We start from the raw sequence: 56919 nt of genomic DNA on the forward strand, positions 1-56919 counted from the left end.
GCTGAGGACGATCTGGACCGTGCCGCCCTCCTTCACCCGCGTGCCGACCTGCGGGCTCGTGCGCAGGACCAGGCCGCGCTGCACGGTGTCGCTCGGCACGCGACTGACGGCCCCTGGGGTGAGCCCGGCCTCGGAGATCTTGCTGCGGGCGTCGGCCTCGGCGAGGTTCACCACGTTGGGCACCGCGATCTTGCGCGGCCCGGCGGACGGGATCAGCGTGATGAGCGCGCCCTGGATCACCTCGCGGCCGGACTCCGGGTCCGTGCGCAGCACCTTGTTCTCGCCGAGCTTGGTGTCGTTCTCGGGCTCGCCGATCTTGACGCTGAAGCCCTGCTTCTCGGCCTCGGCCTTGGCGACCGTCACGTTGATGCCGAGCAGGTCGGGGACCTTGGTGTACCGGCCCTCGGAGAACCACCAGCCCGTGGCGCCGATCGCGCCGGTCATGACCACGGCCAGGGCGACGATGAACCAGACCGGCCGGACGCGCCGCCGCTCGCGGTGGCCGGGCGGCGGGGGCGCGATCCCCGGCGTGGTGAGCATCTCGGTGCGCGACTGGACGAGCGTGGGGTTGGCGGGCGCCGCGTGCGCCGGGGCCGGGGCCGGGACGGGATGGGGAGGGGCCGGGGCGGGGTCGCGCGGCAGCGCGCGGTGGGCCTCGACGGCCGCGACGAGCAGCGCCGTGGCGTCGGTCGGGCGGTGGTTCGGGTCGCGGTCGGTGGCGGACAGCACGAGCCGGTCCAGCACGGCCGGGCTCTCGGGCGCCAGCGAGGACGGCGCGGGCACGCGGTCGTGGACGTGCCGGTAGGCCACCGACATCGGGGTCTCGCCCTGGTAGGGCTGCCGCCCGGTCAGCAGCTCGAACAGCATCACCCCGGCGGCGTACACATCGCTGCGCGCGTCCGTGACCCCCGCCGTGACCTGCTCGGGCGACATGTAGGCGATCGTGCCGATCATGACGCCGGTGCGGGTCTGGTTGCCCGAGTCGATGGCGCGGGCGAGCCCGAAGTCGACGACCTTCACGCGGCCGTCGTCGCTCAGCAGGACGTTCTCGGGCTTGACGTCGCGGTGGACCATGCCCGCCTGGTGGGCCGCGCCGAGCGCGGCCAGCACCGGGATCATGATCTCCAGGGCCTCGCGCGCCGGCAGGCGGCCACGCTGCCGCAGGACGTCGCGCAGGGTGCGCCCCGGGACGTACTCCATCGACAGGTAGACGTGGTCGCCGTCGGTGCCCTGGTCGAAGACGTGGACGACGTTGGGGTGGGAGAGGCTGGCGACGGACTTCGCCTCGCCGATGAACCGCCGCACGAAGTCGGGGTCCTCGGCGAGGGAGCGGTGCATGACCTTCAGGGCGACCGTGCGGTCGAGCCGCACGTCCCTGGCCAGGTAGACAGCGGCCATGCCACCGCGGGCGATACGCGACTCGACGCGATAGCGCCCGTCCAGCACTCGCCCTACGAGGGGGTCCGCAACCGTCGTGTCCACGGGAGTGAGTTTACGGGCGGTTTGCCGGGACGAGGGCAAGCACATCCCAAACCGATGCCGACATGTTTTCCCGTCTGGAAGGGGCCACTTACTCGTGCGCACCGGCCGTGATCGCCGGTGAGGAGGCCTCAGCGTACCTCCGCCGGGGGATCCGGCCCGCGAGGCGCGCCATACGGCCCGCCGTCACGGCATGCTTCATCGCCGCGGCCATCAGGCCGGGCCTGCGGGCGCGGGTGACCGCGCTGGCGAGCAGGACCGCGTCGCATCCTAGCTCCATCGCCAGCGCCGCGTCGCTCGCCGTGCCGATGCCGGCGTCGAGGATCACCGGGACGCCCGCCGCCTCCACGATCAGCTCGATGTTGTGGGGGTTGCGGATGCCGAGGCCCGAGCCGATGGGGGAGCCGAGGGGCATGACGGCGGCGCATCCGGCCTGCTCCAGGCGCCGCGCCAGCGCCGGGTCGTCCCCGATGTAGGGCAGGACGACGAACCCGTCGGCGACCAGCCGCTCGGCGGCCTCGAAGGTCTCGATCGGGTCGGGCAGCAGGGTGCGCTCGTCGCTGATCACCTCCAGCTTCACCCAGGGCGTGCCGAGCGCCTCCCGGGCCAGGCGCGCCGTGAGCACCGCCTCTCCGGCCGTGTAGCAGCCCGCGGTGTTGGGGAGCACCTTGACGCCCCGCGCGCGCAGCACGTCCAGCACCGACCCGCGCGCCGAGGGGTCCAGCCGGCGCATGGCCACCGTGGTGATCTCGGTGCCGGACGCGGCCAGCGCCTCGTCCAGGACCTCCAGCGACGGCGCGCCGCCGGTGCCCATGATGAGGCGTGAGGCGAACTTCTCGCCGCCGAGCGCCAGCGCGTCGTCCGCCGGGCCCGCGTCGCGCTTCTCGTCCGCCGTCCTCGGCTCGGTCACGCTCGTCATCCGTGCCACCTCCGTTGTCTCGCCGGTCCCGCCGGTCTCATCTGAGTCCTCACCTGGGTCGTACGGGGGTCATCCACCCTGCACCGCCGTCAGCACCTCGACGCGGTCGTTCTCGCCCAGCGGCGTGGAGCCCCACGCGCCGCGGCGGACCACCTCGTCGTTGAGGGCCACCGCCACGCCCGCCACGGCCGAGGTGAGCACCTCGACGGCGTGGGCGACGGTGGCGCCTTCGGGCAGCCGGCAGGGGTTTCCGTTGATCGTCACGTTCATCGCGGTTGCGGGGCGGATCCCTGGCGGGGACCGGGGGCGCCCCGACCCTCCTTGGTCATCGATGGTGGCCGGTGGTGCCGTTCCCCGATCCGTGCGCCGCCCGGTGGAAGCGGCGCGGCGAGCAGACCGCCGCCGCGTCCTCGTACGCGGACCCGGCGAGCGTCGCGTCCAGCTCGGCGGCGAGGAGGCCCGCGGTCAGGGGGGCGAGCAGGACGCCGCCGCGGTGGTGGCCGGAGGCGAGCAGGAGGCCCTCGATCGCCGTCGCCCCGAGCACGGGCAGGTTGTCGGGCGTTCCGGGGCGAAGGCCCGCGCTGAGGCCGGACACCTCCAGCTCGGTCACGCCAGGGACCAGCTCGCGGGCGTCGCGCAGCAGCTCCCACAGCCCGCCGGCGGTCACGCGGGTGTCGAACCCCATCTCCTCCTGCGTGGCGCCGAGGACGATCTCGCCGTCGCCGCGGGGCACCAGGTACGCGCTGGAGCCGTGGACCACCCCGCGCACGCAGCGGCCGAGGAACCCCGGCGCGCCGCGCAGCCGCATGATCTGCCCCTTGACCGGGCGCACGGGCGGCGCGACCTCCGGCGGCAGGCCCGGAAGGGTCCCCGACCACGCCCCGGCGGCCAGCACGACCCGCTCGGCGGCGAGCGCGCGCCCGTCCCCCAGGAGCACCCCGCGCGCGGCGCCGCGCTCGACCACGAGGCCGGCCACGCGCTCGCGCACCACGGACGCCCCCCGGCGCGACAGCGCGGCCAGCAGGGCGGCGGTGACCCGGCGCGGGTCCACCCACGCGTCGCCCGGGGCCAGCAGCCCGCCGCGGACCGAGGGCGCCAGCATCGGCTCGGCGCGCCGGCACTCGCGCCCGGTCAGGCGTTCGACGGGCAGGTCCAGCTTGCCCATGAACTCGGCCAGCTCGTCCAGGGCGGCCAGGTCGTCCGCGCCGAAGGCGACGTCCAGCGTGCCGTCGGCGCGGTGGTCGACGTCCAGGCCGGACTCCTCCGACAGTTCGGCCGCGAACGCGGGCCACAGCTCCAGCGAGGCCAGGCCGAGGCGCAGCAGCGGCTCCTCGGTGTAGGTGACCTCGCTCACCGGGGCGAGCATGCCCGCGGCGGCGTGGGTGGCCCCCGAGCCGGGGGAGGGGTCGGCGACGACCACCTTGTGCCCGGCCGCCGCGGCGCGCCAGGCCACCGACAGGCCGGCGATGCCGCCGCCCACGACCACGACGTCCGCGGCCCCGGCTGAGCCGCTATCGGCGCCCGTGTCGACCATGAGGTCTCGCTCCCTTCGCCGGCATGATCCGGATCAGGTCTTTGCGGTCGAGGGCCGCCAGCCCTCCTCTCAGCCCGGTCTCGCCGGACTCCCGCGCGTCTGTCGGGACAAGCCTATTCCTGTCGCTGTGCCTATTCCTGCCTTGGTACGTCGTTGCGCACCCGCTTGAGCGTTCTCATCACCCCGCGTGTGTAGTAGTGAGCCAATTCGTTACCAAATCGCCGTTGGCGGGTTACCCGGCTCGCCGCTTACTGTCAAGTTGTGAATCATGTCGTGGTGGTGGGCGCCGGGCTGGCCGGCGTACGGAGTGTCGAAGCGCTGCGGGCGCGCGGGTACCACGGGCGCGTCACTCTGGTGGGCGACGAGAGGCATCGCCCCTACGATCGGCCACCCCTGTCCAAGGCCGTCATGGCCGGCGACCTGGACTCGACCGTCGTGGACTCCGATCTCGGGGCCCTGGACATCGACCTGCGCACCGAGGTCGCCGCCAAGGGCCTGCGCGAGGGTGTCGTGGAGACGACCGAGGGCGAGCTGGAGTACGACGGGCTGGTGATCGCCACCGGCGCGACCCCGATCAGGCTGCGCGGCGAGGGGCCCCAGTACACGTTGCGCACCATCGACGACGCCCTGGCCCTGCGGGCGCGCCTGACCCCCGGCACGCGGGTGGCCATCGTCGGCGCGGGCTGGATCGGCGCGGAGATCGCCACGGCGGCGCGCCGCGCGGGATGCGAGGTGACCGTCGTCGAGGCCGCCGCCTCGCCCCTGGCCGCCGCCCTCGGCCCCGAGATCGGCGCCCACACGGCGCCCTGGTACGCCGAGGCCGGCATCGAGCTGCGGCTCGGCACCATGGTCGGCTCGGTCGACCCGGGCGGGCTCGCGATGATGGACGGCTCCTGGATCCCCGCGGACGTCGTCGTGACGGGCATCGGCGTGCGCCCGGCCGTCGGATGGCTCGCCGGATCGGGCATCGCGCTGGACAACGGCGTCCTGGTCGACGAGCACCTGCGCACGTCCATGGACCGCGTCGTCGCGGTCGGCGACTGCGCCAACTGGTGGTCGCGCCGCTTCGGCCGCCGCCTGCGCATCGAGCACTGGGACACCGCGCTGCACGCCCCCGAGACCGCCGTGGCCACCCTGCTCGGCCAGACCGCCGTGTACGACCCCGTCCCGTACTTCTGGTCGGAGCAGTTCGGCCGCATGCTCCAGTACGCCGGCCACCACACCGGTGCCCGCCTCGTGCTGCGCGGCGACCCGGCGTCCGACCCCAAGTGGGCCGCGATCTGGCTGACCGAAAACGACCGTCTCGCGGCGATCTTCACGGTGGACCGCCCACGCGACCTCGTCCAGGGGCGCCGGATCGTTGAGGGCGGGCAAAGGCTGGACGAAGATCGCGCCAAGGACCCATCGATACCCTTGCGTGACTGCTTGTGACCCCTGTGGGGGTGTTTGAGACCTCCTACGACGTGGTAGTTGTGGACTCGTGACGCTTTCTGTTGCGCAGATCGATCGGGAAACCGACCAGCTCGTGGGGGAATGGCTCCCCCTGTCGGACGTAGGCGGCCGGCTCGGGCTCAGTGCCGGGCGGGCCAAGCAGCTCCTCAAGGACAAGAAGCTCATCGGCGTCCGCAGGGGCGGCCCAGAACCGGAGGTGCCGGCGGTCTTCATCGTCGGGGACGACGTGCTCAAGGGCCTGCCCGGAACTCTGACCGTCCTGGCGGACGCGGGGTACGACGACGTCGAGGCCCTGCGGTGGCTCTTCACCCCTGACGAATCCCTGCCGGGGGCCCCGGTCGACGCGATCGTCGCCGGCCGGCACACCGAGGTGAAGAGGCGTGCCCAGGCGCTCGGTTTCTGACGCGAGGCTCTACCTCTGTACCGACGGCCGCCGCCGTCAGGGCGACCTGGAAGAGTTCCTGGACGCCGTCCTCGCGGGCGGCGTCGACATCGTCCAGCTCCGCGAGAAGGGCCTGGAGGCCCGGCAGGAGCTGGAGCTGCTCGAAGTGTTCCGCGACGCCTGCGACAGGCACGGAGCCCTGCTCGCGGTCAACGACCGGGCCGACATCGCCTTCGCCGCCCGTCCCGACGTGCTCCACCTCGGGCAGGACGATCTTCCCGTGGCGGTGGCGCGGGCGATGCTGGGGCCGGACATCCTGATCGGGCGGTCGACGCACAGCGACGCGGAGGCGTCAGCGGCGGCCGCCGAGGACGGCGTGGACTACTTCTGCTGCGGACCGATCTGGCCGACGCCGACCAAGCCCGGGCGTTCCGCGCCCGGGCCCGAGTTGCTGAAGCACGCGGCCTCGCTGGGGACCGATCGTCCCTGGTTCGGCATCGGCGGCGTCGACCTCGGCACGCTGGACGAGGTCATGGGGTACGGCGCCACGCGGGTCGTGGTCGTGCGGGCCATCACCGAGGCGGAGGACCCGGGCGCGGCGGCGGCGGAGTTCGCCCGGCGCCTGCGCGCCGCCTGACGGCGCGGCTCAGCTCTGGCGGGAGGTCGCGGCGGCCGCGAGCTCCTCCAGGGCCGCGCGGGCCTCGGCGGTGATCGGCGCGCGCTCCAGGCCGCTCAGCGCGTCGTCGTGGTAGCGCTTGATCATCTCCTCGCTCGCGGCCAGGGCCCCGGTGTCCTCGATGATCCGGCGCAGCCGCTCGACGCCGTCCGCGTCCAGGGCCGGGTCGCCGAGCAGGCGCCGTACGTCGCCGGCCTGGCGCTCGGAGGCCGCCGACAGCGTGCGCGCGATCAGCATGGTCCGCTTGCCCTCGCGCAGGTCGTCGCCCGCGGGCTTGCCGGTCTGGGCCGGGTCGCCGAACACGCCGAGCACGTCGTCGCGCAGCTGGAAGGCGATGCCGACCTTCTGCCCGTACTCCACGCACAGCCGGTCGATCCACGGCTCCTGGCCGCGTGCGGCCAGCACCAGGCCGAGGCGCAGGGGCTGCTCGACGGAGTACTTGCCGCTCTTGTGCAGGGCGACCCGCAGGGCGCTGTCGAAGGTGTTCTCGAAGTGCGCCTGCTCCAGGAGATCGAGGTACTGACCGCACATCAGCTCGGTGCGCATGATGTCGTGAACCGGCTCGGCCGCGGCCAGCGCCGCGGCCGGCAGGCCGCTCGTCCGCCACATCTCGCTCGACCAGACGAGCAGCAGACTGCCCAGCAGGACGGCCGCCCCCTCGCCGAACTGCGCCGACGAGCCCCGCCAGCCCGACCGCTCGTGCAGCGCCTGGAACCGCCTGTGCGCGGACGGCTGACCCCTGCGCAGGTCGCTCGCGTCCATCACGTCGTCGTGGACCAGGGCGCTGGCCTGCAGAAGCTCCAGTGAGGCGGCGGCGGTGAAGATCGCCGAGTCCTCCTCGCCCCCCGCGCCGCGCCAGCCCCAGTAGCAGAACGCGGGACGCAGCCGCTTGCCGCCCACGAGGAAGTCCTCCGCCGCCGCGAGCAGAGGGGCCAGCTCCGGCGCGCCGACCAGGGGGCGCTGCCGGTCCACGAACATCCGGAGGCGGCGGTCGATTTCGGAGCGAAGGTGGTCCCACTGGAACAAAGCGGTCATGCTCTGAGATTAGTGGGAGCTTTATGACGTTCTGATCCCTGTCCCTCCCTTGACCGCGCCCCGTGACGCCCGGCCGCCGCCCCGGATCCGAGGTCCCGAGAGAGGACGAGAGGGGCGAACGCGCCGCGATCACCCCCGCACATACCGGAGCCCGGTCAGAACCGCACGTTCATGAGGGGTGCGGCTCGACATCCGACCTGTAGCCTTGGGGGCATGTCTTTGGGTCGATCCTCCATGCGCCCCGATCGCGTTCCCACCGTCAGGGAACTGCTCGCCTCCGGCGGCCGGTCGTTCTCGTTCGAGTTCTTCCCCCCGAAGACCGACGAGGGGGAGCGTCAGCTGTGGCGCGCGATCCGCGAACTGGAGGCGCTGCGCCCGACCTTCGTGTCCGTGACCTACGGCGCCGGCGGGTCCAACCGCGACCGCACGATCGAGATCGTCGAGCGGCTCGCCCACGAGACCACTCTCACGCCGGTCGCCCACTTCACCGCCGTCAACCACTCCCTGCGCGAGCTGCGCCACCTCGTCGGCAGGTTCGCCGACGCGGGCGTGCGCAACATCCTCGCCGTCCGCGGCGACCCGCCCGGCAGCGACCCGCTGGCCGAGTGGATCAAGCATCCCGAGGGCGTCGAGTACGCCGAGGACCTCGTGCGGCTGATCCGCCAGGCGGGCGAGTTCTGCGTCGGCGTCGCGGCCTTCCCCTACCGGCACCCGAGGTCGCCGTCCGTCGAGTCCGACACCGAGTACTTCGTGCAGAAGTGCCGGGCCGGGGCCGACTACGCGATCACCCAGATGTTCTTCCGCGCCGACGACTACCTGCGGCTGCGCGACCGCGTCGTCGCCCGCGGCTGCGACACGCCGATCATCCCGGGCATCATGCCGGTCACGCAGATGAGCACCATCGCGCGGTCAGAAAAGCTGTCGGGCGCGCCGTTTCCGCCCGAGGTGGCCGAGCGCTTCGAGGCCGTCGCCGACGACCCCGAGGCCGTCCGCCGTCTCGGCATCGAGCACGCCGCCGAGCTGTGCCAGACCTTGCTGGACGAGGGCGCCCCGGGCATCCACTTCATCACCTTCAACAAGTCCAGCGCCACCCGCGAGGTGTACCAGGCGCTGGTGCCCGCCGCCGTCCCCGCAACCGCGGGCTGACCCGAACCCGCCGTGCCGAAGGCGCGGCAATAGGATCGAGTCAGTCCGGCGCGTGCAACGGTAGGGTGCTGCCCACGATCGCGTAGTGCTCGTAGCCTCCGGGGAAGACGAACATCCCCATCAGGTCGATGAAGCCCAGCCGGCGGTACAGATGCCGCGCCGCCGTCGGCTGGTCGTGGGTGGACAGCACGGCGGTGCGCTCGGCGCGGCCCTCGCACAGGCCCAGTACGAGCCTGCGCCCGATGCCCTTGCCCTGGTAATCGGGGTGGACATGGATCTCGGCGATCTCCAGCGCGTTCTCGAACCACGCCGCCGCGGCGCCCACGCCCGCGCGCTCGGCCAGGCCCCGGCGCACGACGTCGTGCCACCACTGCCCCGGGGCGCCGTGGAACCCGTACCCGAACCCGACGACCTGACCGCTCGGCGTCTCGGCGAACAGGCAGGCGAAGTCCGGGAACGTCGCGTGGTTGCGCATGATGCTCTGCCGCCCCGAGAGCTGCTCGGGCGGCGGGCGCATCGCCGCGGTGTACGTGGCGATCACCGCATCGAGCTCAGCGGTGAACTCCTTGGCACCGGCGCGTCGCAGTTCGATCACTCGTCGCACACTAGCAGGACCACGAAGAGGCACGACCGAACCCGACCATAGTGTGCTTCGGGGCGCTAACCCGGCGTTTCGGGTGGCTCGCCGGCGAAGATCCGGACGGTCCCGCGCCATGCGATCCGGCGTTCGCCCCCGCCGCCCGCTATTCGACGTCGGTGGGCGTCCCGCCCGTGATGCGCACGAGTTCGTCGAACGTCGTCGGGAAGACCGTGTGCGGATGGCCCGCAGCGGCCCACACCACCTCGTGCTTGCCCAGCCAGGTGTCGACCAGCGTACGGATCGGCGCCGGATGCCCGACCGGGGCCACACCGCCGATCGTCTGCCCCGTCGCGGCCTTCACGAAATCGGGGGCGGCCCTCTTCACCTTCGACACCCCCACCAGGCCGGCGACCAGGGCCGTGTCGACCCGGTGGGCGCCGCTGGTGAGCACCAGCAGCGGCTCGCCGTCCGCGTCGAAGATCAGGCTGTTGGCGATCGCCCCGACCTCGCAGCCGAGCCGGGCGGCCGCCGCCGCGGCCGTCGGGATGGCGTCATCGAACACGACCACCTCGCCGGTGGCCCCGGACGCGCGCAGGACCGCGGTCACCTTCAGCACGGTCGGACGCAACTTTTCTGGCACCCGGACACTCTAAACAGATTGACCGGCATCAGCCATTGATTACATCTCCGTGACGCCACGCGGCCGGAGATGATCGTTGCGCTAGTGTCCGTTGGTCCGAACATGATGTTGTCGAGAGGAAGTTCTGACATGGGGGTTGGAAGGCGGCTCGCCGCCGCGGCGGTGATGACCGCGGGAGCCGTGCTCGTCTCGGGGCTCGTCTCGGGCCACGCGGCGGGAATCCACCGGAGCGGCCAGGCTGGGGGAGCCGGGGCCACGAGCGCGGCGGTCGCGATCCACACGACGCCGGTCAGTGCGCGGACGGCGGTCACGCCCTTCGTGGCGCCGCACGTCAGCCTGAAGATCGGCGCCAAGGGCGCCGCGGTGAAGCAGCTTCAGACCAGGCTGCTCGAACTCGGCTACGCGCCGGGCAAGATCGACTCGCGCTACGGCGGGACCACACAGACCGCCGTGTGGGCGTTCCAGAAGGTCCAGGGGCTCTCCCCGACGAGCACCGTCAGCGCGCGCACGTGGCGGGCGCTGGAGAACCCGAAGGCGCCCCAGGTCCTGGTCCCGAACGGCAAGCCCGACCGGGTCGAGGTCAACCTGACCAAGCAGATCGCCGTGCTGTACCGGGCGGGGCAGGTGAAGCTGATCACCCACATCTCCTCGGGCAGCGGCATCCCCTACTGCGAGACGGCCACCTGGCAGGGCAAGGTCCAGCGGTTCTGCGGTGACGCGCGCACGCCGACCGGCGACTTCAAGACCACCTGGCGGCGGTCGGGCTGGCACAGGTCCTACCTCGGGCAGCTCTACAACCCGATCTTCTTCAACGGGGGGATCGCCCTGCACGGCGCGCTGTCGGTCCCGCTCGCGCCCGCCTCGCACGGGTGCGTCCGGCTTCCGATGCACGTCGCCGAGGCCCTGCCGTCCCTGCTCGGCACCGGCGTCCCGGTGCACGTCCGGGGCAAGTTCCCGCGCTGACCCACCGCACGACCGCACGACCGAAGGGCCGCGAGCCGACGCTCGCGGCCCTTTTCGTGTCCCGTGACCCGTTCGTATGGTCGAACCTTTGTTCGTGTGATGCTTGACATCGCAGGTCATCGAATTTATGTTCGACATGGTGGGGGCAGGACTCGCGGCCTGCCCCCACTACCCGGCGGGTGAGCGTCGTGCGCGCCCGCCGCGCGAAGCACTGGCCGGACGGGGAGAGGGGAAGCTCCTCGTCCGGCCGCGGGTGGCCGGCACGCCGGGACCCGTCCTCCGAACCCCGCACGACATCCCGACGACATCCCGACGACGAACCCGAGACCCGCTGACCGAGAACAACCGAATACCTCTGGAGCGACAGGCGGCCGAGGCGGGGCGCGATCTCCGTGGCCGCCCCGGCGTCAGGCCGTCGGCGGGGCCGAGAGAGCGAGGGAGACGAGCCCGCCGGAGTGACCATGGGACCGCAGGCCATCGGAATTGTCGGTGGCGTCTGCGACGGTGTTATCACCGGCGGTCACCGCCGGGGCCACGACCCAAGGAGGGTGGCATGACTCGACAGCCCGGAGAAGGTCCCCGGGTCTCCCAGACCGTCCGCGCGCATCTCGCCGACGCGCACGCGTGCCTGGCCGACGCCGCGGCCACACGAACCCCGGCCGAGCGTTACGTCTCGGCGCACCTCGCGGCGCTGCGTGCGGCGGCCGCCATTCTCGCGGCGCTCCCGAGGCCCATGGACGGGCGCAGGAGGCGGTTGCGCAGCGCGTGGGAGCTGTTACCCGAGGCCGAGCCGAAGCTCACGCAGTGGGCGGCCTACTTCGCCGAGAGCGCGCGCAAGCGGGCGATGGCCGAGGCCGGCATGGTGCGCGTGGTGTCGGCGCTGGACGCCGACGAGCTGATCGGCGAGGCCCGCACGTTCGTCGCCCTCGTCGAGGACATCCTCGGCGTCCCCGGCCAGTCGGCCCTCCCGGTGAACTCGCCCCTGGCGGGGTAGGGCCGTCACGGGGTGGCGGCGGGTGCGGGGATCGCCCCGGGATCCCCGGTCCGCACGTCGGTGGGAGAGGTGCTGGAGGAACGGCTCGCGGTTCTCCCCGGTCGGCGCGGGGAACCGTGACGAGCGCGACCGCTCGCGCGACGAGAGGGACGCCTCTGGGGAACGGCTCTCGCGGCGAGAAGAACGGCGCTCAGAGGAGCGGAGCGGCGCTCAGAACGATTCGACGGCGCGGCGCGCCTCGGCGTCGAGCACTCCCCAGTTGATGAGCTCTTCGGTCAGCTCGGTGGGCGACTTGTCGTAGATGACCGCGAGAGAACGAAGGTCCTCCTGGCGGATCGACAGCACCTTGCCGTTGTAGTCGCCACGCTGGCTCTGAATCGTGGCCGCGTAACGGGCAAGGGCCCCGGCCTTCTCCTTGGGAAGCTGGGCGAGCCGCTCCAGGTCGATCACCAGTTTCGGTGTCGGGCCAAGCGGCGCGGGAGCGGAGCCCCCGGGAAGCAGCTCGGAGACCGGAACCCCATAGAAGTCGGCCAGCTCCGCGAGCTTCTGAACGGTTACAGCACGGTCGCCGCGCTCGTAGGAGCCGACGACGACGGCTTTCCACCTGCCGCGCGACTTCTCTTCGACCCCGTGCAGTGATAGACCCTGCTGGGTGCGGATGGCGCGGAGTCGCGCGCCCAGCGACTTGGCGTAGTCAGACGGCATTGGTTGGCCCCCGGCTTTCTATGAACGTTCTCACTTATTGTGCGCCTAGCGACGAATGCGGCGGCGCTCGGGTCTAGGACCCGGGGCAGGCACCATCGGTGACCGGAGCGTCGCGGTTTACCCGAGTACGTCGCGAGGTGTGGTTACGGACAGTGACGGTAAAGGTGTGGACGTGATTGGTCAAGCTGATTGGAAAAAAGATGCCGAATCCTGTCCGGTCGAGTGCTGATCTGGGCGGTCACAATCGCCGCTCCCGTTCCTCGTGTCTTGGCGCCTTTTCCTTCCCGGAGCGCCCGTGCCCCGCGCGCCGCGCGGTCCCGCGTGACGGGCAGGGCCTCCCGCCGCGTGCGCGGGGCCGGGCCCCGCACACCGTGGCGGCGACGTCGCCCCAGGTCAGCGGAAGGGTATCCGCCCAGGTCGGGAAGGGCGAACCGGTTCGGGATGTTCTCGGACAGGCTGCTAACGTGAGGGCACCAGATCCTTTAAGCCCCGTCCTGTGAGGCGGGAAAGGCGGTGACCTTCATGAACGGCGCCCGAAATCAGGCGCACGACGGCGTCCGGCAGGGCCGGAACGACGTCCCGGACGACGCGCGGCACGACGACGGCCGGACCGGCCAGAATGATCAGACCGGTCAGGACGGTCAGGACGCGCGGAACGGCGACCCCCGCGACGGCGAGCGCGCGGTCCTGGAGGCCCCGGACATCAACCGGGCCCTCACCCGCATCGCGCACGAGATCCTCGAGCGCGCGAAGGGCCCCGAGAAGCTCCTCCTGCTCGGCATCCCGACCCGCGGCACCGTCCTGGCCCGCAGGCTGGCCGACCGCATCGAGCAGGTCGAGGGCCGCCCGGTCGCCTTCGGCTCCCTCGACGTCACGATGTACCGCGACGATCTGCGGCTCAGGCCGGCCCGCGCCCTCGGCCGCACCGACCTCCCCGAGGACGGCGTGGACGGCCGCATCGTCGTCCTGGTCGACGACGTCCTCTACTCCGGGCGCACGGTCCGCGCCGCGCTGGACGCGCTCAACGATCTCGGCCGCCCGACGGCGGTCCGCCTGGCGGTCCTGGTCGACCGCGGCCACCGCGAGCTGCCCATCCGCGCCGACTACGTCGGCAAGAACCTCCCCACCTCCCGGGCCGAGACGGTGCGGGTCTGCCTCGCCGAGACCGACCAGCGCGACGCCGTCCTGCTGAGGGGAGGCCAGCGATGAAGCGCCACCTGCTGTCCACGGCCGACCTCTCGCGCGAGGACGCCCTGCTGATCCTCGACACCGCCGAGCAACTGGCCCAGGTCTCCGGCCGCTCGATCAAGAAGCTGCCCACCCTGCGCGGGCGCACGGTCGTGAACCTCTTCTTCGAGGACTCGACCCGCACCCGCATCTCCTTCGAGGCCGCGGCCAAGCGCCTGTCCGCGGACGTGATCAACTTCTCGGCCAAGGGGTCGAGCGTCTCCAAGGGCGAGAGCCTGAAGGACACCGCGCTCACCCTGCAGGCGATGGGCGCCGACGCCGTGGTGATCCGCCACGGTGCGTCCGGGGCCCCGCACCGCCTGGCCACCTGGGTGGACGGCAGCGTGGTGAACGCGGGCGACGGCACCCACGAGCACCCGACGCAGGCGCTGCTGGACGCCTTCACGATGCGGCGCCGCCTCGGCGAGCTGGACGGCCGCCGGGTCACCATCGTCGGCGACGTCCTGCACAGCAGGGTGGCCCGATCCAACGTCCACCTGCTGCACACGCTCGGCGCCGAGGTCACGCTCGTCGCCCCACCGACGCTGCTGCCGGTGGCGATGGACGACTGGCCGTGCGAGATCTCCTACGACTTCGACGCGGTGCTGCCCAAGTCGGACGCGGTGATGATGCTGCGCGTGCAGCACGAGCGCATGAACGCGTCCTACTTCCCCTCCGCCCGCGAGTACAGCCGCCGCTACGGCCTGGACCCGGAGCGGATGGGCCGCATGCCCGACGGCGCGATCGTCATGCACCCGGGGCCGATGAACCGCGGCATGGAGATCGCCGCCGAGGTCGCCGACGGCGAGCGCTCCACGATCGTCGAGCAGGTCACCAACGGCGTGACCGTCCGCATGGCCGTGCTGTACCTGCTTTTGTCCGGCTCAGAGCCCGCGATCGGGGGAAACCAGTGATCTACCTTCTGAGGGGCGCCCGCGTTCTCGGGGGCGACCCGCGTGACGTGCTGCTCAGGGACGGCCTCGTCGCCGAGGTCGGCGCGCCGGGCGAGGTGGACGCCCCCGGCGCCGCCCGCGTGGACGCCGACGGCCTGATCGCGCTCCCCGGCCTGGTCGACCTGCACACCCACCTGCGCGAGCCGGGCCGCGAGGACGCCGAGACGGTGGAGTCCGGGACGGCCGCGGCGGCGCTCGGCGGGTTCACCGCCGTGCACGCGATGGCCAACACCTCGCCGGTGGCCGACACCGCGGGCGTCGTGGAGCAGGTGTGGCGGCTCGGCCAGGAGGCCGGGCACTGCGACGTGCAGCCGGTGGGAGCGGTCACCGCGGGCCTGGCGGGCAGGCAGCTCGCCGAGCTCGGCGCGATGGCCGACAGCGCGGCCCGCGTGCGGGTCTTCTCCGACGACGGCGTGTGCGTCTCGGACGCCGTGCTCATGCGCCGGGCGCTGGAGTACGTGAAGGCGTTCGACGGCGTGGTGGCCCAGCACGCGCAGGAGCCGCGTCTGACCGAGGGCGCGCAGATGAACGAGGGTGCGGTGTCGGGCCGCCTCGGCCTGACCGGCTGGCCCGCGGTCGCCGAGGAGGCGATCATCGCGCGCGACTGCCTGCTGGCCGCGCACGTCGGCTCCCGCCTGCACATCTGCCACGTGTCCACGGCCGGGTCGGTCGAGATCATCCGGTGGGCGAAGTCCAAGGGCTGGAACGTCACGGCCGAGGTCACCCCGCACCACCTGCTGCTCACCGACGCCCGCGCCGAGTCCTCGCCCGCGGGCCCGTACAACCCGATCTACAAGGTGAACCCGCCGCTTCGCACCGACGCCGACGTCCGGGCGCTGCGCGAGGCGCTCGCCGACGGCACGATCGACTGCGTGGCCACCGACCACGCGCCGCACCCGGTCGAGGACAAGGAGACCGAGTGGCCGGCGGCGGCCATGGGCATGATCGGCCTGGAGACGGCCCTGTCGGTCGTCCAGGAGGCCATGGTCGAGACGGGGCTGCTGGACTGGGCGGGTGTCGCCGACCGCATGTCGGCCCGGCCCGCGCGCATCGGCCGCCTGTCCGCGCACGGCCACCCGCTGGAGGCCGGCGCCGCCGCGAACCTCACCCTGGTGGACCCCTCCGCGCGGTCGGCCGTCGACCCGCACGGGTTCGCCTCCAAGAGCCGCAACACGCCGTACGTGGGCATGACACTGCCGGGCAGGGTCGTCGCGACCTTCCTGCGCGGCCGCCCGACCGTCTTCGAAGGGAAGCTGACGTGACGACCCGGCCCGTCCTCGTCGAAGGGAAGACCAGGTGACCCGGCAGACCCCGGCGGTCCTCGTGCTGGAGGACGGCCGCGCCTTCCACGGCGTCTCCTACGGCGCCGAGGGGGAGACCTATGGCGAGATGGTCTTCTCCACCGGTATGACCGGTTACCAGGAGACGCTGACCGACCCGTCCTACCACCGGCAGATCGTGGCGATGACCGCGCCGCACATCGGCAACACCGGCGTCAACGACGAGGACCCGGAGTCCTCGCGCGTCTGGGTCGCCGGGTACGTCGTGCGCGAGCCCGCGCGGGTCGCCTCCAACTGGCGCTCGCGCCGCTCCCTGGACGAGGAGCTGCGCCGCCAGGGCGTCGTCGGCATCGCCATGCCGGGCACCCGGGCCCTCACCCGCCACCTGCGTGAGCGCGGGGCCATGCGCGCCGGGGTCTTCACCGCCCCGTCCGCGACGGTCGAGGAGCTCGCCGGGAAGGTGCGCACCAGCCCGTCGATGGTCGGCGCCGATCTCGCCAAGGAGGTCTCCACGCCCGAGCCGTACGTCGTGCCGGCCCGCGGGCCCAAGCGGTTCACGGTCGCGGCGCTCGACCTCGGCATCAAGGCGATGACGCCCTACCGCATGGCCGAGCGCGGCTGCGAGGTGCACGTGCTGCCCGCCACCGCGACTGCGGCCGACATCCTCGCCCTCGACCCCGACGGGGTGTTCCTGTCCAACGGCCCGGGCGACCCGTCGGCCGCGGACTACGCCGTCGAGACGCTGGCGGGCGTGCTGGAGGCGCGCAGACCCGTCTTCGGCATCTGCTTCGGCAACCAGATCCTCGGCCGGGCGCTCGGCCTCGGCACCTACAAGCTGCGGTACGGCCACCGCGGGGTCAACCAGCCCGTCCAGGACCGCCGCACCGGCAAGGTGGACATCTCCGCGCACAACCACGGCTTCGCGGTGGAGGCCCCGCTGGACGGCCCGTTCGAGACGCCGTACGGCCGGGCGGAGGTCAGCCACGTGAACCTCAACGACGGCTGCGTCGAGGGGCTGCGCCTGCTCGACTACCCGGCGTTCAGCGTCCAGTACCACCCCGAGGCCGCCGCGGGCCCGCACGACGCGGCGGGCCTGTTCGACGAGTTCTGCTCCCTGATGGACGGCGGGACGGGCCTCACCACGGGCCTCGACACGGGCACGGCCGCGGGCCTGCCCGGGCGTGGACGGCACACCGGTTCTACGGCGGAGGACGGGAATGGCTAAGCGCACCGACATCTCGACGATCATGGTGATCGGCTCGGGGCCGATCGTGATCGGCCAGGCCTGCGAGTTCGACTACTCCGGCACGCAGGCGTGCCGGGTGCTGCGCGCCGAGGGCTACCGCGTGGTGCTCGTCAACAGCAACCCCGCGACCATCATGACCGACCCCGAGTTCGCCGACGCGACCTACGTCGAGCCGATCACGCCCGGCATCGTCGAGAAGATCATCGCCAAGGAGCGGCCGGACGCCCTGCTGCCCACCCTCGGCGGCCAGACCGCGCTCAACACCGCCGTCGCGCTGCACGAGGCGGGCGTGCTGGAACGGTACGGGGTCGAGCTCATCGGCGCCGACATCGCGGCGATCCAGGCCGGCGAGAACCGCGAGCTGTTCAAGGGCATCGTCGCCAAGGTCGCCGCCGAGCACGGCCTGAACGCCGAGTCCGCCCGGTCGGTGATCTGCCACACCCTGGACGAGTGCCTCGCCGCGGCGCGGGACCTGGGCTACCCGGTGGTCGTCCGGCCGAGCTTCACCATGGGCGGCGCCGGCTCGGGCTTCGCCTACGACGAGGACGACCTGCGGCGTATCGCCGGGGCCGGGCTCGACGCCTCGCCGACCACCGAGGTGCTCCTGGAGGAGTCCATCCTCGGCTGGAAGGAGTACGAGCTGGAGGTCATGCGCGACCGCGCCGACAACGTCGTCATCGTCTGCTCCATCGAGAACGTCGACCCGATGGGCGTGCACACCGGCGACAGCGTCACCGTGGCCCCGGCCATGACCCTGACCGACCGCGAGTACCAGAACATGCGCGACGTCGCGATCGCGGTGATCCGCGAGGTCGGCGTCGACACCGGCGGCTGCAACATCCAGTTCGCCGTGGACCCGCGCACCGGCCGCATGATCGTCATCGAGATGAACCCCCGGGTGTCGCGTTCCAGCGCGCTGGCCTCCAAGGCGACCGGCTTCCCGATCGCCAAGATCGCGGCCAAGCTCGCCATCGGCTACACCCTGGACGAGATCCCCAACGACATCACCCGCGAGACGCCGGCGTCCTTCGAGCCGGCGCTGGACTACGTCGTGGTCAAGGTGCCGCGGTTCGCGTTCGAGAAGTTCGCCGGGGCCGACCAGACGCTCACCACGCACATGAAGTCGGTGGGCGAGGCGATGGCCATCGGCAGGTCGTTCCCCGAAGCGCTCCAGAAGGCCCTCAGATCGCTGGAGAAGAAGGGATCGTCCTTCGGGTGGACGGGAGCCCCCGGCGACAAGGACGAGCTCCTGGCGGCCTGCCGCACCCCGCACGACGGGCGGCTGCGCACGATGCAGCAGGCCATCCGGGCCGGCGCCACCCTCGATGAGCTGTACGACGCCACGAACGTCGACCCGTGGTTCCTCGACCAGCTCTTCCTGATCGACGAGGAGGCGCGGGCCCTCGCCGAGGCCGAGCCGACCGCCGAGGCGCTGGTCCGCGCCAAACGCCACGGCTTCTCCGACGCCCAGATCGCCGAGATCCGCGGCCTGCCCGAGGCCGAGGTCAGGGCACTGCGCCACCAGCTCGGCGTGCGGCCGGTCTACAACACCGTGGACACCTGCGCCGCCGAGTTCGCCGCCAAGACGCCCTACCTGTACTCGACCTACGACGAGGAGACCGAGGTCCCGTACGGCGACCGGCTCAAGGTCATCATCCTCGGCAGCGGGCCGAACCGCATCGGCCAGGGCATCGAGTTCGACTACGCCTGCGTGCACGCCTCGTTCGAACTGTCGGCCGCCGGGTACGAGACCGTGATGGTCAACTGCAACCCCGAGACGGTCTCGACCGACTACGACACCTCCGACCGGCTCTACTTCGAGCCGCTCACGCTGGAGGACGTCCTGGAGGTCGTGCACGCGGAGCGGGAGACCGGCCCGGTCGCCGGGGTCATCGTCCAGCTCGGCGGGCAGACGCCGCTCGGCCTGGCCCAGGCGCTGAAGGACGCCGGGGTGCCCGTCGTCGGCACCGGCCCCGAGGCCATCCACCTGGCCGAGGAGCGCGGCGCGTTCGGCCGCGTGCTCGCCGAGGCCGGGCTCCCTGCCCCCCGGCACGGCACCGCCGTGACCGTCGAGGAGGCCCGGGCCATCGCCGCCGAGATCGGCTACCCGGTGCTCGTGCGCCCGTCCTACGTCCTCGGCGGCGCCGGCATGGCGATCGTCTACGACGAGGACACGCTCAGCGCGTACATGGCGCGGGCCGGCGCGGCGAGCGACCACCCCGTCCTCGTCGACAAGTTCCTGGACGAGGCCATCGAGATCGACGTGGACGCGCTCTTCGACGGCGAGGAGCTGTACCTCGGCGGCGTGATGGAGCACATCGAGGAGGCCGGCATCCACTCCGGCGACTCGGCGTGCGCGCTGCCGCCGATCACGCTCGGCGGGTTCGACATCAAGCGCATCCGCGCCGCGACCGAGGCCATCGCCCGCGGCGTGGGCGTGCGCGGGCTCCTGAACGTCCAGTACGCCCTGTCGGCGAACATCCTGTACGTCCTGGAGGCCAACCCCCGCGCGAGCCGCACGGTGCCGTTCGTGTCCAAGGCGACGGCAGTGCCGCTGGCCAAGGCCGCCGCCCGGGTGATGATGGGCGCCACGATCGCCGGGCTGCGCGAGGAGGGCATGCTGCCGAGCGAGGGCGACGGCGGCACGATGCCCCTGGACGCCCCCATCGCGGTCAAGGAGGCCGTCCTGCCGTTCAACCGGTTCCGGGGCGTGGACATCGTCCTCGGGCCCGAGATGCGGTCCACGGGCGAGGTCATGGGCATCGACGAGGTCTTCGGCACCGCCTACGCCAAGTCGCAGTCCGCGGCGTACGGCTCGCTGCCCACCAAGGGGCGGGCGTTCGTCTCGGTGGCCAACCGCGACAAGCGCGCGATGATCTTCCCGGTGAAGGCCCTGGCCGACCTCGGCTTCGAGATCCTCGCCACGGAGGGGACCGCCGAGGTGCTGCGCAGGAACGGCGTCCATGCCAAGATCGTGCGAAAGCAGAGCGACGGTCCCGGCACGGACGGTGAGCCGACGATCGTCACGCGCATCCTGGACGGCGAGGTGGACCTCATCGTGAACACCCCCTTCGGCAGTCCGGGGCAGTCGGGGCCGCGCCTCGACGGCTACGAGATCCGCACCGCGGCCGTCCTGAGGGACATCCCGTGCGTCACCACCGTGCAGGGCCTCGCGGCGGCCGTGCAGGGCATCCAGGCGGTCGCCGCGGGCTCCGTGGGCGTACGGTCGCTCCAGGAGCACGCAACGAGGCTGAGGGGCTGACCCCGCGGCGGGAGGTGGTGGAGACGGCCGGAACTCCGGTGCAGGTGACGGGCACGGTGCTCACGACGCGTCGCGTCGACGCCTACCACGCGCTGACCGTGGTGGCGCCGGGCATCGCCGAGCGCTTCCGTCCCGGGCACTTCGTCTCCGTGGCCGTCGGCGGGCCGCACACCTCCATGCCGTCGCGCCGCGCCTTCTCGGTGCACGACGTCAAGCCCGACTACGGCGGCACGGTGGAGCTGGTCTTCGACGTGCGCGGCCGGGGCACCGCGTGGCTGGCCGAGCGCAAGGCCAGGGACACCCTGGACCTGGTGGGCCCGCTCGGCCGCCCGTTCCCCGTGCCGCGCGACCCGTGCACGTGCGTGCTGGTCGGCGGCGAGTACGGGTCGGCGTCCCTGTTCCCCCTGGCCGACACGCTGCAGCAGCGGGGCTGCCGGGTCGACTTCGTGCTCGGGGCCGCCTCCGCCGACCGCGTGTTCGGCGCGCTGCGGGCCCGCCGCATGGGGGAGACGACCACCCTCACCACCGAGGACGGCTCGCTCGGCCTGCGCGGCCGCGTCACCGACGCCCTGCCCTCGGTGATCGCCGACGCGCGGGCCGACGTGGTGTACGCGTGCGGCCCGATGCCGATGCTGCGCGGCGTCACCGCCGTGGCGGTCGAGTTCGACATCCCCGTGCAGGTGTCGGTCGAGGAGTCGATGGCCTGCGGGTACGGCGTCTGCATGACGTGCGTGCTGCCGGTCATCGACGACGACGGCGTGACCCGCATGGCGCGCTCCTGCGTGGAGGGGCCGGTCTTCCGCGGCGAGCGGGTGCGGTTCGACGACATCGGGACGATCCCGTTCGACGCCCTGGGCGCGCCCGGGGGACGAGCACAGGAAGGGGGTGCTCACACCCGAAATGTCAGTTGACATGCGGACGTACCTCGCGCACGTCGAACTGGCCAACCCGATCACCACGGCCGCCGGGTGCGCCGCCTCCGGTGCCGAGCTCTCCCAGTTCTTCGACCTCGCCCGCCTGGGCGCGGTCGTCACCCGCTCGATCACCATGGCCCCCCGCGCGGGCCGGCCGACCCCCCGCATGGCCGAGACGCCCTCGGGCATGCTCAACGCCGTCGGCCTGCAGGGCCCCGGCGTGGAGGTGTTCCTGGAACGCGAGCTGCCGTGGCTGGTCGAGCGGGGCGCCAGGGCCGTGGTCTCGGTCGCGGGCGGCAGCGTGGCCGAGTACGTCGCCCTGGCCCGGCGGTTGTCGGACGCGCCCGGCGTCGCGGCGGTCGAGGTCAACCTGTCCTGCCCGAACGTCGAGGACCTCGGCCGGGTGTTCGCCCGCGACCCCGCGGCCTCCGCCGAGGTGATCTCCTCGGTGCGCGCGACGATGCGGTACGACGTCCCGGTGGTCGCCAAGCTGGCCCCCGACGTCGGCGACATCGTCGCGGTGGCCCGCGCGTGCGTCGACGGCGGCGCCGACGCCCTCGCCATGATCAACACACCGCTCGGCATGAGCATCGACGTCGACAGCATGCGCCCGTCGCTCGCCGCCGGCACCGGCGGGCTGTCCGGGCCCGCGATCCGGCCGCTCGCGGTGCGCTGCCTGTGGCAGGTGCACGCCGCGATGCCCGGCGTGCCCATCGTCGGCATGGGCGGCGTCATGACCGGCCGCGACGCGCTGGAGATGATCCTCGCGGGCGCCTGCGTCGTCTCCGTCGGCACCGCCCTCTTCCACGACCCCTACGCCTGCCTGCGCATCCTGCGGGAGCTCGAGGACCTGCTCAAGGAGCGTGGCTTCGAGCGGCTCGCCGACGCGGTGGGGCTGGCCCATCGTCCGCCCGGGGCGGGACCCCGGCACCGTATCGACCTCGAGGAGAGCTCTCTGTGACGTCCGCACCCATCGCCGTCGCCCTGGACGCACCCGACCTGGAGACGGCGGCCCGCTGGGCGGCCGCGGTCACTCCGCACGTGAGCACCGTGAAGGTCGGCCTCGAACTCTACCTCCGTTACGGCCCCGACGTGATCGCCTCGGTGCGAGGCGCCACGGGCGTCCAGGTCTTCCTCGACCTGAAGCTGCACGACATCCCGAACACCGTGGCCGGAGCCGCGCGCGCCGTCGCGCGTCTCAGGCCGGCCATCCTCACCGTGCACGCCGCGGGCGGGCGCACGATGATCCAGGCGGCGGTCGAGCACGCCCCGAACACGCGCATCGCCGCCGTCACGGCCCTGACGTCGCTCTCAGAGGCCGATCTGGAGCGTATCGGAGTCAGGGGACCCGCGAGCGACGCCGTGCGCCGTCTGGCCGTCGAGGCCGTGGGCGCGGGCGCCCAGGCCCTGGTCTGCTCGCCCCGCGAGGTCGCCGCGGTGCGGGCGGAGGTCGGGCCCGGCGTCATGCTCATCACACCCGGGGTGCGGCCCGCCGGTTCCGACACCCAGGATCAGGCAAGAGTAGCGACTCCCGAGCAGGCCCTCGCCGACGGGGCCGACCTTCTCGTCATCGGGCGCCCCATCACCGGGGCCGCCGACCCCGGGGCCGCCGCCGCGCGCATCGCCGGCGCTCTTCGCCGCGTGCTCCCCGCCTGACCGGAGGGGGGCTCCGCACGCGCGTCCGAGGGCTGCTCCGGGTGGTTCGCGAAGGCCGCCAGGACTAGCCCTCGCGGGTGCGCGCCGTCCGGGAGTGACTAGCCCGTAAGGGGCCTGCACAGGCGGGTTTTGTCGACGGAATGCGATTCTCCGAACACGAAGAGTGATGAAATCAATTTTGTGGGGGGAGAAACTGGGCTTGACGTTGCTTGAAGGCCCAAGACCAGCTAGTTTCCCCTCCCGTCCGAGTACATCGACAGAAATTCGAGGTGACCCGGCGTGGCTCTTCCTCCCCTGACCCCCGAGCAGCGCGCCGCAGCCCTGGAGAAGGCTGCCAAAGCCCGCAAAGAGCGTGCCGAGGTCAAGAACCGGCTGAAGCACGGCGCGGTTTCTCTGGCTGAGGTGCTGAAGGATGGTCAGACCGACGACGTCATCGGCAAGATGAAGGTGTCGGCACTTTTGGAGTCGCTCCCCGGCGTGGGCAAGGTCCGCGCCAAGCAGCTCATGGAGCGGCTCGGTATCGCCGAGTCCCGCCGCGTGCGGGGTCTCGGCGCCAACCAGCGGGCCGCTCTGGAGCGTGAGTTCGGCGGCGCCGAGAGCTGATTCTCGGTTAGCTGGAGCAAGATCTACGGGGGGTGTGGAGTGACCGGTACGTCCTGGCCCGAAGAGGGCGGCGCCCATGAGGCGCCCGTTTTCGGGGGGTTCGGGGCGCGTGGCGGTGATTCCATGCCTTCATCCGGGAGTCCGGAGGCGGCGCACGTCTCCTCCGGACCGACGGGCAATCGCCTGACGGTCCTGTCCGGGCCGTCCGGCGTGGGCAAGTCCACGGTCGTCGCCGAGCTTCGGCGGTCCCACCCCGAGGTGTGGCTGTCGGTCTCGGTGACCACCCGGGCCCCCCGTCCCGGTGAGACGCACGGAGTCGAGTACTACTTCGTCTCCGGCGAAGAGTTCGACCGCCTGGTCGCCGCGGGCGAGCTCCTCGAATGGGCGGAGTTCGCCGGGAACCGCTACGGGACGCCCCGCGCGCCCGTGGAGCGCAAGCTCGCCGACGGGGTCCCCACGCTGCTGGAGATCGACCTCCAGGGCGCCCGTCAGGTGCGCGAGACCATGCCCGAGGCGCTTCTGGTCTTCCTGGCCCCGCCGAGCTGGGAGGAACTGGAGAGCCGCCTGCGTGGTCGCGGCACCGAGCCCGAGGACGTCATCGAGCGCCGTCTGGCCGCGGGTCGCGTCGAGCTCGCCGCCGAGAAGGAATTCGACCTCACGCTGGTCAACACGGCGGTCGGCGAGGTATGCGTCCGGCTGATAGCCTTGATGAAGTGAAGATCGGCCACCCACGCGCGTCTCGCGCGCTCTTCGCGCTTGCTATCCTTCGAGGCTGAGCCGATTCTTCGCTCGATCCGACATCCGACTGAGAGGCCGACGACGTGGCAGGCACTGCCCCGGTTGCCGAAGGCATCACCAACCCGCCGATCGACCAGCTGCTTGAGGTCGTCGACAGCAAGTACAGCCTGGTCATCATGGGCGCGAAGCGGGCGCGCCAGATCAACGCCTACTACTCCCAGCTCGGCGAGGGCCTTCTGGAGTACGTCGGGCCGCTCGTCGAGACCCACGCCCAGGAGAAGCCCCTCTCCATCGCGCTGCGCGAGGTCTCCGAGGGGCTGCTGACGTCCGAGGCCATCGAGGGCTGACGCGACCGCCGTCCGCGCGCCACGTGATGAACATCGAGGCCTCCGCCGGGCCCAGGGTCGTCCTCGGGGTCGGCGCGGGCATCGCGGCGTACAAGGCGTGTGAGCTGCTGCGGCTGTTCACCGAGTCCGGCCACGATGTCCGCGTCGTCCCCACGCGCGACGCGCTGCGCTTCGTCGGCGAGCCGACCTGGGCGGCCCTGTCCGGCAATCCCGTGACCAGCGAGGTCTGGGAGTCCGTGCACGAGGTGCCCCACGTCCGCATCGGCCAGTCCGCCGATCTGGTCGTCGTCGCCCCGGCCACCGCCGACATCATGGCCAAGGCCGCGCACGGCCTCGCCGGCGACCTTCTCACCAACACGCTGCTGACCGCGCGCTGCCCGGTGGTGTTCGCCCCGGCGATGCACACCGAGATGTGGGAGCACCCCGCCACGCGCGCGAACGTCGCCACCCTGCGCGAGCGCGGCTGCCTGGTCATCGACCCCGCCGTGGGCCGCCTCACCGGCGCCGACACCGGCCGCGGGAGGCTGCCCGACCCCGTCCAGATCTTCGAGGTCTGCCGCCGCGTCCTGCGCGGGCGCGCGCTCGACCTCGCCGGCCGCCGCGTGGTGGTGTCGGCGGGCGGCACCCGCGAGGCGATCGACCCGGTCCGGTTCATCGGCAACCGTTCGTCCGGGCTCCAGGGGTACGCGCTGGCGCGCACGGCGGTGGCGCGGGGCGCCGATGTCACGCTCGTCGCCGCCAACGTCGCCCTGCCCGACCCCGCGGGGGCCACGGTGGTGCGGGTGGAGTCGGCGCTGGACCTGCGGACGGCGATGCTTTCGGCCGCCGAGTCCGCCGACGCGGTGGTCATGGCGGCGGCGGTGGCCGACTTCCGGCCCGCGGCGCGGAGCGACTCGAAGATCAAGAAGACGTCCGCCGAGCCTGACCCCATTCATCTCACGAAAAATCCGGACATTCTCGCGGAGTTGTGCGACCGGCGCCGTGAGGGGCACAAGCCCTCGCCCGCCGTGATCGCCGGGTTCGCCGCCGAGACCGACGACGTCCTCGCCAACGGCCAGGCCAAGCTCGCCCGCAAGGGGTGCGACCTGCTCGTCGTCAACCAGGTGGGGCGGGACCTCGCCTTCGGCACGCCCGACAACGCCGCCGTGGTCCTGGTCGCGGGCGGCGACCCCGTCGAGGTGCCGCGCGGTCCCAAGGAGGACCTCGCCGACGTCGTCTGGGATCTGGTGGCCGCCCGCCTCGCCTGACGCGGGGCCGCCGGTGGCGGTTGGCAGTCGCTGGTGGCGGCTGCCGGTGATGGCTGGTGGTGGCGATTTAACGATGTACGTCCCATTGTGACCCCATCGTGCCTGGTGACGCCTTGATGGTGGTCGCTTTCCGGCGGATACTCCAGGTGGACGCTGGAGGAGAGGGCCACATCATGCCGGTCACCGCCGCCGTCAGAGAGCGCTGCCGATCCCTGTTGCCCCCGGGTGAGGAACTGCACTACGTCTTCCCCGTGACCCTCGTCGGGTCGGGAGGCGTGGGCAACTACATCGTCGTCGTGACCGGCCTGTCGGTGACGGTACTGGCCACGAAGGTCTTCAGTCGCAACGAGCCGGCCGTGGTGTGGGCGAGATACCCGCGCAGAACGCGGCTCGGTCCGGTGCGGCCCGGTGACGGGCCGACGATACGGTTGGGTGATACCGTCTTCGAGGTCGACGACGAATACGTCGCCGTCGTCGGGGCGGCGGACACCGAGGCGTTCTCCCCGGGCGATCTGCCGAAGGATCCACTTCCCGATCTTTAGGCGCGCGCGCCACGAGGCGAGACGCTTGCGCGGCGGTGCACCTCATCGGGCTACACTCGGCGCAGCGCCTTGGCCGCCCAACGCCAAAGCCCACGACGTCAGCAGCCGCTGCATGAGGAGCCACTGAGTTGACCCGCCGCCTGTTCACTTCCGAGTCGGTCACAGAAGGCCACCCGGACAAGATCGCCGACCAGATCAGTGACGCCGTTCTCGATGCCATGCTCAAGGACGACCCGAAGAGCCGCGTCGCGGTCGAGACGCTGATCACCACCGGTCAGGTGCACGTCGCCGGTGAGGTCACCACCGAGACCTACGTCGACATCCCCGGTGTCATCCGCGAGAAGATCCTGGAGATCGGGTACGACGCGTCGCACAAGGGCTTCGACGGCGCCTCATGCGGTGTGTCGGTGTCCATCGGGGCGCAGTCCCCCGACATCGCCCAGGGCGTGGACGACGCTTATGAGATCCGTGAGGGCGAGGGCGCCGACGAGCTGGACCGGCAGGGCGCAGGTGACCAGGGCTTGATGTTCGGTTATGCCTGCCGGGAGACTCCGGAGCTGATGCCGCTGCCGATCACGCTGGCGCACCGCATGGCGCGGCGGCTGTCGGAGGTGCGCAAGAACGGCACGGTGCCCTACCTGCGTCCCGACGGCAAGACCCAGGTGACGATCGAGTACGACGGCGACCGTCCGGTCCGGCTGGACACCGTGGTCGTCTCCACCCAGCACGCCCCCGAGATCGACCTGAAGGAGATGCTGGCTCCCGACATCAAGGAGCACGTGGTCGACCCCGTCCTGGCCGAGCTGGAGATCGACACCGAGGGGTACCGGCTGCTGGTGAACCCGACCGGCCGGTTCGAGATCGGTGGGCCGATGGGTGACGCGGGCCTGACCGGGCGGAAGATCATCGTGGACACCTATGGCGGCATGGCCCGTCACGGTGGCGGGGCGTTCTCGGGTAAGGACCCCTCCAAGGTGGACCGTTCGGCGGCGTACGCGATGCGCTGGGTGGCCAAGAACGTGGTGGCGGCGGGGCTGGCCGACCGGGCCGAGGTCCAGGTGGCCTACGCGATCGGCAAGGCGCAGCCGGTGGGTGTGTTCGTGGAGACGTTCGGCACCGAGACGGTCGAGGTGTCGCGCATCCAGGAGGCGATCACGCGGGTGTTCGACCTGCGCCCGGCCGCGATCATCCGTGACCTTGACCTGCTTCGCCCGATCTACTCCCAGACCGCCGCCTACGGCCACTTCGGCCGTGAGGAGCCCAATTTCTCCTGGGAGCGCACCGACCGCGCCGAAGAACTCCGCCAGGCCCTCGGCCTCTGACCCACCCGGAAAGGGTTGCGGCCCCAACCGGGCCGCAACCCTCTCGGCAACGTGTCAGAGGGCGTGTCAGAGGTCCGGTCCAACCCTCCGTGACGCCTCAGAGGTCCGGTCGCCGCCCCAGCTCGATGACCTGGCGGAACGCAGCGCCCACATCGAGGGCCGGAACGCCCGAGCGGTCAACGGTCTGGGCTGACGGCCGCCCTCCGCACGGTCGCGGACGGTGGTGATGTCACCGGCCTGGCGGCACTCGAGATCCGCTTTACCCTGCGGCCGCGTCACGACCCGATGGTCGGGTCACAACCTGCCGAGGGCCTTGGCCAGCGCGGTCGCGGTGGAGGCGATCACCTTTTCATCGTGCGGCGTGTTGTCGAGGTTGCGGTTGCTGAACACCGCCAGGATGATCGGCGCCTTCGATCCGGGTGTCCAGACGATCGCCAAGTCGTTGGCGGTGCCGTAGTTGCTCGCGCCGCCGGTGCCGGTCTTGTCGCCGACCGTCCAGTTCTTGGGCAGTCCCGCCCGGATCCGGTTGGCGCCGGTGAGGCTGGCCTTCAGCCAGCCGACCAGCCGCGCTCGGTCGCTGGTGTGGAGGGTCTTACCGGTGGTGAGCTCGGTGAAGGTCTGAGCGACCGCCGCAGGGGTGGTGGTGTCCCGCTCTTCACCGGGCTTCCACTCGGTCAGCCCGGGTTCCGGTCGGTCCAGGCGACTGGTCCGATCACCGGTGGCGCGGAAGAACTCGGTCAGCCCGCGGGGCCCGCCGATCTGCTTCAGCAGCGTATTGCCCGCGAAGCCGTCGGATTTGGTGATCGCGGCGCGGCACAGCTGTGCGGGGGTCATGCCGGTGTCGGTGTATTCGGTGGTCTCCGGGGAGTTCGCGGTCAGCTCGGCCATCTCGGCGGGCTTCCAGCGAACCACCTTGTCCATCAGCCCGGGGTCGCTGGTGCGTGCTTTGTGCAGCACCGCCGCGCACGCGAACACCTTGAACATGGAGTTGAACGGGAAGCGCTCGCCGGCCCGGTAGCCGACCGTTCTCCCGGTCCCCAGGTCGATGCCCACCGCGCCGATACGCCCGTTGTAGGACTTCTCGAGTTCCCGCAGCGTCTTGTTCAGGTCGGAGCCGGAGGGGGCGTTGTTCCCCGTCCGGGCCGCGACGCCGGAGGTGATCGTCTGGCCGGTGACGGCAGCCGCCGTAGAGGCGGGGCCGCCCAGCAGCGCCGAAGCGGTCAAGGTCGCGATCCCTAGTCGCAATCGGAGATGTCGTGTCATGCCATAGAGAAGATCAGCAACTATCGAGGGATGTCCACCATTGAGATGGATCACTCCGTCATATCGATGGTCAACTCTCGCCGACGCGGCGCCTGAGACCACACGCTCGTAGACGGCCAAGGAGGCCGCCTCCACCGCCGGACGGTGCCGTCTCCGCCACTGGACGGTGGCGCCTCCACCCTCCCATCGCTTTGGTGGCCTGGCTTGCGGGGTGCCTCGGAGTGGATGCCGCCGGAGTGTGTGGGGGGTGCTGGGCGTAGGGTTTGCTGCTCGTGGGTTGGTGGCGGTGGCTCGTCGCACGGGCGGTTGAGGGGGCCTGGAGGGCGTTCTTCCGGGGAACTCGGGTGGTTCGGCGCGGGGGTGCGTAGGCTTCCGGTGGCCGGAGGCGGGCTGTCCGGCGGCGTGCTGACCAGGCGATAGTGTGTTCGATATGAGGTCCCGTCGCTCGTCCGATCCAGGTCCGCGGCCGGGCGGCGAGGGGCGTGACGAGGTCGTCGAGGGCCGGGCGGACGGTGGCGGTCCGGCGGGGCGAAGGGATGTTCGGAGCCAGGTGAGCACGGGGGTGCGGGTCACGGGAGACGCCGGCGAAGAGACGCGCGTGGCCGCCGAGGACGTCGGGGCCCTGCTTCCCCTGGCGGCCGTCGGAGGTCAGGCCGCGGACGTGGCCGGAGCCGGGAGCACCGCCGCCAAGGGGGCGCCGGTGCCCGCCGCGGAGCTTCCGGTCGCCCGTGTCCTGGTGGACACGCCGCTGGCGCACCTTGATCGCCCATTCGACTACCTCGTCCCCGAGGCGATGGCGGAGGACGCGGTGCCGGGCTGCCGGGTGCGGATCCGCTTCGCCGGCAAGCTGGTCGACGGTTTCGTGCTGGAGCGCGCCGCGAGCACCGAGCACGAGGGCAGGCTCACGCCCCTGGAACGCGTGGTGTCCCCGGAGCCGGTGCTCACCCCGCAGATCGCCGCCCTCTGCCGCGCCGTGGCCGATCGCTACGCGGGCACCATGGCCGATGTCCTGCGCCTGGCCATCCCCCCGCGCCACGCCAAGGCGGAAGCCGAGCGTGCCGCCCCCGGGCCCACGCCACCGGCGCGACGAGCAGAGTCGCGAAGCGCGGCCGCCGCTGCGGTGGAGCGAGGCGTGCCAGGGGGCTCGGTCGCGGGTTCGCAGGGACAGGCTGAGACGGAGGCCACGCCTGAAGGCTCCGCAGAGGAGGCTGAGTCGCGGAGCGTGGCAGGTCCGGGAGGCGTCGCCGGTTCCGGAGAAGCCGGTGAGCCGGGGGGTGTGGTCGCGGGCTCGGGTGGGGGAGTTGGAGAACAAGACGACGGGAGTCGCGCCGCCGGCGTGACAGATGGGCTGCCGGGGTTGTGGGCGGAGTATCCGGCCGGGCCCGCGTTCATCTCCGCGCTGGCCGAGGGGAAGGCTCCCCGGGCCATCTGGAATGCTCTGCCGGGCATCCGGGAGCACGGCGCACCCACGTGGCCGGAGGGCATCGCGCTGGCCGTGCTGGCCGCTGTGCGCGGGGGCAGGGGTGCGCTGGTCGTCGTGCCGGACGGCAAGGACGTCACGCTGGTGGACGCGGCCCTGCGCCGGGTGCTCGGCGAGGGAACGCACGTCGCGCTCACCGCGGGCCTCGGCCCCGCCGAACGGTACCGGCGGTGGCTGAAGGTCCTGCGCGGCGAGGTGCGCGTGGTCGTGGGCACCCGCGCCGCGACGTTCGCGCCCGTCCACGACCTCGGCCTCGCGGTGATCTGGGACGACGGTGACGACCTGCACGCCGAGCGTCTCGCCCCCTACCCGCACACGCGGGAGGTCCTCGCCCTGCGGGCGCACCAGACCGGCGCGGCCATGCTGGTCGCGGGCCATGCCCGTACGGCCGAGGCGACGCGGCTCGTCGCGACGGGCTGGGCGCATCCGATCGGCCCGGCCAGGGAGACCGTGCGGGCGTTCGCGCCGAGGGTGCGCCCGGCCGGTGACGACGTCGAACTCGCCAGGGATCCGGCGGCGCGCGCCGCCCGCCTGCCCAGCATCGCGTGGGCGGCCCTCAGGCACGGTTTGGAGCACGGGCCGGTGCTGATCCAGGTGCCGCGTCGCGGCTACCTGCCCGCGCTGGCCTGCCAGGTGTGCCGCACCCCGGCGCGGTGCACCCAGTCGCCGCCGCTCGCGGGCCCCCCGGCCCCGGTACCGGGCGCCCCAGGCCGACGTCGCCGTACGGAGGCCGCCGCCCGTTCATCTGCCACTGGTTCGTCCGCCGCCGATCCCGCCGTCCGTCCCCCGATGGCCGGTCCCGGGGATCGTCCTTCCGTGGCCGGTCGGGCCGCCCGTACGGCCCCCGTCGGCCGCGCTGAATCCGCCGGTCCTGAGGCGCGCCGATACGAGGCCGACGCCGACGCGCTCGGGCGCATCGGAGGACCGGCGCGCCCGGGTGCGCCTTACGGGGGCGCGGCATATCACGGAGGCGGAGGTCTCTCCGAAGCGTCCCGGGGTGGAGTGTTTCCGGGGGCGCGTTCGCCGGGAGTGGCCGGTGAGGAAGGCGGGAGGTCGCCGTCCTCGGGCCGGTGGACGACGCCCACGCTGTCCATGGAGCCGCCCATGCCGCCCGTCGAGCCGCCGGCGCTGCCCGTTGGACCGGCCGCGCTTTCCATGGAGCCGCTCATGCCGCCCGTGGAGCCGTCGGCGAGGCCCGGGGGGTCGGCCGCGTCGCCTGTGGAGTCGGCTCGCGGGGGCGAGGGCTCCGGGGATGACGGCCGGGGTGGTGGTTCTCATGAGGGGTTGTGGGCGCAGGCGCCGCTGTGCGGGGGGCCGCTGGCGTTGCGCAGCGGGCATGCCGCCCCCTACTGCCGCTGGTGCGGAAGGATCGCCGGCATGTGGCGGTGCCAGGCATGCGGCAGCAACCGCATGCGGGCCGTGGTGATCGGTGCCCGGCGCACGGCGGAGGAGCTCGGGCGTGCCTTCCCCTCCGTCCCGGTGAGGACGTCCGGCCGCGACTCCGTCCTCGCCACCGTCGGCTCCTCGCGCGCCCTGGTCGTGGCCACGCCCGGCGCCGAGCCGGTCCCGGACGGCGGGTACGCGGCGGCCGTCCTACTGGACGGCTGGGCCATGCTGGGCCGCCCCGACCTGCGGGCCGCCGAGGAGACGCTGCGGCGCTGGATGAACGCGGCGGCGATGCTGCGCCCCGGCGCGGAGCTGATCGTCCTCGCGGACTCGTCCCTGCCGGTCGTGCAGGCGCTCCTGCGCTGGGACCCGGTCACGCACGCCGAGCGCGAGCTGGCCGAGCGGGCGGCGCTGGGCTTCCCACCGGCCGTCCGCATGGCGACGCTGACCGGCCCGCCCGCCGCCGTCAGGGAGATGGCGACCGGCCTCGGCCTTCCCAAGGGGGCGCAGATCTTGGGCCCGGTCCCCGTCGAGGGGCCGAGGGGACGGCCCCCCCAGACGCCGGCCGAAGTGGAGGAGCGGCTGATGGTCCGGGTGCCGCGCGGGGCGGAGGCCGCGCTGGCGAAGGCGCTCAAGGGAGCGGCGGGGGTGAGGGCCGCGCGCAAGGCTCCTGACCTGGTCCGAGTCTGTATGGACCCGATGGATCTGGTCTGACCGCAGCTTGCCGATTCGCGGGGCTGAAAGCTAGCCGTTAGTTTCTCCCTGTGTCGATCGAATGGGTGAACGGGGCCATCGAGGACTTCCGGGCGTGGGGGCGCTCGACCGGGGTGGTGGTGGACGCCGACGAGGTTCGGCTCCTGTGCGACTACGCCAGCGATTACCTGGACGTGGCCGAGCTCGCCGACTTCTCTCCCGTCACGTTCGAGCAGCTTCTGCTCGACATCTACCCGCGCAAGGTCATCGCGCCCCCCGAGAGCGCGGCCGAGACCGTCGCCGCGGCGCGCACGCTGGTCGACTTCCTGCTGGACAGCGGGGAGATCGGCACCAAGATGGCGGGGCGGATGCGCGTCAAGATCGACGAGATCGCCCCGGCGATGCCGGCGGCGCTGGCCGACACGACGAAGTTCGGCATGGCCAAGAGCATGTTCGGGGCGATGGGCGCCGAAGCGCTGGAGGCCGGCACTCCGTACGCCGCGAAAGACGATCTCGCCGCCGCGCCGCGCCGCCCGGCGTCCGTCGGCGGTCATGAGGACTGCGACTGCCCGGGGTGCGCTCCTCTCCCTCCGGTACGCCTGGCGCCGCCCCAGGAGGTCGCTCAGGCCGTCCGGGAGGCCGGTCTGCTCCACGACGCCCACCGGGTCGTGGCGTGGATGCTGGACGGCGGCCACACCCCCACGCGCAAGGGCCGGCTGCGCGCCAGGGACGCCGCGCGGATCACCCGCGACCTCGGTGTCGACGCCCCGGCGCTGGCCTGGGAGCTCGCGCTCGCCGTCGGCCTGGCGGAGGCGTCCTGGGGGCCTGGGGGGCCCGGGGGGATGGTGACGGCGCCCCGGGGGCCCGGGCCGCTGCCCGCGCGCGGCGACGATGAGGTGCTGGACCTGTGGGCGGGCACGGTGGCGTTCCTCACGGGCGCCTCGGAGGCGAACGTCACGGGCTTCGTGCCGGTCGACCGCGAGCTGTTCGGGGTGCACGACCTGCTGTACCGGCTCCAGGAGCCGGTGGCGGTCGTGGCCCTGCGCGAGTACCTGGACGAGGTGTCGGCCGAGGGCGACGATCCGGAGGCGGGCGGCCTGGAGGCGGCGCTGGGCGTCCTGGCCGGGTGCGGCACCCTCGAATACGAGCACGACGCCGTGACGCTGACCCCGCACGGCCGGTGGGGCCTGCGCGAGGTGTACTCCCGCATGGGCCTGGTGGCGCCGGTCGCCGCGGACCCGGCCGAGGCGGACGCCGAGACCTTGATCGCCCTGCTGGTGGAGGGCGTCCCCGCCGGGCAGGCGGAGCGGGACATCTCCGCCTGGCTCGCCCGGCGCCCGCCCGAGGAGGCCGCGCGCGAGATCCTCGCCGCCGCCAGGGGGACGGCGGCCTGCACGCGGGGCGTCGCCGTGACGCTGGTCGACCGGCTGGGCCCCGAGGCGGCGCTCGCCGTCCGCGAGGTCCTGGACGAGCCGGAGCTGCGCCCGCACGCGCTCATCTGGCTGGCCTCCCACGGCCTGACCGCGCCCGCCCTGACGCCGGAGGAGGCGCTGTGGGCCGGCGTGGACGCGCTGGCGTTCGTCCTGCCCCGGGAGACCGACGACTCCGGCGAGATCGCCGACGACCTCGCCGTGAACCTCGCGCCGTCCGCCCAGGCCATCGAAGAGATGTGGCAGGTCGACCACCCGGACGTCGCCGAGGTCCTCGACCTGCTCGGGCGCCACCTTCCGGACAGGAATCTCGCCAAGGCCGCGCGTAAGGCCGCGTTCAAGGCGCGCTCGCGCGGCATCCACTGAGGGCCCGGGATCGGCCGGCGCGAGGGACGGGACGGTGGTCGCACGGTCATCTCACGGTGATCAAGGCGAACGTCCGTAGTCCGTCATCGGCTGTGGCTGCTGTGGAGTAAGTTGCCTGAATGGCCAACAGCGGGAACGGCGGCGGCGTCTTCGATCTCGGAGAGCTGCGCAACCTCATCGACGAGCTGGGAAGCGTGTCCGGCGAGGAGCGCGAGGCGCTGCTCGCCGAGATGGCGGGCGAGAACGACGAGTGCGACTGCGACGACTGCGAGAGCGAGGTGCTGAGCTTCCCTCCGGTCGAGCTCGCGCCGTCGGCCGAGCTCGCGGGCGCGGTCCTTTCCGTGCCCCTGGTACGCGACGCGCGGCGGCTGGCCGCGTGGACGGGCGCCCGCGAGGTGACCGCCGAGGGGTTCCTGCCGCCGGGCGAGGCCCGCGAGGTGTCCGGGGAGCTCGGCCTGACGCTCGACCGGCTGCACCTGGCGTGGATCGTCGCCGTCAACGGCGGCCTGCTACGCGTCACCCGCGCCGGCGCGTCCCGGGGCGAGGAGCCGTCCGACCTGATGAGGTTCTGGGACGGCGTGGTCATGGACGTCCTGGACCGCACGGAGGAAGGCCTGACGGGCTCGGCGGTGGCCGACGAGCACCTCACCGAGATGCTCGCCACGATCTACGCCACCACCGACGGCATCACCTACGCCGCGCTGATCGAGGGCATGCTCCAGGCCCACGAGATCGGCTGCGAGGCCCGCGCGCACGAGATGCGGCGGCTGCGCGAGACGCTCCCCGGCGAGCTGGACGTCGCCCTCGACCTGCTGCAGTACTGCGGGCTGTTCGAGCGCGGCGCCGAGAGCGTCCGGCTCACCCCGCTCGGCGTCTGGGCCGTCCGGCAGGATCTGCTGCGCGAGGGCCACGACGCGCCGCTGCTGTCGGAGATCGCCGGGTTTGCCGAGCTGAGCGCCTGCGAGCTGGTCGACGCCATGCTGACCGGCGAGGCCCCCTCCAGCGCCCCGGCGCTGTGGGCCGAGCGCCGCGTCCCCGAGGACGCCGCCCGCGAGCTGATCAAGGTCGCGGCCTCGGGCACGGCCGGGCAGCGCGGCGTGATCGGCACCGTCCTCGCCGAGATGGGCCCCGAGGCCGAGCCCGCGATGCGCGAGGCCCTCGCCGAGCCCGCGATGTGGCGGCACGCGGCGGTCTGGCTGGCCGTCCGCGACCTGGAGGCGCCGGTGCTGACCGAGGAGGACGGCACCTGGCTCGCCGTGGACACCCTGGCCACGCTGCTGCACATCGCCGACGTCCCGGAGGCGATGGAGGAGTTCGAGGAGCTGGAGGCCGGTGACGAGCTGCTGCGCCTGGTGGAGGACATCAGCCGCAGCAGCCACCCCGACGCCATCGCCGTCCTGGAGCTGCTCGGCGCCAACCACCCGGACGCGACGGTCGCCAAGGCGGCGCGCAAGGCCGCCATGAAGGCCCGCTCCCGCTGAGCTCCCCGTCGTCGGACCCCGCTGATCGCCGCCCGCCCCGCGACGCGCAGACCGGCGGTCCGCGGCGACCCATAAACTAGGGTGACCTCTCAATCGTGACGTGAACGGAGTCGTCCGTGGCAATTCAGTCGATCCGCCTGTTCGGCGATCCGGTGCTGCGCACCCCCGCGGAGCCGGTCGTGGACTTCGACAAGGAGCTGCGCAAACTCGTCAAGGACCTCACCGACACGATGATGGACGCTCCGGGAGCCGGGCTCGCCGCGCCGCAGATCGGCGTCGGCCTGCGCGTGTTCACGTACTACGTCGACGAGCAGCTCGGCCACCTGATCAATCCCAGCCTGGATCTCTCCGACGAGAAGGACGAGGAAGGCGAGGAAGGGTGCCTGTCGTTCCCCGGCCTGGCGTTCCCGACGCCGCGCGCGATCCGGGCCGTGGCCAAGGGGTTCGACATGCACGGTGAGCCGATCACCATCGAGGGCACCGACCTGATGGCCCGGTGCGTGCAGCACGAGACCGACCACCTCGACGGCGTGCTGTTCATCGACCGCATGGACCCTAAGCAGCGCAAGCTGGCGATGAAGGCGATCCGCGAGGCGGAGTGGAGCGGCCTCGCCGCGCCGGCCGTGAAGTTCTCGCCGCACGCCACTCAAGGGAAGGCCCTCTAGCACCGTGCGCCTCGTCTTCGCCGGAACCCCGGAAACCGCGCTGCCGTCGCTGCGGGCGCTGCTCGACTCGCCCCGGCACGAGGTGGTCGCCGTGGTGACCCGCCCGGACGCCCACTCCGGGCGGGGCCGCAAGGTCCACGCGAGCCCGGTGGCCGAGCTCGCGGCCTCCGCCGGCATCGAGGTGCTGCGGCCGGCCAAGGCGGGCGACCCGGAGTTCCTGGCCCGGCTGAAGGCCATCGCGCCCGACTGCTGCCCGGTCGTGGCGTACGGCGCGCTGCTGCCGCAGGCGGCGCTGGACATCCCCAAGCACGGGTGGATCAACCTGCACTTCTCGCTGCTGCCCGCGTGGCGCGGCGCGGCCCCCGTACAGCACGCCGTGCTGCACGGTGACGAGATCACCGGCGCGGCGACGTTCCAGATCGTCAAGGAGCTCGACGCGGGCCCGGTGTACGGCGTCGTGACGGAGCGGATCCTGCCGGCGGACACCTCCGGCGAGCTGCTGGCCCGCCTCGCCGAGTCGGGGGCCGGGCTGCTCGCGGCCACGCTCGACGGCGTGGAGGACGGCGAGCTGGAGGCCCGCCCGCAGCCCGCCGAGGGCGTGAGCTACGCCCCCAAGATCGAGGTGGCGGACGCGCGGGTGGACTGGACGGCTCCGGCGATGCGCGTCGACCGGCTGGTCCGCGCCTGCAGCCCCGCCCCGGGGGCGTGGGCGGAGTTCCGCGGCGAGCGCCTCAAGATCGGCCCGATCGCTCCCGTGCCCGAGGGCGAGGAGCCGGTCCCGGGCGCCGGGGCCCTGGCCCCGGGTGAGATCGCCGCCGCCAAGAACACCGTGCTGGTGGGCACCGCCACGCGCCCGGTGCGGCTGGGCGACGTCCAGCCCGAGGGCAAGCGGCGCATGACCGCGGGGGAGTGGGCGCGCGGCGTGCGCCTGACTCCGGACGACCGGCTCGGCTGATCGCCGCGATGGGAGGCCGCGGCGCGGGCGACCGCCGGGCGGACCAGGCGGACACTACGGCCAACCCTCAGGCGAATCAGGCGGATATCACGGAAATGTACGACATGATCGAGGCGATGAGCCTGACGGCGGGGGACGCGTGACACGCGAGGACGGCGGCCCGGGCCGCGCGGACAGGCGGGGTAGGCCGGGCAGGCCCGGACGGCAGGGACGGCCCGGGGGCAGGTCCAAGCCGGTCCGCGACGAGCCGCGCAATACCGCCTACGACCTGCTGCGCGCCGTCGACGAGCGCGACGCGTACGCCAACCTGCTCATGCCCACCCTGCTGCGCGAGCGCGGGCTGACCGGCCGCGACGCCGCGCTGGCGACCGAGCTGGCCTACGGCACCCTGCGCGGTCTCGGCACCTACGACGAGATCATCGCCGTGTGCAGCGACCGCCCGCCCGAGGACATCGACCCGCCGCTGCTCGACGCCATCCGCCTCGGCGTCCACCAGCTGCTCAAGACCCGCGTCCCCCCGCACGCCGCCGTCAGCGCCACCGTCGACCTCGTACGGCTGCGCGTCGGCGCCGGCGCGTCCAAGTTCGCCAACGCGATCCTGCGCAAGGTCGCCACGCGCGACTACGAGCAGTGGCTGCCCATCGTCGCCCCCGATCCGGAGGAGGACCTCGTCGGCCACCTCTCCGTCGCCCACAGCCATCCGCGGTGGATCACCTCGGCGCTGCGCGACGCCGTCGGCGGCGACCCGGAGGAGACCGCCGCGCTGCTCGCCGCCGACAACGAGCGCCCCGGCGTCACGCTGATCGCCTTGCCGGGCCGCAGCACGGTCGGCGAGCTGGTCGACGCCGGGGCCGTCCCCGCCCGCTACTCGCCGTACGCCGCCTACCTGCCCGAGGGCGACCCCGCGTCCGTCCCGGCCGTCGCCGAGGGCCGCGCGGCCGTCCAGGACGAGGCGAGCCAGCTCGTGGCCCTCGCGCTCACGCGGGTGCCCCTGGACGGCGACGACCGGCTGTGGCTGGACATGTGCGCGGGCCCCGGAGGCAAGGCGGGCCTGCTGGACGCGCTCGCGCTGCAGGAGGACCGCCATCTGCTGGCCTCCGACCAGCGCTTCCACCGCGCCCGCCTGGTCTGGCGGGCGACGCGCAAGGCCGGGGTCATCGCGGCGGACGGCACCGCGCCCGCCTGGCGCGAGGGCGTGTTCGACCGCGTGCTGGTCGACGCGCCGTGCACGGGCCTCGGCGCGCTGCGCCGCCGTCCCGAGGCGCGCTGGCGGCGGGATCCGGACAGTGTGCCCGAGCTCGGCGCCCTCCAGCGCCGGCTGCTCGGCTCGGCGCTGACGTCCGCGCGCCCGGGCGGGGTGGTGGCGTACGTGACGTGCTCGCCACACCTGGCCGAGACCCGCGCGGTGGTCGACGACGTCGTGAGGCGGCGCGGCGACGCCGAGGTTCTCGACGCACGCGCCTACCTCGACGAGGTCGACTCCCTCGGCGCGGGCCCGTACGCCCAGTTCTGGCCGCACCGGCACGGCACCGACGCGATGTTCCTCGCCCTGCTGCGCAAGGCGTCCTGAGGGGCGGCCCAGTAGGGCGGGCGATCTCGTCGCCGGGGCGCGAGGCGCGAGGCCTCAGCCGAGAAGGAAAGAGGAGGGGCATGTCGTATCCGCAGGCGCTGTACGTCGCCGAGAAGGGCGAGGCCAGTGGGACATTCCGGCCGAAGGGGCACGAACCCGAGCTGAGGATCGGCGAGGGCGGCACCGAGGTCAGCTACCTCGCCACGGGGGCGACCACGGGCGGTCTGTTCGGGCTCTACCGCTGGGACATGGGCGCGCGGCCGAGCGGGCCGAGCGCCCATTACCACCGCACGATGGCCGAGTCGTTCTTCGTCCTGTCCGGCACCGTCCGCCTGTACGACGGGGCCCGGTGGGTCGAGGCCGCGCCGGGCGACTTCCTGCACGTGCCGCCGGGCGGCGTCCACGCGTTCCGCAACGAGTCGCACGAGCCGGCCTCGTTGCTGCTGCACTTCGCCCCGGGCGCGCCGCGTGAGTCGTACTTCGAGGAGCTGGCCGAGATCGCCGCGACCGGCCGCACGCTCACCGAAGAGGAGTGGACGGAGCTGTACCTGCGTCACGACCAGTACATGGTCTGATCTGGGGGAGCCCGGCTTGCGAACTTCCCAGGCGTTGTCGTCCTGGCGGCTCGCCAAGGAGTACGACCTTCGACTACGCCACGGCACCCGCCCAGACTGGGGCCGCTACATGGAGGCCGTCCTGGGCGGCCAGGCCCCCGGGAACGGCCGCCGCTGACCTCGGGGCCGCCGACGGCCGGGTGGTAGAGAACGACGTCAGGGACGCATGTTCCTCGCACCCGCCGCGCCCGCGGGAATCTGCGTTCTGTCGGTAGCGACCCATACACTCTCCGTTACATTCCGAGGTGGGCACCCGAGCCCCGCCTGGTGTGATTCGGAGGTCGTCATGACGATCGGAACAGCGGTCCGGCGCGGGCGCGTCCTCGCCCGCGCGGCCGCAGGCAGGTGCACTCTCGTGATCGCGGGCGGGCTCGTCGCCGTCCTGGGCACGGCCACGGCGGCCCCTGCCGCCACGGCCCCGCCCCGCATCGGCGTCCTGAAGAGCGACGGCACGGCGCTCGTCAAGGAAGGTGGCCTGTCCACCAACTGGGTCACCGAGAACGACAACATCAAGCAGGTCGTCCTCGCGGGCGACCGCATCGGTGTCCTCAAGGCCGATGGCACGGCGCTGGTGAAAGAGGGCGGCCTGTCCGCCAGCTGGGTCAACGAGTACTCCGGGGTCAAGCAGATCGCGCTGTCCGGCGACCGCATCGGCGTCCTCACGGGCGACGGCAGGGCGCTGGTGAAGGAGGGCGGCCTGTCGGCGTCCTGGGTCCTCGAGAACACCGGGGTCAAGCAGCTCGTGCTCTCGGGCAAGCGCATCGGCGTCCTGAAGAGCGACGGCACCGCCCTGGTCAAGGAAGGCGGCCTGTCGGCGAGCTGGGTCACCGAGAACACCCGCGTGCGGCAGATCGCCCTGTCCGGCAACCGCATCGGCGTCCTCAAGGGCAACGGCACGGCGCTGGTCAAGCAGGGCGGCCTGTCGGCCGTCTGGGTCACCCAGAACATCGACGTCCTGGAGCTGGCCCTGTCCGGCAACCGCATCGGCGTCCTGAAGGGCGACGGCACGGCGCTGGTGAAAGAGGGCGGCCTGTCGGCCAACTGGGTCACCGAGAACGACAACGTCATCCAGATCGCCCTCGCCGGCAACAGGATCGGCGTTCTCAAGGGCGACGGCAAGGCGCTGGTGAAGGAGGGCGGTCTCTCGGCGTCCTGGGTCCTGGAGAACGAGAACGTCATCCAGCTCGCCCTGTCCACCGGCACCGACTGACACGTCCCGCGATCCGGCTCCAGGTAGCCTCGTGCCGGGCTCTGGGCGCGCTTCCATCCCCAGCAGCGCGCCCGGGGCGCTGGGACGACCGGCGGATCGCATTCTTCTCGTCATCGGCGGAACCGGCGGGAGTTGATCCTGGCCGTCGCAACGGCGACAGGCCAGGATCCGTACCCGCCGGGCGGCGAAGCGCGGTTTTCAAGGGAGTCTCGTATGCCCCTCCCGGCCTGGGCCACCGATCCGTCCAGCCTGCTCATCACGCAGGAGGAGTACGAGGCGCTGCCTGAGGAGATCTGCAAGACGATCGAGGTCGTGGACGGGCGGGTCGTGTTCTGTGACTCGCCCACGCCCGGCCACCGGCGTGTCTCGCGGAATCTGACCTTCGCTCTCCTGGGCTCCCGCCCGTCGCATCCGTGCATCGATGTGCTGCAGGACACCGACATGCGTTACCGCCACAGCAATCCGCATGCCACCCGAACGGGGAAAAGATTCACATTCAGGAGGCCGGACATCAGCGTCCTCCATTGTCTGGATCCGGGAGAGCGCCTGTGGTCCGGTGACGTTCTGGTGGCCGTCGAGATCACGTCCTCGGATGACGAGGTCGACTTCAACGACAAGCGTGCCGAATACGCCGCGCAGGGCATACCGGTCTACCTGATCGTCGTCATGGATGACGACCGGATCGGCTCGGTGGAGGAACATCGCCTTGATTGGAGCGGTCGCAATTACCAACTGGCCGCCGTGCACAGGGGGATGCTGGTCGTAGAGCTCCCCGAAGGCATGAAGCTCGAGACATCGTTCGCCGACCTCGAACGAATCTGACCCGCCGCTCCGCCATCACGTCGGCGAGTCGAGTGTCTGGAAAACAACCCTTCAGCGGTCGGTGATCACGCGGTGGCGGGGGCGGTGAGCCAGGACAGGGTGAACTCGCCGTCGTGGCGGACGCCTTCGACGAACGCCAGCCATTCGGCGGGGGTGTAGGCCACGCCGGGTCCTCCCGCGTCGGCTCGTACGATCACCCGTAGCCCGTCGAAGGAGACGAGCGCCGCGTTCCGTGCCCGAACCGGTTCACCCAGCCGATCGAGAGCCAGGTCGCCGGCCCGCACGCGGTCGAGGAGCGTAAGCCACTGATCCGCCGCGAACGCGACCACCGGCCTGTCGGGCGACACGTCGTTCGAGTTCCGCACCCACACCCTCACCCCGTCAGATCGAGCCTCCACACAGTTGCTCTGGACACCGCTGCGAGCGCTTTTCCGCCAGACACTGCCGTGCTGCTGCTCAGGTGCCATGAATCGGCGTCCCTTCCCTTCTGAAATGTGCCGATTACAGGCTAGCTGCACTTTCCGCGAGGAGTGTGGTGGATTCTTGTTCGGTAAGGGCAATGTCACAGAGACGATCGAAGGCGTCGATGTACTGCTCTACGCCGCGCTCATCCTCGATGTAGGCGTCGGTGTTCATCGCCTCCACATGGACGACATCGAGGCTGGGGAGGCGCAACAGCGTAAACGCCCCGAAGAGTCCGGGGTTCGGCTGATCCATAAAGGGGACGACTTGCAGGCTCACGTTGGGCGACGCGGCGATCTTCCGTAGGTGATCGAGCTGATCACGAAAGATGTCCGGCCCGCCGATGGGATGGTGGAGCACCGCTTCGCTGATCACCGCCCTCATGGTCGCCGGTCGTTCACCTTCCAGGATCGTCTTGCGGGCCATCCTGACGGCAACGAACTCATCGAGTTCCGGAACGCTGCCGAACTCCGCCAAGGCCGACACAAAGGCCCGAGCGTATGCCTCCGTTTGCAATAGGCCCGGCACAAGGCACGTTTCGTACGTCCAGATGGCGGTCGCGGTGGCCTCGAGGCGGATCCGATCCATATAGGAAGGAGCCAGCACATCCCCGTGCTCAACCCACCAACCACGCCGTTCTTGTTGCACCTCGGCGGCGACGACCATCAACCTCTCACGCACCGCAGGATCGGTGACCCTGTAGGCGTCGAGAATGGGCGGTATGTCGCGTGGTGGAATGCCGACAAGACCGTTCTCGATGCGGCTCAGCGAAGCGGTCGAGCGCCTGCACGCCTCTGCGGCGACGGCTAGCGACGCGATGCCGGCCGCCAGGCGAAGCTCGGCGAGTTTGGCGCCAAGCCAACGCTGTCGAAGCGACGGCGTATCGGTAATCACCTGCGCTCCTCATGTGGATTTATCGGACTAACGGGACAGTAATGTTCGCTCGCCGTAATTATTTCGCTCAACCAGGTTGCGCTCGGCAAGCCTGGGGCTCACTATAAACGCGCATGGCGATTACGGAAAGCGGTTGGCTCATAGCATTCCGCAACATCGGCCAGGTCGGGTCCGGTACGTAGGAACCGGACGGCAGAGCCCTCTGGCCGGATGGAAGTGCGGGTCGCCCGATGGCGGCCATTATGCCGCCCTAATCGCTCTCAACGGATCCGATATGTCAGGAAAATCGGGGCAAATAGAGGGGCGGCAGAGTGATGGCAATGCGCCAGTGGAGAGTGGCTTCGATGGTCGAGAGGGTCGCTGGGATCTTTGGTGCAAAAGGAGACGGGGGTCGGCGGGGCGGGGTTCCGGCGCCCACCTGGCCCGTGTCGCCGTTCGATCCGGTGGACGCTCCCACGTTCAGCCAGCCATTCTCGGCGGTTCCCTCCGAGGTGAAGGCCGCCCGTGCCTTCGTCACGGCCCTTCTCGGGCCGGAGCATCCCTGTCACGACGACGCGATCCTGCTCACCAGCGAGCTCGCCGGCAACGTCATCCGGCACGCGCGTCACGGCGAGTTCGCCGTCTCGGTGGCGCTGGTGCCGGGCGGGGTGAAGATCACGGTGGGGGACCGGGGCTCCTCGGCGATCCCGCGCCCGCGCAACCCCGGAGACGACGACACCTCCGGACGCGGGCTGGCGATGGTCGACGCGCTTGCCACCCGCTGGGGCTTCCAGCGCGCCACGGGCAACACCAGCGTGTGGTTCCACCTGACCGACCCCAAACACGCCGACGCCTGGCCTCGGATCCGGTGATCCGTTGACCATGCTTAGATCACGTCGGCCTCTGGTCGTTCACAGGGCCGGCCAAAACCGATGTGGTGCCTCGGCGGGTGGGGAATACGGGTCCCAGGGTTCTAGACTGCGGAATCATGGCCGTACAGATTTCACCCAGTATCCTGACCGCCGACTTCGCGCGGCTGGCCGACGTGGTCGCCCAGGTGGGGGACGCCGCCGACTGGCTGCACGTCGACGTCATGGACAACCACTTCGTGCCGAACCTCACCATCGGCCTGCCGGTGGTGGAATCGCTGGTCAAGGCGACCGAGTTGCCGTTGGACTGCCACCTGATGATCGAGAACCCCGATCGCTGGGCGCCCGGCTACGCCGAGGCCGGGGCGGGCAGCGTCACGATCCACGCCGAGGCGGCCAAGGCGCCGGTCCGGACGCTGCGCGAGATCCGCAGGGCGGGGGCCAGGGCCGGGTTCGCCCTCAACCCGGGCACGGCCGTCCAGCCGTACGAGGACCTGCTGCCCGAGATCGACATGCTGCTGGTGATGACGGTGGAGCCGGGGTTCGGTGGGCAGGCGTTCCTCGACATCATGCTCCCCAAGATCCGCAAGGCGCGTGAGCTGATCGACAAGCACGGCGGCGAGGTCTGGCTTCAGGTGGACGGCGGCGTCTCGGCCAAGACGATCGAGCGCTGCGCCGAGGCGGGCGCGGACGTCTTCGTCGCCGGCAACGCCGTCTACGGCTCCGACGACCCGGCCCGCGCCGTCCGTGAGCTGCGCGCCCAGGCCGAGCGCGCCGCCTCCGCCACCTGACCCGGAGGCCCCCGCGGGCCGCCAGGGTTCGCGCGACCGGCCCCGCCCCCGGCTCCCGGGCGCCGGTTCCTTCACCAGCCAGCGAGGGTGTGGTGTCACGGGCGGGGCGTGACCAGGTCCGGCTACAGCCCGACGATCGCGTCCACCAGCAACAGGCCGGCGGGGCGTGGTCTCACGGGTGGGGCGTGACCGGGGCGAGCCACAGGCCGACGATCGCGTCCACCAGGCCGGTCGCGGCGTCGTGCCAGCTCGCCCGGGGCGTCGGGGTGCCCTCGGCGAGAGCGCGCTCGCGTTCGGCGTAGATCTGCACCATCAGCAGGCGGGCCATGTCCCAGCGCTCGGCGCGCACCTCGGCCGGCAGGTCGGGCAGGCACCGGCGCAGCCCGTCTAGGGCCTGGTGCAGCGACGGCGAGGCGAGGGACTCCTCGGCCATGATCGCGCGGAGCGTCGGGTCGGTCATCACCTGGGCGCCGAACCGGGCGTACCAGGTGGGGCCGCCCAGGGAGGCCAGGTGCTCGGCGATCGGGCGCACCAGGCAGTTCACCCAGTCGCGGACGTCCGGGTTCTCGCCCGTCTCGTCGAGCATCCGCAGGCGCACCGCCTCGATGCGCCCGGTGTGCTTGCGGACGATGGCGCGCACCAGGTCGGCCTTGGTGCCGAAGTGGTAGCCGACCGCCGCGTTGTTGCCCTGCCCCGCGGCCTCGCTGACCTGGCGGTTGGACACGGCGAACACGCCGTGCTCGGCGAACAGCCGCTCGGCCGCCGCCAGGATCGACTCCCGTGTCGCGCCGACCCGCTCCGCCCTTACCGTCCTGCCGGCCACGCTCACCACCGTACCGGGATCCCGGAGAACGGGCGGCCCGTCGCCTGGCCACCGTCGCCTGGCCTCATCGCGTCCTCCTTCGAGCAAGACCGCGGTTGTCGGCCAGTTAAGTGGGGCTGCTAATTTAAGTCAAGCGACTGCTTTAAATTGTTGCTCCGGTCGCGAGCATCCGCACCTTCCTCAACGGAGGCCTCGCCATGCCCCATGTCCCCGCCGAACCCGCCGGGGCATCCTCCCCGCCGAGGGCGAACACCATCGTGGCGGTGCTCGCCCTCGCCGGGATCACCGTCTCGCTGATGCAGACCCTGGTCATCCCTCTGATCCCCCAGCTCCCGGCGCTCCTCGGCGCCCCGGCGTCCGACACCGCCTGGGCGATCACCGCCACGCTGCTCGCGGGCGCCGTCGCGACCCCGGTGCTCGGACGGCTCGGGGACATGTACGGCAAGCGGCGCATGCTCCTCACCAGCCTCGCCCTGCTGGTGGTCGGCTCGGTCGTCGCCGCTCTCAGCGACAGCCTGGCGCCCATGGTCGTCGGGCGGGCCCTCCAGGGGCTCGCGGCCGGGGTCATCCCGCTCGGCATCAGCATCATGCGGGACGAGCTGCCCGCCGAACGGCTCGGCGCGGCCACCGCGCTGATGAGCGCCTCGCTCGGCGTGGGCGGCGCGCTCGGCCTGCCCGCGGCGGCCCTCATGGCCGAGCACGCCGACTGGCACGTCCTGTTCTGGACGTCGGCGGGGCTCGGCGCGCTCGCCTGCGTGCTCGTGCTGACCCTCGTGCCGGAATCGTCGGTCCGCAGCGGCGGCCGTTTCGACGTGGCGGGCGCGGCCGGGCTGTCGGCCGGGCTGGTCTGCCTGCTGCTGGCGATCTCCAAGGGCGCCGACTGGGGCTGGACCAGCCCCGCCACCGCCGGGCTGATCGGCGCCGCGGTCGTCGTGCTGGCGCTGTGGGGCGTGTGGGAGCTGCGCGCCGGGGAGCCGCTGGTGGACCTGCGCACCACCGCCCGCCGCCAGGTGCTGTTCACCAACCTCGCGTCCGCGGTGTTCGGGTTCGCGATGTTCGCGATGTCGCTGGTGCTCCCGCAGCTGCTGCAGCTGCCGGAGGCCACGGGCTACGGGCTCGGGCAGTCCATGCTGGCCATGGGCCTGGTGATGGCCCCCTCCGGCCTGGTGATGATGGCCACCGCGCCGGTGTCCGCGCGTATCTCGAAGACCAGGGGCCCCAAGGTCACGCTGATGCTCGGTGCGCTCGTGGTCGCCGCCGGGTACGGCGCGGGCGTCGTGCTGATGTCCGCCATCTGGCAGCTCGTGCTCGTCTCCGCCGTGATCGGCGCCGGCATCGGCCTGGCGTACGGGGCGATGCCGGCGCTCGTCATGGGCGCCGTGCCCGTGTCGGAGACGGCCGCCGCCAACAGCCTCAACACGCTGATGCGGTCCATCGGCACCTCGGTCTCCAGCGCCGTGGCCGGCGTCGTTCTGGCCCAGATGACGATCGCGCTCGGCCCCGTCACCGTCCCCTCCCAGGACGGCTTCCGCGTGGTCATGGCCATCGGCGCGGGCGCCGCCCTGGTCGCCCTCGGCGTCGCGGCCTTCCTGCCCGGCCGGCGCCCCGCCTCGGCCCCTCCGGCGGCGCACACCGTCCCCACGGTGCCCGCCGAGGCGGCCCCGTAACGCGAAGCGGGGGGCGGGCCGCAGTGGCCCACCCCCCGCCGTGTGTCAGGCGAAGGCTAACCGCGCAGCTGCGCGATCAGCGCGTTCGCGTCTCGTACCAGGACCTCCCGGGCCGCCCGGTCGGTGACCTTGCGCGGGTCCCCGGCGAGGCCGGCGAACTTCTCCAGCTTCTCGATCGCCTTGCCGGTCCGGCCGCGGTCCGCCTCCTTCTTGGCGTTCGCGAGCTGGTCGGCGAGCGAGTCGTCGCGCACCTTCCCGGCCGCCGTGAAGGACCTCAGGAGCGCGTCCAGATCGGCGAAGGACGTCGTGACCTCGAAGGCGACGCTCTGCTCGGTCGTACGGCCCGCCTTGTCCTTCGCGGTGACCTTCAGCGTGTGCGCGCCGAGTGGCAGCGTCCACAGCGGCACCGCCTGGCCGGAGGCGATCGCGCGGCCGTCGATCTCCGCCGTCACGCCCGCCACGCCCGACACCGCGTCGGTCGCCGAGAAGACGGGGGTGATCGAGGCCGAGTCGCCGTACTTCTTCGCCTCCACGCCGCTCACCGACAGCACCGGGGCGGTCTTGTCGATCTTCACCGTGACGGTGCCGACCGGCGAGACGTTGCCCCCGTTGTCGGTGGCCCGGTAGCGCACCTCGGTCGTGCCCTCGGTGCTCAGCGTGATCGGGTTGTTGGCGTTCAGCCAGGTCGCGCCGCCGTTGATCGAGTACTGCCGGCTCGACACCGTACCGTTGTCGGTCGCGGTGACCGTCAGCGTCACGTTGCCGGTGTACCAGCCGTTCTCACCGGTGGGCTGCGCGGGGTTGAGCGTCGCGGTGACCGTCGGCGGGGTCTTGTCGGCCACGCCGTCACCCACGAAGGTGAACGCGTCGACGTCGACGCCGCCCGTCGAGGTGACGTACAGCCTGCCGCTGCCCGTGGGCGCGTTCTGCAGCCCGGTGGTCACGGTCTGCCAGCCGGCCCCGGCGGGCACCGTGACGGTGGCGAACGGGGCGGCCGTCGCCGAGCCCCAGCGCAGCGACAGGGTGCCCGCACCGCTGGCCCGGGTCTTCACCGACGTGATCCCGGCGAAGTTCACCGGGTCGTAGGCGATCCAGTCGCCTGCGTCGAACGAGGTGATCTTGTTCAGTCCTGACGCCGTGCTGTCCGCCGTCTTGGTGACGCCGCTGGAGTCGTCGGCGTGCTCGGCCTGCATCAGCTTCGGGTTGAGGATGAGCGCCGTGTCGCCGGTCGCGCCCGGGATGCCGTTGGCGCCGTTGTCCTTGTAGCTCACCACGACGACGCCGAAGATGTTCTCGGTCACGCCGTGCTCGGGCGCGTCCACGGGGGTGACCCACGCGCCGGTGCAGCCGGTGCCGGTCGACATCGGGTGGGCGTGGGTGTCGTGGCCGAGGCCGAACGTCCACTGCACCCGGCCGCAGACCGGGTTGTTGCCGTCCTCGCGGTCGCTGACCGACACCTGGAACGGAACGGCGTCGCCCCAGTCCATGAAGGAACCGTCGCCGGGGGTCGTGAGCTCGACCTTCGGCGCGGTGTTGCCCACGGTGATCTCGACGGAGGCAAGCCCGAACTTGCCCTGCGCGTCGGTGACCCGCAGCCGGGCGAAGTACTGCCCGACGGCGTCGTAGGTGTGCGAGGCCGTCACACCCGTGGCGTCGAACGACCCGTTCCCGTCGAAGTCCCACTCGTAGGTCAGGTCGCCCGGCTCGGCGTCGGTGGACGCCGCGCCGCTGAAGTCGACCGTGAGCGGCGCCGCGCTGCCCGACCTCGGGTCAGCGGTGATCTTCGCCTGCGGCGTCTTGTTCCCCGGCGCGTAGTCGATGCGGTACAGGCCCGCCTCGGGGTTCTCGCGGAAGAAGCCGTTGCCGTAGTCCAGCACGTACAGCGAGCCGTCCGGGCCGAACTCGATGTCCATCGGGCTGTCGGTGATCGGCATCGCCATCGTCTGCAGCTCGCTGTTCGGCAGGAACTGCTCGATCTTGGTCACAGGGCCGTTGGCGTCCGGCATCGTGAACGCGGCGAGGTAGTCCTGGGAGAACTCCGCGAAGAAGTACTTCTTGTCCCAGTACGCGGGGAACTTCGTGGGCGAGGGGTTCTGCGCGTCGTAGTGGTAGACCGGCCCGCCCATCGGGCCCTGACCGTTCTGCTTTAGGTCGAAGTCGGTGAGCCCGGCCCACTCCGCGGGCTGGTGGGTGTTGTTGTCCCCGTAGTAGAGGGTCGAGGGGAACGCCGGCGGCACCGAGGGGAGGCCGGTGTTCCACCGGGAGTTGTTCTTCGCCCCCGCCGCGCAGTCGAACCACTCACGCGGGGTGGAGGTGGCGAAGTCCCATTCGTTGTAGTTGAAGTTGTGCCCGGTGCAGTACGGCCAGCCGGCGTTGACCGGTTTGTCGATCGGGACGGCGTTCCACTCGACGTACCCCATCGGGCCGCGGGCGGGGTCCGGGGCGCCGGCGTCCGGCCCGTAGTCGCCCCACGAGACCGTGCCGTTGACGGGGTCCACGTCCATGCGGAACGGGTTGCGCACGCCCATCACGAAGATCTCGGGACGGGTCTTGGCGGTCCCCGGCGCGAACAGGTTCCCCTGCGGGATCGTGTACGAGCCGTTCTCGGCGACCTTGATGCGCAGGATCTTGCCGCGCAGGTCGTTGGTGTTGCCCGCACCGCGCCGCGAGTCGAACCCGGGGTTCATACCGGGCGCGTCGTTGTTGGGCGCGAAGCCGTTGGCGCCCGGCGCGCTGGCCGGGGTGTTGTCACCGGTCGAGAGGTAGAGGTTGCCCTCGTCGTCCCAGTCGAAGTCACCGGCGACGTGGCAGCACTGCCCGCGCTGCGTCTCGACCTTGATGATGACCTGCTCGGTCGACAGGTCCAGGGAGTCGCCGGTCCACTTGAACCGGGAGAGCTGGTTGTAGCCCTTCCACTGGTTCCAGTACGACTCGTCGGCCCCCGCGGGCAGCGAGTTCGGCGCGGAGCCGGTGGGGGTGGACGGGGGGTAGGGCGCCGTCATGGTCCTCGGCGCGTAGTAGACGTAGACCCACTTGTTCTGGGCGAAGCCGGGGTCGATCCCGATCGTCTGCAGGCCGTCCTCGGAGTTGCTGTACACCGGGATGGTGTTGACGATCTTGGTGATGCCGGTCGAGGGGTCGGTCAGCCGGATGTCGCCGGTGCGCGCGGTGTGCAGCACGCGCTTGTCGGGCAGCACGGCGAGGTCGATCGGCTCGCCGACGCTCTTGGTGAGGGTGATCTTCTCGTAGTTGGACCAGACGGTCGCGGGATCCTGGTCCAGCGAGGCAAGAGCGGGCGCCACGGGCGCCACGAACGGGAGCATGAGGGCGGCGAGCGCGCCGCCGAGCAGGGTTTGGCTAAACTTCAACGTCTGCGCCTCTTCTTCGGGGGGCTCAGCAAAGGCGGGCCGCCACGCGCGCCGCTGCGAGGAACACGTGGCGGTCCGCCGTAAAGGCGGGGGCTCAGCCCCGAAGGGCCGCCATGTTGGCGTAGCTCAGCTCGGCGTACTGCAGGGACTGGCCCGGATTGGCCGTGCCGCCGGGGGCGTTGTCCTGCTCGTACATCGGGTTGTGGGAGCCCTTGGCGCCCACGCCACGGAAGAACGCCGCGTAGTCGATGTCACCGGTGCCGAACGGCACCATGTCGTAGCCGTTGCCGGTCGCCGTGTTGGACTTGCCGTCCTTGGCGTGGAACAGCGGGAAGCGCTTGGTGTTCGGCCGGACGACCGACAGCGGGTCGAAGACGTCGGTCCGGACCGAGCCGTCGGGCGCGGTGTACGTACGGTGCTTGTACTGGGCGACGTGCGCCCAGAAGATGTCCATCTCCAGGTAGACGACCTTGGGGTCGCTGATCGTGAGGAAGTACTCCAGCCGGCGGATGCCCGAGGAGCGGGTGGGGCGGCCCTGCGCGTCCAGCGGTCCGCTGTCGAGCAGGAAGCTGTACGCGACGTCGTGGTTGTGCGTGTACAGCTTGAGTCCCGCGTCACGGGCGATGGCGCCGAGGGCGTTCCACTTCTCGGCGGCCTTGTCCCAGTCGGCCTTGTAGGCGCTGCCCGTGGGGTCGTTGCCGGTCCCCATGTGGTCCATGCCGAGGATGTTGGCGATCTCCAGGTGCTGCTTGAACCGGTCGAGGTCCGGCTGGGTGAAGGGCCACGACCCGGGGATGAAGCCGTGGTTGCCCTGCGCCCGCAGGCCGTTGTCGTCCAGCCAGCCGCGCAGCAGCCGGGCCCCCGCGACGCTCTCGAGGTTGGCGCCGCCCTCGGAGTTCGCGTGCTGCCCGTACCCGGCGAACTCGACCTGGTGGTAGCCGATGCGGCCGAGTTCCTCGAACACCCGCCGGAACCCGGAGGCCAGGGGGGTGGAGTTCGGGTCGCGGGAGATCGCGTCCCGGACGGTGTAGAGGATGATGCCGCGCCGCGGCGGCGGAATCAGGACGCCGTTCGGGCTGGTGGCCGCGTGGGCGGCCGACGCGGCCCCGCCCACGGCCGTCACGGCGGCCGCCGCGGTGATGCCGGTCGTGGCCGCGAGGAACTGGCGCCGGTTCAGGCCCAGGCCGCGGCGCAGCGCGCCGCCGATCTCGAGCTCTTCTTCGTATGCACTCATTGCGTTGTACTCCCGCCTTACGCGTGGGTAGTGATCTCGCTCGTCCCCCGAGTGCGTGTGTGGTGCCGGACTCCTTTCCGCCGCGGGAACCGGGGCTCCCGCGGTGCTCACCACTCCGCGGCGCCAGGCCCGTGCGAGTCGTCCCTGTGGCTCACTCGGGGCCCTTGGTACTGTGCGGAGAACTTGGCGTGGAAGTTACGCGTCTTTTGCCTGATTTGGAAGGACTTTCGCGCTAACAATTTGAACTTTCCACTACCCCAGGACAAAGGCGTGCTTTCGCATCCTGTGTCCGTTTTGTGCGTTTTGTGCATTAAACGCCGACAATGCGAACTTTCGGTGGCTCGGCGTGAGCGGGTTCCCGCCTGCGGCCACCCCGGAGATCGGCTGTGGCAGTGAATGGGACGCGGTCTGGGCCCGCCCCGACCCCGTACCGGCCGTCCCGGGCCCCTTCCTCGCCCGCCCACGCCGGGACGACGGGCCGGCGCTCTCCCTGCGCAGGGGCACTTTCTTCGATCTGTGACGGACTTTTGCTTGCCATCGGCGGAAGGTCCACCTAGTATCGCGACGTGCGGACCGGAGAACGTCCGGTCCGGCCAACGGAGGGTGCCATGGATGCCGACCGGCGCCGCCCGCGACCAGAACGGCCGCGACGACCCTCCTCCGCCCCCGCCCGCACACGAACCAACGGCCTCCGCCCTCGGAGAACGCCCGGCCAAGCCGGGAGAACGGTACGCGAGGAGAAGCCGGATGACCGAGTTCATCCCCCTCGCCCATCTGCCCGCCGACTCCCCGGAGATCGAGCTCTCCACATCGTCCGGCCTCATCGATCTGGCAGGTGGTGTTCGAGCGTCTCTGATCAGCTAAGCGATCCTGTATCAGACGTGGTGTCTGGGATGGTTTCCCACCGTGGTGGGGAGGCACGGGCGTGGAGGTGGAATCCCGCGCCCAGTGCTGCCTCCGGCTTCTTCGACGTCATCGAGATGATCTGGTCAGATCTCGGTTATCCAGACGAACGAGCGACGGCCCCCTGCGCCAGCAGGGGGCCGTCGGTGTTTTGTGAATGTCGCCGGAGCGGGAACGTACGCTAAGCGCGTTCGCCCAAGTCAGCCAGATGTCAGACTTCTTAGTAGGCGGCGAATGAGGAGGTCCGGTCGTTCCAACCGTAGTAGCCGAGATTGTCCAACCACATTCCACTTTGGAGCCAGAGAGATGATCCGCCCCACCTAATGTGCTCCCAGAGCATTACCCCTTCACCGGATAGCGCCGCTGCGGTCGAGGCCTTGTCGTTCCAATCGCTGCAGAAGATGTCGATGGGGGCGCCGCACTGCATGCGCTTCTGAGTTAGGTCCGGCCACCCATAACCGGCAGGGACTGAGAGCCGAGAGCCGGCACTGCCGGGGTGCTCGTAGATCACTCCTGTGCCCCAGCGCTCCGCACTTGATTGGGCTTTGGCGGCTTGCGCCTGGGTGAACTCCCGTGGCTGGGCCAGCGTGTGCGCTGGACCGCCCTGCTCGCTCACGAAACGCTCGAAATCGGCGGAGTTGGTGAAGGTGGCCAGGCGCCCGTGCGGACCGTCGCCTCGAAGTACCGCCATGTAAAGGGGCTGCCCGTTGTATTTGGTGATGGTAGCCGGATCGACCGGCTTGCCGTCGATCGTGAGTGGCACACGCGGTACCTGATGCACGATCGGCCTGTCAGCGGGAGCCGTCGGGGTCGGGTCGGCCGGGATCGGGGCGGCCGTGGTGGCAGCGGGGGTCGGATCGGCGCTTGCCATGCCGGCCTGTCCCACACTGGCGATCATGGTGAGCATGGAGGCGATGCCAATGGCATGGATCCGGAGGGTCCGCAAACGCATTTTCTCTCCTCGATGAGGTCGGGAGCGGGGCCAATCTGCCTGCGGCTTTACGCTTGAGATTCCTTTCGACCTGCTTTTCGGTCTGTCTGCGCGTATAGGGAGCATGGCGTGCTCTTATGGTCGGTAAAGCTGGACCAGAAGACGGGAAGAAAAATCGAATTACGCAACGTCCCAGCGATGTGCCAGCCGCAGGTCTCGAGGCCTATCCCATCGTGAAGGGGGCGGCTCCGGAGATGACAGTGCCTGTTGCGCCACCTTGAGGTGACTATTCACCTCACGACATGAAGGCGGGCACCGACAGGTTGCCGAGCAATGCGTCGTGAAGCGCTTGGGCAGCGCGTTCTTGCGGACGGTGGCGATGCAGCCGCGGATGGCCAGGAAGATCCGGGCTCCTTTGAGCGTGCGGAAGCCGCCGCTGACCTTGGTCTTCGTCTTGATCACCCGGATGGCCCGCTCGGCCACGTTGGTCAATGCGTGTACCAGTCGGCATCCGCGCCGCGGACCCTGCTGCCACTCGACACCCGAGGGTGTGTCGGCCGGCTTCAGACCTCCGATGTCAGACCCGAGCGTGATCGTGGTTCAGCGGAAGGGGGCGGATCTGTTCACCTCTCGCTTCGCCCGATGATTCGATCGCCGCCTGGGTTGATGATCACGGTCTTCATCGTTGTGTGGGTGGAGGGCTCAGCACGGAGTCGACGGCCATGTAGAGGGTGTCGGTCTCGGACTGCAGGACGGATTCCTTGGTGGGCAGGGCTCGTTCAATCGAGAGTCCGTTGAGCACGGTGTTCAGGAACCTCGCACGTCGAGTGATGTCACCGTCCGGTAGCGCACCCTCATCAGCGAGCGCGGAGAGCCAGTACTCGACGCGTTGCTGTGCTTGGCGTGCCATCGCGAAATGCGCCTCGCGGGCTGCGCTTGTCGGCTCGCTGGCGAGGAATGACTCGTACGTCTTCCTCCAGGCCTCCCGCGCCCGCTCTCCCACCTCGACGGGCGCGAGCACCTGGCGAAGACACTCGACCAGGCGGTCGCGCGCGGGAATCGAACGGTCGTGGATCGGATCGCCGGGGGCCACCAGGTCGTAGATCCCGGCAAGCACCGTGTCCAGCAGGACACGTTGCGTCGGGAAGTGGTACCGGAGCGAACCCGTGCTGACGCCGGCCCGCGCGGCGACAGCTCGAACGCTCAGCTGTGCCGCGGGGTTCTCCCCGAGCATGGTCGCCGCTGCGATCAGAATCCTGTCGCGGGAGCTGCGGCTCTCGTTCTCCGAATCGGCCATCCTTCCCCTCCCGCTCTCGGACTAACACGTCGTACTAGCACGCTGTGTTAGCATGACGGCGGCTCTAGCACAGCGTGTTAGAGCGTACTGCGTTTCCGTGGGAAGGAGTGGCATGGCCGGGCAGTGGCGGCACCGCATCGCGGCCGCACGCATCAAGCCGGGAGATGGGCGATCGCTCAAACGCTACCGTGGTGGCACATACCGCTCGCCCGCGCGCTGTTCTCGCTCCCGCTCTCACGCCCCGACGGCAACCGGGAGTCCTACGCCATCGACCTCTGGGGTTTCGGTAATCCGAGCAGCGGAGAGGTCATGGCACATCTCTACCTCGACGGCAGGAACGTCGCGCAGTCGAAGCTCCCCGCGGCGTTTCCCGTTCCCGGTGGGGTCATCGAAGTGGCGAAAAGCAGATTCGGGATCAAACGCTGCCACTACGTCGCCACCGACGGCACCGAACACCAGCTCGTGCCCGACCCGGCGTCGGCCGAAGGACGCCGGGCCCGACTTGACCGCGATCACCCTGCGGTAAGCCACCTGATCGGATGGCTGTCGATCATCATGCTCGTTATCGGCCTGGGGTTGAATCTGCTGCAGCTCCTCGAACCGATCTCCCGGATCCCCCCGATCGCCGAGTCCGCCGGAACCTTCGCGTCGCCCCTTCATCTGCCGATCTGGCTCAATCTCGCCCTCGCGCTCGGGGCCGCGTTGGGCAGCATCGAGCGGGCATTACGACTGCGCTACCACTGGCTACTGGACGCAGGCGGCAACTGAGGACGCCCCGCGTCATGCCGCGGTGGCGTTTCATCTCGTCCTCGCCACCGGCAGACGGTGGACCAGACCCGGCATCCTCCCTAACCCTTGCGGCGCTCATCCCCCGCGCCTTGCGTCACCGCGTTCATCTGCCCTCGCACGCGGCGCAACGGGCCGGTACCAACTCCCGCTCGCGCACCCCGCACCCTCATCCACGAACAGTCAGGAGAAAACCGTGAACCGCCCTCGGGCACCGTTCCAGATCATCCGAACCGAACTCCGCGCGTACCTCGCGATCAATGCCCTGGTCTATGGGGCGTTCCTCCTCGGCATGGGGCTCGCCATCGTCTTCCCCGACCTCCACGCCGCACGGACCGCCTCATTCGCGACCAGCGACCAGGGGGCGCTGGCCCAGACCGTGGCTGCGAATCCCTGGATCTTCGGCACGGCGATCTTCCTGATCAACGTGTTCCCGACCGCGCTGCTGCTCATCGTGCTGCCCTCGCTCCTGATCCCTTTCGCGGGCCTGGCGGTATTCGCGGTCAAGGCGATCGACCTGGGAGTCATGCTCGCGCCCGTCACCCGGGAATCGGCGCTGATGCTCATCCCGCATTCCCTGACCATCCTGATCGAGTTCCAGGCGTACGCACTGGTGGCGTTCGGGGCCTACCTACTCGGCAAGTCCTGGCTCCGGCCAACGAGCGTGGGCGCCACGACTCGTCGTCAGGCTTACCTGCGCGGGCTGAGCCGACTCGGCCAACTGGCGCTCCCAGCGCTCGCGCTCTTCGTCATCGGCGCCGTGTACGAGGTGATCGAGATCTACCTCCTCGTGCCGCGCGTGCTCAACATCTGAGGTAGCAGGCGCCCAGGCCCGAGCAGGGGGCAGAGCCGAGACTGCTGGCGCGCAGCAAGAACATACGCCGTACACGAATGGAGAACCTGGATGAACCAGCAGCCAGCCGGCCTCCCCGGCGGTCCATCACCGTCGCCTCGATCACCTCATCATCGGAGGCGCCGGTGTAGGCCTGCATGATCAACGCCAGCGCCGGCTGCGCGCGCGATCAGGAAGAGGTGCCACAAACCCGCCCCAGATGACCGGCGCTCTAGATGTACTCGGCCAGCGGGTCGGTGACACGTCGTGAACGATACTCACCAGATGTTCGTGAAGCAGGGCACC

53 protein-coding genes and 1 riboswitch (1 of these 54 only partly in view) are annotated in these 56919 nt (G+C 71.3%); of the genes, 36 read left to right on the forward strand and 17 right to left on the reverse strand.

The features are described from left to right. From pknB to thiO, 4 genes are all read right to left on the reverse strand, one after another. On the reverse strand, positions 1–1482 hold the 5' portion of the coding sequence (pknB, locus tag AB0H21_RS08530; RefSeq protein ID WP_358513512.1) for a Stk1 family PASTA domain-containing Ser/Thr kinase. 432 nt of this gene lie to the left of the window's left edge; the window shows 1482 of its 1914 coding nt (coding positions 1–1482); the start codon lies at positions 1480–1482; the stop codon falls past the left edge of the window. Positions 1483–1570: 88 nt separating this feature from the next. Next, positions 1571–2398, reverse strand: coding sequence for a thiazole synthase (locus AB0H21_RS08535; RefSeq protein WP_358513514.1), 828 nt, complete (start codon positions 2396–2398; stop codon positions 1571–1573). A gap of 69 nt (positions 2399–2467) precedes the next feature. Beyond that, positions 2468–2668, reverse strand: a complete 201-nt coding sequence (gene thiS, locus AB0H21_RS08540) for a sulfur carrier protein ThiS (protein ID WP_358513516.1) — start codon at positions 2666–2668, stop codon at positions 2468–2470. A gap of 55 nt (positions 2669–2723) precedes the next feature. Continuing rightward, positions 2724–3932 (reverse strand): glycine oxidase ThiO, encoded by a 1209-nt coding sequence (thiO, locus tag AB0H21_RS08545; protein WP_358513517.1) that lies wholly within the window; start codon positions 3930–3932, stop codon positions 2724–2726. Then, positions 3926–4037, reverse strand: a riboswitch (TPP riboswitch). (Overlaps the previous gene by 7 nt.) 156 nt (positions 4038–4193) lie before the next feature. Here thiO and AB0H21_RS08550 point away from each other — a divergent pair. The 3 genes from AB0H21_RS08550 to thiE are packed head-to-tail and all read left to right on the forward strand — an operon-like array spanning position 4194 to position 6403. After that, positions 4194–5363, forward strand: coding sequence for an FAD-dependent oxidoreductase (locus AB0H21_RS08550; RefSeq protein WP_358513519.1), 1170 nt, complete (start codon positions 4194–4196; stop codon positions 5361–5363). Positions 5364–5412: 49 nt separating this feature from the next. Continuing rightward, on the forward strand, positions 5413–5787 hold the full coding sequence (locus tag AB0H21_RS08555; RefSeq protein ID WP_358513521.1) for an Rv2175c family DNA-binding protein: 375 nt from the start codon (positions 5413–5415) through the stop codon (positions 5785–5787). Beyond that, positions 5765–6403: a thiamine phosphate synthase gene (thiE, locus tag AB0H21_RS08560; RefSeq protein WP_358513523.1), complete on the forward strand. Its 639-nt coding sequence runs from the start codon at positions 5765–5767 to the stop codon at positions 6401–6403. Before AB0H21_RS08555 ends, thiE begins: the two co-directional genes overlap by 23 nt. A gap of 9 nt (positions 6404–6412) precedes the next feature. Here the strand turns inward: thiE and AB0H21_RS08565 are convergent, their stop codons facing one another. Next, positions 6413–7477 carry a polyprenyl synthetase family protein gene (locus tag AB0H21_RS08565; RefSeq protein ID WP_358513525.1) on the reverse strand — a complete coding sequence of 355 codons (1065 nt, stop codon included), beginning with the start codon at positions 7475–7477 and terminating at the stop codon, positions 6413–6415. Between the two features lie 213 nt (positions 7478–7690). Here AB0H21_RS08565 and metF point away from each other — a divergent pair, with 213 nt between their 5' ends. Then, on the forward strand, positions 7691–8623 hold the full coding sequence (gene metF, locus AB0H21_RS08570; RefSeq protein ID WP_358513527.1) for a methylenetetrahydrofolate reductase [NAD(P)H]: 933 nt from the start codon (positions 7691–7693) through the stop codon (positions 8621–8623). A gap of 40 nt (positions 8624–8663) precedes the next feature. Here the strand turns inward: metF and AB0H21_RS08575 are convergent, their stop codons facing one another. Both AB0H21_RS08575 and AB0H21_RS08580 read right to left on the reverse strand, forming a co-directional pair. Beyond that, positions 8664–9218: a GNAT family N-acetyltransferase gene (locus AB0H21_RS08575; RefSeq protein WP_358513529.1), complete on the reverse strand. Its 555-nt coding sequence runs from the start codon at positions 9216–9218 to the stop codon at positions 8664–8666. A gap of 148 nt (positions 9219–9366) precedes the next feature. Beyond that, the gene (locus tag AB0H21_RS08580; protein ID WP_358513531.1) at positions 9367–9843 is read right to left on the reverse strand and encodes a YbaK/EbsC family protein; all 477 of its coding nucleotides are present in this window, start codon (positions 9841–9843) and stop codon (positions 9367–9369) included. A gap of 129 nt (positions 9844–9972) precedes the next feature. Between AB0H21_RS08580 and AB0H21_RS08585 the strand changes: the two genes are divergently transcribed. Both AB0H21_RS08585 and AB0H21_RS08590 read left to right on the forward strand, forming a co-directional pair. Then, complete coding sequence (locus AB0H21_RS08585; protein WP_358513533.1) at positions 9973–10806, forward strand: L,D-transpeptidase family protein; 834 nt, start codon at positions 9973–9975, stop codon at positions 10804–10806. 553 nt (positions 10807–11359) lie between these two features. Then, positions 11360–11800 (forward strand): SAV_6107 family HEPN domain-containing protein, encoded by a 441-nt coding sequence (locus AB0H21_RS08590; RefSeq protein WP_358513535.1) that lies wholly within the window; start codon positions 11360–11362, stop codon positions 11798–11800. A gap of 210 nt (positions 11801–12010) precedes the next feature. On the opposite strand, the gene AB0H21_RS08595 is transcribed toward AB0H21_RS08590, so the two are convergent. Next, a complete protein-coding gene (locus tag AB0H21_RS08595) occupies positions 12011–12505 on the reverse strand; it encodes a transcriptional regulator (protein ID WP_358513537.1) in 495 nt (164 codons plus the stop codon). Between the two features lie 522 nt (positions 12506–13027). On the opposite strand from AB0H21_RS08595, the gene pyrR reads away from it, so the two are divergent. The 14 genes from pyrR (at position 13028) to metK (ending at position 27842) form a co-directional block, all read left to right on the forward strand. Next, a complete protein-coding gene (pyrR, locus tag AB0H21_RS08600; protein ID WP_358513539.1) occupies positions 13028–13714 on the forward strand; it encodes a bifunctional pyr operon transcriptional regulator/uracil phosphoribosyltransferase PyrR in 687 nt (228 codons plus the stop codon). Further along, positions 13711–14646 carry an aspartate carbamoyltransferase catalytic subunit gene (locus AB0H21_RS08605; RefSeq protein WP_358513541.1) on the forward strand — a complete coding sequence of 312 codons (936 nt, stop codon included), beginning with the start codon at positions 13711–13713 and terminating at the stop codon, positions 14644–14646. Before pyrR ends, AB0H21_RS08605 begins: the two co-directional genes overlap by 4 nt. Further along, positions 14646–15947: a dihydroorotase gene (locus tag AB0H21_RS08610; RefSeq protein WP_358514210.1), complete on the forward strand. Its 1302-nt coding sequence runs from the start codon at positions 14646–14648 to the stop codon at positions 15945–15947. Before AB0H21_RS08605 ends, AB0H21_RS08610 begins: the two co-directional genes overlap by 1 nt. Before the next feature lie 34 nt (positions 15948–15981). Beyond that, positions 15982–17190 carry a glutamine-hydrolyzing carbamoyl-phosphate synthase small subunit gene (gene carA / locus AB0H21_RS08615; protein WP_358513543.1) on the forward strand — a complete coding sequence of 403 codons (1209 nt, stop codon included), beginning with the start codon at positions 15982–15984 and terminating at the stop codon, positions 17188–17190. Next, positions 17183–20473, forward strand: a complete 3291-nt coding sequence (gene carB, locus AB0H21_RS08620) for a carbamoyl-phosphate synthase large subunit (protein ID WP_358513545.1) — start codon at positions 17183–17185, stop codon at positions 20471–20473. Before carA ends, carB begins: the two co-directional genes overlap by 8 nt. A gap of 14 nt (positions 20474–20487) precedes the next feature. Further along, a complete protein-coding gene (locus AB0H21_RS08625; RefSeq protein WP_358513547.1) occupies positions 20488–21384 on the forward strand; it encodes a dihydroorotate dehydrogenase electron transfer subunit in 897 nt (298 codons plus the stop codon). Beyond that, positions 21374–22348, forward strand: a complete 975-nt coding sequence (locus AB0H21_RS08630) for a dihydroorotate dehydrogenase (RefSeq protein ID WP_358513549.1) — start codon at positions 21374–21376, stop codon at positions 22346–22348. Before AB0H21_RS08625 ends, AB0H21_RS08630 begins: the two co-directional genes overlap by 11 nt. Next, a complete protein-coding gene (gene pyrF / locus AB0H21_RS08635; RefSeq protein ID WP_358513551.1) occupies positions 22345–23043 on the forward strand; it encodes an orotidine-5'-phosphate decarboxylase in 699 nt (232 codons plus the stop codon). Before AB0H21_RS08630 ends, pyrF begins: the two co-directional genes overlap by 4 nt. A gap of 279 nt (positions 23044–23322) precedes the next feature. After that, positions 23323–23646: an integration host factor, actinobacterial type gene (gene mihF, locus AB0H21_RS08640; protein WP_114031276.1), complete on the forward strand. Its 324-nt coding sequence runs from the start codon at positions 23323–23325 to the stop codon at positions 23644–23646. Between the two features lie 123 nt (positions 23647–23769). After that, complete coding sequence (gene gmk / locus AB0H21_RS08645; RefSeq protein WP_358513554.1) at positions 23770–24363, forward strand: guanylate kinase; 594 nt, start codon at positions 23770–23772, stop codon at positions 24361–24363. Positions 24364–24467: 104 nt separating this feature from the next. Beyond that, a complete protein-coding gene (gene rpoZ, locus AB0H21_RS08650) occupies positions 24468–24731 on the forward strand; it encodes a DNA-directed RNA polymerase subunit omega (protein ID WP_358513556.1) in 264 nt (87 codons plus the stop codon). A 26-nt stretch (positions 24732–24757) separates the two neighbouring features. Next, positions 24758–25978 carry a bifunctional phosphopantothenoylcysteine decarboxylase/phosphopantothenate--cysteine ligase CoaBC gene (coaBC, locus tag AB0H21_RS08655; protein ID WP_358514212.1) on the forward strand — a complete coding sequence of 407 codons (1221 nt, stop codon included), beginning with the start codon at positions 24758–24760 and terminating at the stop codon, positions 25976–25978. 173 nt (positions 25979–26151) lie between these two features. After that, positions 26152–26520 (forward strand): hypothetical protein, encoded by a 369-nt coding sequence (locus AB0H21_RS08660; protein ID WP_358513560.1) that lies wholly within the window; start codon positions 26152–26154, stop codon positions 26518–26520. A gap of 128 nt (positions 26521–26648) precedes the next feature. Beyond that, positions 26649–27842, forward strand: coding sequence for a methionine adenosyltransferase (gene metK / locus AB0H21_RS08665; protein WP_358513562.1), 1194 nt, complete (start codon positions 26649–26651; stop codon positions 27840–27842). A 294-nt stretch (positions 27843–28136) separates the two neighbouring features. Here metK and bla read toward each other — a convergent pair whose 3' ends face one another. Then, positions 28137–29066: a class A beta-lactamase gene (bla, locus tag AB0H21_RS08670; RefSeq protein WP_358513564.1), complete on the reverse strand. Its 930-nt coding sequence runs from the start codon at positions 29064–29066 to the stop codon at positions 28137–28139. 700 nt (positions 29067–29766) lie between these two features. Here bla and AB0H21_RS08675 point away from each other — a divergent pair. The 10 genes from AB0H21_RS08675 to AB0H21_RS08720 all read left to right on the forward strand — a co-directional run bounded on the left by AB0H21_RS08675 (position 29767) and on the right by AB0H21_RS08720 (position 41777). After that, entirely contained in the window at positions 29767–32685 is a 2919-nt protein-coding gene (locus AB0H21_RS08675) for a primosomal protein N' (protein WP_358514214.1), read from the forward strand. 50 nt (positions 32686–32735) lie between these two features. Continuing rightward, positions 32736–34460: a hypothetical protein gene (locus AB0H21_RS08680; RefSeq protein WP_358513566.1), complete on the forward strand. Its 1725-nt coding sequence runs from the start codon at positions 32736–32738 to the stop codon at positions 34458–34460. 119 nt (positions 34461–34579) lie between these two features. Beyond that, positions 34580–35941, forward strand: a complete 1362-nt coding sequence (locus tag AB0H21_RS08685) for a hypothetical protein (protein ID WP_358513568.1) — start codon at positions 34580–34582, stop codon at positions 35939–35941. Positions 35942–36057: 116 nt separating this feature from the next. Beyond that, a complete protein-coding gene (gene def / locus AB0H21_RS08690) occupies positions 36058–36606 on the forward strand; it encodes a peptide deformylase (RefSeq protein WP_358513570.1) in 549 nt (182 codons plus the stop codon). Between the two features lie 4 nt (positions 36607–36610). Then, complete coding sequence (gene fmt / locus AB0H21_RS08695; protein WP_358513572.1) at positions 36611–37561, forward strand: methionyl-tRNA formyltransferase; 951 nt, start codon at positions 36611–36613, stop codon at positions 37559–37561. Positions 37562–37700: 139 nt separating this feature from the next. Beyond that, positions 37701–39131, forward strand: coding sequence for a transcription antitermination factor NusB (locus AB0H21_RS08700; protein WP_358513574.1), 1431 nt, complete (start codon positions 37701–37703; stop codon positions 39129–39131). Between the two features lie 80 nt (positions 39132–39211). Then, positions 39212–39706, forward strand: a complete 495-nt coding sequence (locus tag AB0H21_RS08705; RefSeq protein WP_358513576.1) for a cupin domain-containing protein — start codon at positions 39212–39214, stop codon at positions 39704–39706. Positions 39707–39722: 16 nt separating this feature from the next. Continuing rightward, positions 39723–39863: a hypothetical protein gene (locus AB0H21_RS08710; RefSeq protein WP_358513578.1), complete on the forward strand. Its 141-nt coding sequence runs from the start codon at positions 39723–39725 to the stop codon at positions 39861–39863. 168 nt (positions 39864–40031) lie between these two features. Next, positions 40032–40955, forward strand: a complete 924-nt coding sequence (locus AB0H21_RS08715; protein WP_358513580.1) for a hypothetical protein — start codon at positions 40032–40034, stop codon at positions 40953–40955. Positions 40956–41168: 213 nt separating this feature from the next. Continuing rightward, positions 41169–41777, forward strand: a complete 609-nt coding sequence (locus AB0H21_RS08720) for a Uma2 family endonuclease (protein ID WP_358513582.1) — start codon at positions 41169–41171, stop codon at positions 41775–41777. Between the two features lie 65 nt (positions 41778–41842). Here the strand turns inward: AB0H21_RS08720 and AB0H21_RS08725 are convergent, their stop codons facing one another. Both AB0H21_RS08725 and AB0H21_RS08730 read right to left on the reverse strand, forming a co-directional pair. Next, entirely contained in the window at positions 41843–42244 is a 402-nt protein-coding gene (locus AB0H21_RS08725; RefSeq protein WP_358513584.1) for a DUF397 domain-containing protein, read from the reverse strand. A gap of 34 nt (positions 42245–42278) precedes the next feature. Continuing rightward, the gene (locus AB0H21_RS08730; RefSeq protein WP_358513586.1) at positions 42279–43133 is read right to left on the reverse strand and encodes a helix-turn-helix transcriptional regulator; all 855 of its coding nucleotides are present in this window, start codon (positions 43131–43133) and stop codon (positions 42279–42281) included. Positions 43134–43558: 425 nt separating this feature from the next. Between AB0H21_RS08730 and AB0H21_RS08735 the strand changes: the two genes are divergently transcribed. Next, complete coding sequence (locus AB0H21_RS08735) at positions 43559–43984, forward strand: ATP-binding protein (protein ID WP_358513588.1); 426 nt, start codon at positions 43559–43561, stop codon at positions 43982–43984. A 116-nt stretch (positions 43985–44100) separates the two neighbouring features. Continuing rightward, a complete protein-coding gene (rpe, locus tag AB0H21_RS08740; protein ID WP_358513590.1) occupies positions 44101–44772 on the forward strand; it encodes a ribulose-phosphate 3-epimerase in 672 nt (223 codons plus the stop codon). Positions 44773–44944: 172 nt separating this feature from the next. Here the strand turns inward: rpe and AB0H21_RS08745 are convergent, their stop codons facing one another. Further along, a complete protein-coding gene (locus tag AB0H21_RS08745) occupies positions 44945–45595 on the reverse strand; it encodes a TetR/AcrR family transcriptional regulator (protein ID WP_358513592.1) in 651 nt (216 codons plus the stop codon). Positions 45596–45792: 197 nt separating this feature from the next. On the opposite strand from AB0H21_RS08745, the gene AB0H21_RS08750 reads away from it, so the two are divergent. After that, entirely contained in the window at positions 45793–47262 is a 1470-nt protein-coding gene (locus tag AB0H21_RS08750; protein WP_358513594.1) for an MFS transporter, read from the forward strand. A gap of 56 nt (positions 47263–47318) precedes the next feature. Here the strand turns inward: AB0H21_RS08750 and AB0H21_RS08755 are convergent, their stop codons facing one another. Continuing rightward, a complete protein-coding gene (locus AB0H21_RS08755; protein WP_358513596.1) occupies positions 47319–50630 on the reverse strand; it encodes a PQQ-dependent sugar dehydrogenase in 3312 nt (1103 codons plus the stop codon). A 94-nt stretch (positions 50631–50724) separates the two neighbouring features. Next, complete coding sequence (locus AB0H21_RS08760) at positions 50725–51864, reverse strand: TIM barrel protein (protein ID WP_358513598.1); 1140 nt, start codon at positions 51862–51864, stop codon at positions 50725–50727. A gap of 346 nt (positions 51865–52210) precedes the next feature. On the opposite strand from AB0H21_RS08760, the gene AB0H21_RS08765 reads away from it, so the two are divergent. Further along, positions 52211–52384, forward strand: coding sequence for a hypothetical protein (locus AB0H21_RS08765; protein WP_358513600.1), 174 nt, complete (start codon positions 52211–52213; stop codon positions 52382–52384). Between the two features lie 603 nt (positions 52385–52987). Here the strand turns inward: AB0H21_RS08765 and AB0H21_RS08770 are convergent. The 3 genes from AB0H21_RS08770 to AB0H21_RS08780 form a co-directional block, all read right to left on the reverse strand. Next, on the reverse strand, positions 52988–53719 hold the full coding sequence (locus AB0H21_RS08770; RefSeq protein WP_358513602.1) for a hypothetical protein: 732 nt from the start codon (positions 53717–53719) through the stop codon (positions 52988–52990). A gap of 159 nt (positions 53720–53878) precedes the next feature. After that, entirely contained in the window at positions 53879–54190 is a 312-nt protein-coding gene (locus AB0H21_RS08775; protein ID WP_358513604.1) for a hypothetical protein, read from the reverse strand. A 187-nt stretch (positions 54191–54377) separates the two neighbouring features. Further along, the gene (locus AB0H21_RS08780) at positions 54378–54995 is read right to left on the reverse strand and encodes a TetR/AcrR family transcriptional regulator (RefSeq protein ID WP_358513606.1); all 618 of its coding nucleotides are present in this window, start codon (positions 54993–54995) and stop codon (positions 54378–54380) included. Positions 54996–55304: 309 nt separating this feature from the next. Here AB0H21_RS08780 and AB0H21_RS08785 point away from each other — a divergent pair, with 309 nt between their 5' ends. Then, on the forward strand, positions 55305–55763 hold the full coding sequence (locus AB0H21_RS08785) for a hypothetical protein (protein WP_358513608.1): 459 nt from the start codon (positions 55305–55307) through the stop codon (positions 55761–55763). Positions 55764–55977: 214 nt separating this feature from the next. After that, a complete protein-coding gene (locus AB0H21_RS08790) occupies positions 55978–56595 on the forward strand; it encodes a stage II sporulation protein M (RefSeq protein WP_358513610.1) in 618 nt (205 codons plus the stop codon). Positions 56596–56919: the final 324 nt, after the last annotated feature.

Origin of the sequence: Sphaerisporangium sp. NPDC051011 (assembly GCF_040653595.1) — a bacterium.
GTDB lineage: Bacteria > Actinomycetota > Actinomycetes > Streptosporangiales > Streptosporangiaceae > Sphaerisporangium.

Bases quoted from the DNA above. Each gene is read 5' to 3' on its own strand.
- AB0H21_RS08535 (WP_358513514.1), bottom strand. From the start codon at position 2,398: ATGACGAGCGTGACCGAGCCGAGGACGGCGGACGAGAAGCGCGACGCG.
- thiS (WP_358513516.1), bottom strand. From the start codon at position 2,668: ATGAACGTGACGATCAACGGAAACCCCTGCCGGCTGCCCGAAGGCGCC.
- thiO (WP_358513517.1), bottom strand. From the start codon at position 3,932: ATGGTCGACACGGGCGCCGATAGCGGCTCAGCCGGGGCCGCGGACGTC.
- AB0H21_RS08565 (WP_358513525.1), bottom strand. From the start codon at position 7,477: ATGACCGCTTTGTTCCAGTGGGACCACCTTCGCTCCGAAATCGACCGC.
- metF (WP_358513527.1), top strand. From the start codon at position 7,691: ATGTCTTTGGGTCGATCCTCCATGCGCCCCGATCGCGTTCCCACCGTC.
- AB0H21_RS08585 (WP_358513533.1), top strand. From the start codon at position 9,973: ATGGGGGTTGGAAGGCGGCTCGCCGCCGCGGCGGTGATGACCGCGGGA.
- AB0H21_RS08590 (WP_358513535.1), top strand. From the start codon at position 11,360: ATGACTCGACAGCCCGGAGAAGGTCCCCGGGTCTCCCAGACCGTCCGC.
- AB0H21_RS08595 (WP_358513537.1), bottom strand. From the start codon at position 12,505: ATGCCGTCTGACTACGCCAAGTCGCTGGGCGCGCGACTCCGCGCCATC.
- pyrR (WP_358513539.1), top strand. From the start codon at position 13,028: ATGAACGGCGCCCGAAATCAGGCGCACGACGGCGTCCGGCAGGGCCGG.
- AB0H21_RS08605 (WP_358513541.1), top strand. From the start codon at position 13,711: ATGAAGCGCCACCTGCTGTCCACGGCCGACCTCTCGCGCGAGGACGCC.
- carB (WP_358513545.1), top strand. From the start codon at position 17,183: ATGGCTAAGCGCACCGACATCTCGACGATCATGGTGATCGGCTCGGGG.
- AB0H21_RS08630 (WP_358513549.1), top strand. From the start codon at position 21,374: ATGTCAGTTGACATGCGGACGTACCTCGCGCACGTCGAACTGGCCAAC.
- gmk (WP_358513554.1), top strand. From the start codon at position 23,770: ATGCCTTCATCCGGGAGTCCGGAGGCGGCGCACGTCTCCTCCGGACCG.
- coaBC (WP_358514212.1), top strand. From the start codon at position 24,758: ATGAACATCGAGGCCTCCGCCGGGCCCAGGGTCGTCCTCGGGGTCGGC.
- AB0H21_RS08660 (WP_358513560.1), top strand. From the start codon at position 26,152: ATGCCGGTCACCGCCGCCGTCAGAGAGCGCTGCCGATCCCTGTTGCCC.
- AB0H21_RS08685 (WP_358513568.1), top strand. From the start codon at position 34,580: ATGGCCAACAGCGGGAACGGCGGCGGCGTCTTCGATCTCGGAGAGCTG.
- AB0H21_RS08705 (WP_358513576.1), top strand. From the start codon at position 39,212: ATGTCGTATCCGCAGGCGCTGTACGTCGCCGAGAAGGGCGAGGCCAGT.
- AB0H21_RS08715 (WP_358513580.1), top strand. From the start codon at position 40,032: ATGACGATCGGAACAGCGGTCCGGCGCGGGCGCGTCCTCGCCCGCGCG.
- AB0H21_RS08720 (WP_358513582.1), top strand. From the start codon at position 41,169: ATGCCCCTCCCGGCCTGGGCCACCGATCCGTCCAGCCTGCTCATCACG.
- AB0H21_RS08725 (WP_358513584.1), bottom strand. From the start codon at position 42,244: ATGGCACCTGAGCAGCAGCACGGCAGTGTCTGGCGGAAAAGCGCTCGC.
- rpe (WP_358513590.1), top strand. From the start codon at position 44,101: ATGGCCGTACAGATTTCACCCAGTATCCTGACCGCCGACTTCGCGCGG.
- AB0H21_RS08750 (WP_358513594.1), top strand. From the start codon at position 45,793: ATGCCCCATGTCCCCGCCGAACCCGCCGGGGCATCCTCCCCGCCGAGG.
- AB0H21_RS08760 (WP_358513598.1), bottom strand. From the start codon at position 51,864: ATGAGTGCATACGAAGAAGAGCTCGAGATCGGCGGCGCGCTGCGCCGC.
- AB0H21_RS08770 (WP_358513602.1), bottom strand. From the start codon at position 53,719: ATGCGTTTGCGGACCCTCCGGATCCATGCCATTGGCATCGCCTCCATG.
- AB0H21_RS08780 (WP_358513606.1), bottom strand. From the start codon at position 54,995: ATGGCCGATTCGGAGAACGAGAGCCGCAGCTCCCGCGACAGGATTCTG.
- AB0H21_RS08785 (WP_358513608.1), top strand. From the start codon at position 55,305: ATGGCACATCTCTACCTCGACGGCAGGAACGTCGCGCAGTCGAAGCTC.